The 56,365-nt window shown below is 62.9% G+C and carries 53 protein-coding genes (2 of these 53 cut by a window edge); 27 read left to right on the top strand and 26 right to left on the bottom strand.

The features are described 5' to 3' along the window. From amn to GGI48_RS19400, 3 genes are all read right to left on the bottom strand, one after another. On the bottom strand, positions 1-328 hold the beginning of the coding sequence (gene amn, locus GGI48_RS19410) for an AMP nucleosidase (protein ID WP_161799194.1). It extends 1,145 nt beyond the left edge of the window; 328 of the gene's 1,473 nt are visible here — the first part of the coding sequence; its start codon is at positions 326-328; the stop codon falls past the left edge of the window. Between the two features lie 116 nt (positions 329-444). Then, positions 445-2,097 (bottom strand): acyl-CoA dehydrogenase family protein, encoded by a 1,653-nt coding sequence (locus GGI48_RS19405; RefSeq protein ID WP_179599614.1) that lies wholly within the window; start codon positions 2,095-2,097, stop codon positions 445-447. A 75-nt stretch (positions 2,098-2,172) separates the two neighbouring features. Then, entirely contained in the window at positions 2,173-4,539 is a 2,367-nt protein-coding gene (locus tag GGI48_RS19400; RefSeq protein WP_047306218.1) for a 7TM diverse intracellular signaling domain-containing protein, read from the bottom strand. Between the two features lie 292 nt (positions 4,540-4,831). Between GGI48_RS19400 and GGI48_RS19395 the strand changes: the two genes are divergently transcribed. From GGI48_RS19395 to GGI48_RS19380, 4 genes are all read left to right on the top strand, one after another. Beyond that, positions 4,832-5,629, top strand: a complete 798-nt coding sequence (locus tag GGI48_RS19395) for a hydroxymethylpyrimidine/phosphomethylpyrimidine kinase (RefSeq protein WP_179599612.1) — start codon at positions 4,832-4,834, stop codon at positions 5,627-5,629. Positions 5,630-5,647: 18 nt separating this feature from the next. Next, complete coding sequence (gene thiE, locus GGI48_RS19390; protein ID WP_016965753.1) at positions 5,648-6,271, top strand: thiamine phosphate synthase; 624 nt, start codon at positions 5,648-5,650, stop codon at positions 6,269-6,271. Between the two features lie 17 nt (positions 6,272-6,288). Next, positions 6,289-7,572, top strand: coding sequence for a glutamate-1-semialdehyde 2,1-aminomutase (gene hemL, locus GGI48_RS19385; RefSeq protein WP_016965754.1), 1,284 nt, complete (start codon positions 6,289-6,291; stop codon positions 7,570-7,572). 220 nt (positions 7,573-7,792) lie between these two features. Then, a complete protein-coding gene (locus GGI48_RS19380) occupies positions 7,793-8,347 on the top strand; it encodes a tetratricopeptide repeat protein (protein WP_179599610.1) in 555 nt (184 codons plus the stop codon). Positions 8,348-8,394: 47 nt separating this feature from the next. Here GGI48_RS19380 and GGI48_RS19375 read toward each other — a convergent pair whose 3' ends face one another. Continuing rightward, entirely contained in the window at positions 8,395-8,721 is a 327-nt protein-coding gene (locus GGI48_RS19375) for a DUF1820 family protein (RefSeq protein WP_007927079.1), read from the bottom strand. A gap of 134 nt (positions 8,722-8,855) precedes the next feature. Between GGI48_RS19375 and miaB the strand changes: the two genes are divergently transcribed. The 5 genes from miaB to lnt all read left to right on the top strand — a co-directional run bounded on the left by miaB (position 8,856) and on the right by lnt (position 14,429). Continuing rightward, on the top strand, positions 8,856-10,184 hold the full coding sequence (miaB, locus tag GGI48_RS19370) for a tRNA (N6-isopentenyl adenosine(37)-C2)-methylthiotransferase MiaB (RefSeq protein WP_047306219.1): 1,329 nt from the start codon (positions 8,856-8,858) through the stop codon (positions 10,182-10,184). A 183-nt stretch (positions 10,185-10,367) separates the two neighbouring features. Beyond that, positions 10,368-11,387, top strand: coding sequence for a PhoH family protein (locus GGI48_RS19365; protein WP_179599608.1), 1,020 nt, complete (start codon positions 10,368-10,370; stop codon positions 11,385-11,387). Further along, a complete protein-coding gene (ybeY, locus tag GGI48_RS19360) occupies positions 11,380-11,838 on the top strand; it encodes an rRNA maturation RNase YbeY (RefSeq protein WP_047306220.1) in 459 nt (152 codons plus the stop codon). Before GGI48_RS19365 ends, ybeY begins: the two co-directional genes overlap by 8 nt. A 42-nt stretch (positions 11,839-11,880) precedes the next feature. Beyond that, entirely contained in the window at positions 11,881-12,720 is an 840-nt protein-coding gene (locus GGI48_RS19355) for an HlyC/CorC family transporter (RefSeq protein WP_016965481.1), read from the top strand. 185 nt (positions 12,721-12,905) lie between these two features. Next, a complete protein-coding gene (gene lnt / locus GGI48_RS19350; protein WP_179602058.1) occupies positions 12,906-14,429 on the top strand; it encodes an apolipoprotein N-acyltransferase in 1,524 nt (507 codons plus the stop codon). 45 nt (positions 14,430-14,474) lie between these two features. On the opposite strand, the gene GGI48_RS19345 is transcribed toward lnt, so the two are convergent. Beyond that, complete coding sequence (locus tag GGI48_RS19345; RefSeq protein ID WP_047306221.1) at positions 14,475-15,236, bottom strand: YdcF family protein; 762 nt, start codon at positions 15,234-15,236, stop codon at positions 14,475-14,477. 124 nt (positions 15,237-15,360) lie between these two features. Next, on the bottom strand, positions 15,361-15,681 hold the full coding sequence (locus GGI48_RS19340; protein ID WP_179599606.1) for a hypothetical protein: 321 nt from the start codon (positions 15,679-15,681) through the stop codon (positions 15,361-15,363). Between the two features lie 261 nt (positions 15,682-15,942). Here GGI48_RS19340 and leuS point away from each other — a divergent pair, with 261 nt between their 5' ends. From leuS to GGI48_RS19315, 5 genes are all read left to right on the top strand, one after another. Further along, positions 15,943-18,549: a leucine--tRNA ligase gene (gene leuS, locus GGI48_RS19335; RefSeq protein WP_103740012.1), complete on the top strand. Its 2,607-nt coding sequence runs from the start codon at positions 15,943-15,945 to the stop codon at positions 18,547-18,549. Between the two features lie 88 nt (positions 18,550-18,637). Continuing rightward, positions 18,638-19,243 (top strand): LPS assembly lipoprotein LptE, encoded by a 606-nt coding sequence (gene lptE, locus GGI48_RS19330; RefSeq protein ID WP_179599604.1) that lies wholly within the window; start codon positions 18,638-18,640, stop codon positions 19,241-19,243. Positions 19,244-19,282: 39 nt separating this feature from the next. Further along, entirely contained in the window at positions 19,283-20,320 is a 1,038-nt protein-coding gene (holA, locus tag GGI48_RS19325) for a DNA polymerase III subunit delta (protein WP_179599602.1), read from the top strand. A gap of 115 nt (positions 20,321-20,435) precedes the next feature. Next, complete coding sequence (arfA, locus tag GGI48_RS19320; protein WP_015637164.1) at positions 20,436-20,597, top strand: alternative ribosome rescue factor ArfA; 162 nt, start codon at positions 20,436-20,438, stop codon at positions 20,595-20,597. A gap of 63 nt (positions 20,598-20,660) precedes the next feature. After that, positions 20,661-21,983 carry a lytic murein transglycosylase gene (locus GGI48_RS19315; RefSeq protein WP_179599600.1) on the top strand — a complete coding sequence of 441 codons (1,323 nt, stop codon included), beginning with the start codon at positions 20,661-20,663 and terminating at the stop codon, positions 21,981-21,983. 39 nt (positions 21,984-22,022) lie between these two features. On the opposite strand, the gene GGI48_RS19310 is transcribed toward GGI48_RS19315, so the two are convergent. The 13 genes from GGI48_RS19310 to GGI48_RS19250 form a co-directional block, all read right to left on the bottom strand. Then, positions 22,023-22,970: an LD-carboxypeptidase gene (locus GGI48_RS19310; RefSeq protein WP_047306227.1), complete on the bottom strand. Its 948-nt coding sequence runs from the start codon at positions 22,968-22,970 to the stop codon at positions 22,023-22,025. A 163-nt stretch (positions 22,971-23,133) separates the two neighbouring features. Continuing rightward, positions 23,134-24,156 carry a lipoyl synthase gene (gene lipA, locus GGI48_RS19305; RefSeq protein WP_016964512.1) on the bottom strand — a complete coding sequence of 341 codons (1,023 nt, stop codon included), beginning with the start codon at positions 24,154-24,156 and terminating at the stop codon, positions 23,134-23,136. Between the two features lies 1 nt (position 24,157). Next, entirely contained in the window at positions 24,158-24,805 is a 648-nt protein-coding gene (gene lipB, locus GGI48_RS19300) for a lipoyl(octanoyl) transferase LipB (protein WP_047306229.1), read from the bottom strand. Continuing rightward, positions 24,805-25,080, bottom strand: a complete 276-nt coding sequence (locus GGI48_RS19295) for a DUF493 domain-containing protein (RefSeq protein ID WP_025129297.1) — start codon at positions 25,078-25,080, stop codon at positions 24,805-24,807. The genes lipB and GGI48_RS19295 overlap by 1 nt, the downstream gene beginning before the upstream one ends. 81 nt (positions 25,081-25,161) lie before the next feature. Further along, positions 25,162-26,319 carry a D-alanyl-D-alanine carboxypeptidase family protein gene (locus GGI48_RS19290; RefSeq protein ID WP_047289459.1) on the bottom strand — a complete coding sequence of 386 codons (1,158 nt, stop codon included), beginning with the start codon at positions 26,317-26,319 and terminating at the stop codon, positions 25,162-25,164. A 186-nt stretch (positions 26,320-26,505) separates the two neighbouring features. Continuing rightward, a complete protein-coding gene (locus tag GGI48_RS19285; RefSeq protein ID WP_016964515.1) occupies positions 26,506-27,507 on the bottom strand; it encodes a septal ring lytic transglycosylase RlpA family protein in 1,002 nt (333 codons plus the stop codon). After that, positions 27,507-28,529, bottom strand: a complete 1,023-nt coding sequence (gene mltB / locus GGI48_RS19280) for a lytic murein transglycosylase B (protein WP_409283465.1) — start codon at positions 28,527-28,529, stop codon at positions 27,507-27,509. The genes GGI48_RS19285 and mltB overlap by 1 nt, the downstream gene beginning before the upstream one ends. A 5-nt stretch (positions 28,530-28,534) precedes the next feature. Continuing rightward, complete coding sequence (gene rodA, locus GGI48_RS19275) at positions 28,535-29,638, bottom strand: rod shape-determining protein RodA (RefSeq protein WP_047306242.1); 1,104 nt, start codon at positions 29,636-29,638, stop codon at positions 28,535-28,537. A gap of 31 nt (positions 29,639-29,669) precedes the next feature. Next, positions 29,670-31,565 carry a penicillin-binding protein 2 gene (gene mrdA / locus GGI48_RS19270; RefSeq protein ID WP_016964518.1) on the bottom strand — a complete coding sequence of 632 codons (1,896 nt, stop codon included), beginning with the start codon at positions 31,563-31,565 and terminating at the stop codon, positions 29,670-29,672. A gap of 12 nt (positions 31,566-31,577) precedes the next feature. Next, complete coding sequence (rlmH, locus tag GGI48_RS19265; protein ID WP_011063671.1) at positions 31,578-32,045, bottom strand: 23S rRNA (pseudouridine(1915)-N(3))-methyltransferase RlmH; 468 nt, start codon at positions 32,043-32,045, stop codon at positions 31,578-31,580. A gap of 9 nt (positions 32,046-32,054) precedes the next feature. Further along, positions 32,055-32,477, bottom strand: coding sequence for a ribosome silencing factor (gene rsfS / locus GGI48_RS19260; protein ID WP_179599598.1), 423 nt, complete (start codon positions 32,475-32,477; stop codon positions 32,055-32,057). Positions 32,478-32,537: 60 nt separating this feature from the next. After that, a complete protein-coding gene (nadD, locus tag GGI48_RS19255) occupies positions 32,538-33,182 on the bottom strand; it encodes a nicotinate-nucleotide adenylyltransferase (protein ID WP_016964519.1) in 645 nt (214 codons plus the stop codon). Beyond that, entirely contained in the window at positions 33,182-34,447 is a 1,266-nt protein-coding gene (locus GGI48_RS19250) for a glutamate-5-semialdehyde dehydrogenase (protein WP_016964520.1), read from the bottom strand. The genes nadD and GGI48_RS19250 overlap by 1 nt, the downstream gene beginning before the upstream one ends. A 175-nt stretch (positions 34,448-34,622) precedes the next feature. Here GGI48_RS19250 and GGI48_RS19245 point away from each other — a divergent pair, with 175 nt between their 5' ends. Further along, a complete protein-coding gene (locus tag GGI48_RS19245) occupies positions 34,623-35,309 on the top strand; it encodes a DNA-3-methyladenine glycosylase (RefSeq protein WP_179599596.1) in 687 nt (228 codons plus the stop codon). 48 nt (positions 35,310-35,357) lie between these two features. After that, positions 35,358-36,674 (top strand): bifunctional DedA family/phosphatase PAP2 family protein, encoded by a 1,317-nt coding sequence (locus GGI48_RS19240; protein WP_179599594.1) that lies wholly within the window; start codon positions 35,358-35,360, stop codon positions 36,672-36,674. 42 nt (positions 36,675-36,716) lie between these two features. On the opposite strand, the gene GGI48_RS19235 is transcribed toward GGI48_RS19240, so the two are convergent. Genes GGI48_RS19235 through GGI48_RS19225 form a run of 3 tightly spaced genes read right to left on the bottom strand, consistent with a single transcriptional unit; the run spans position 36,717 to position 38,393 of the window. Further along, complete coding sequence (locus GGI48_RS19235) at positions 36,717-37,307, bottom strand: LON peptidase substrate-binding domain-containing protein (RefSeq protein ID WP_179599592.1); 591 nt, start codon at positions 37,305-37,307, stop codon at positions 36,717-36,719. A gap of 10 nt (positions 37,308-37,317) precedes the next feature. Further along, positions 37,318-38,034, bottom strand: coding sequence for an LrgB family protein (locus GGI48_RS19230; protein ID WP_016966100.1), 717 nt, complete (start codon positions 38,032-38,034; stop codon positions 37,318-37,320). Then, positions 38,031-38,393, bottom strand: a complete 363-nt coding sequence (locus GGI48_RS19225) for a CidA/LrgA family protein (protein WP_179599590.1) — start codon at positions 38,391-38,393, stop codon at positions 38,031-38,033. Before GGI48_RS19225 ends, GGI48_RS19230 begins: the two co-directional genes overlap by 4 nt. Positions 38,394-38,571: 178 nt before the next feature. Here GGI48_RS19225 and GGI48_RS19220 point away from each other — a divergent pair, with 178 nt between their 5' ends. From GGI48_RS19220 to GGI48_RS19210, 3 genes are all read left to right on the top strand, one after another. Then, the gene (locus GGI48_RS19220) at positions 38,572-39,027 is read left to right on the top strand and encodes a MaoC family dehydratase (protein ID WP_016966098.1); all 456 of its coding nucleotides are present in this window, start codon (positions 38,572-38,574) and stop codon (positions 39,025-39,027) included. Positions 39,028-39,130: 103 nt separating this feature from the next. Then, the gene (locus GGI48_RS19215; RefSeq protein WP_179599588.1) at positions 39,131-40,849 is read left to right on the top strand and encodes a C13 family peptidase; all 1,719 of its coding nucleotides are present in this window, start codon (positions 39,131-39,133) and stop codon (positions 40,847-40,849) included. A gap of 29 nt (positions 40,850-40,878) precedes the next feature. Beyond that, positions 40,879-41,520 (top strand): oxidoreductase, encoded by a 642-nt coding sequence (locus GGI48_RS19210; RefSeq protein ID WP_042941631.1) that lies wholly within the window; start codon positions 40,879-40,881, stop codon positions 41,518-41,520. A 60-nt stretch (positions 41,521-41,580) separates the two neighbouring features. Here the strand turns inward: GGI48_RS19210 and GGI48_RS19205 are convergent, their stop codons facing one another. The 4 genes from GGI48_RS19205 to GGI48_RS19190 all read right to left on the bottom strand — a co-directional run bounded on the left by GGI48_RS19205 (position 41,581) and on the right by GGI48_RS19190 (position 45,896). Beyond that, positions 41,581-41,868 carry a YceK/YidQ family lipoprotein gene (locus GGI48_RS19205; protein WP_016966095.1) on the bottom strand — a complete coding sequence of 96 codons (288 nt, stop codon included), beginning with the start codon at positions 41,866-41,868 and terminating at the stop codon, positions 41,581-41,583. Further along, positions 41,861-42,493 (bottom strand): flavin prenyltransferase UbiX, encoded by a 633-nt coding sequence (gene ubiX / locus GGI48_RS19200; RefSeq protein ID WP_016966094.1) that lies wholly within the window; start codon positions 42,491-42,493, stop codon positions 41,861-41,863. Before ubiX ends, GGI48_RS19205 begins: the two co-directional genes overlap by 8 nt. Next, a complete protein-coding gene (gene mpl / locus GGI48_RS19195) occupies positions 42,490-43,839 on the bottom strand; it encodes a UDP-N-acetylmuramate:L-alanyl-gamma-D-glutamyl-meso-diaminopimelate ligase (protein WP_179599586.1) in 1,350 nt (449 codons plus the stop codon). The genes ubiX and mpl overlap by 4 nt, the downstream gene beginning before the upstream one ends. Before the next feature lie 137 nt (positions 43,840-43,976). Continuing rightward, positions 43,977-45,896, bottom strand: a complete 1,920-nt coding sequence (locus tag GGI48_RS19190; protein WP_179599584.1) for a sigma-54-dependent Fis family transcriptional regulator — start codon at positions 45,894-45,896, stop codon at positions 43,977-43,979. Positions 45,897-46,271: 375 nt separating this feature from the next. Here GGI48_RS19190 and GGI48_RS19185 point away from each other — a divergent pair, with 375 nt between their 5' ends. The 8 genes from GGI48_RS19185 to GGI48_RS19150 form a co-directional block, all read left to right on the top strand. After that, entirely contained in the window at positions 46,272-47,792 is a 1,521-nt protein-coding gene (locus GGI48_RS19185; protein ID WP_016966091.1) for an aldehyde dehydrogenase family protein, read from the top strand. A 177-nt stretch (positions 47,793-47,969) separates the two neighbouring features. Further along, positions 47,970-49,250 carry an ethanolamine utilization protein EutH gene (eutH, locus tag GGI48_RS19180; protein WP_047306244.1) on the top strand — a complete coding sequence of 427 codons (1,281 nt, stop codon included), beginning with the start codon at positions 47,970-47,972 and terminating at the stop codon, positions 49,248-49,250. 25 nt (positions 49,251-49,275) lie between these two features. Beyond that, complete coding sequence (locus GGI48_RS19175; RefSeq protein WP_179599582.1) at positions 49,276-50,712, top strand: ethanolamine ammonia-lyase reactivating factor EutA; 1,437 nt, start codon at positions 49,276-49,278, stop codon at positions 50,710-50,712. Positions 50,713-50,742: 30 nt separating this feature from the next. After that, a complete protein-coding gene (locus tag GGI48_RS19170; RefSeq protein ID WP_179599580.1) occupies positions 50,743-52,938 on the top strand; it encodes an ethanolamine ammonia-lyase in 2,196 nt (731 codons plus the stop codon). Between the two features lie 51 nt (positions 52,939-52,989). Beyond that, on the top strand, positions 52,990-54,384 hold the full coding sequence (locus GGI48_RS19165; RefSeq protein WP_179599578.1) for an ethanolamine ammonia-lyase subunit EutB: 1,395 nt from the start codon (positions 52,990-52,992) through the stop codon (positions 54,382-54,384). Positions 54,385-54,395: 11 nt separating this feature from the next. Continuing rightward, positions 54,396-55,220, top strand: a complete 825-nt coding sequence (gene eutC, locus GGI48_RS19160) for an ethanolamine ammonia-lyase subunit EutC (protein ID WP_016966086.1) — start codon at positions 54,396-54,398, stop codon at positions 55,218-55,220. A 107-nt stretch (positions 55,221-55,327) separates the two neighbouring features. Beyond that, a complete protein-coding gene (locus tag GGI48_RS19155; protein ID WP_016966085.1) occupies positions 55,328-55,786 on the top strand; it encodes a GNAT family N-acetyltransferase in 459 nt (152 codons plus the stop codon). A 237-nt stretch (positions 55,787-56,023) separates the two neighbouring features. Then, positions 56,024-56,365: the 5' portion of a DedA family protein gene (locus GGI48_RS19150; RefSeq protein ID WP_179599576.1), read on the top strand. Its footprint extends 315 nt past the window's final position; only the first 342 of its 657 coding nucleotides appear in the window; it begins with the start codon at positions 56,024-56,026; the stop codon falls past the right edge of the window.

The raw sequence follows: 56,365 nt of genomic DNA, 5'->3' as shown, positions 1-56,365 counted from the left end.
AGTCGTGCATCAAGGGCACCAGTTGTTCGAGCAAGTAGTTACGGAAGGCCGCGGGATGAGTGACGGTGACGCTGTAGGTGCCCGGCAGTTGCACCTTGGCATAGGCCCGGGTGGTCTGTGGGACTTCGCCGTGGCAGTGGTAGGTCAGGCGCAGTTCGGGGTAGCGGAACAGCGCACGCTGCTCGGCATCCGGCTCGACCCGATCCTTGAGGTAACGCTTGAGCGCCTGACTCAGGGCGGTGGTGGCCCGCTCATGCAATGCAGCAAGCCGATCCACGGCTTGCTCGGCGGTTTGAACGACAATAAAAGCTTCGGTCACGGTAAGCATCCTGTGTTCTGATCTTGCAGGCGTTCATCTTGCCTGCAACACCGTCCCACGGGAACAGCGGAGTTGCAGGAGCCGGCTTGCCGGTCTCTTCCCCGGCAAGCCGGCTCCCGCACGGGTCAGAAACCTTGAGGCGTGGAGCGGGCAACAATCGCGGCCACGTCCAACCCGCGGGGCAAGGTTCCGTAGACACGCCCGCCCTGGCCGCCCAGGCGGCTGGCCAAAAAGGCCTCGCTGACCACCTCATTGCCCGCCTCCAGTAGCAGCTTGGCCTGCAGGCCCAGGGCAATGTCCTCGGTCAGTTGCCGGGCGCGATACTGAATGTCGGCGGTGTCCTTGAAGCTGTCTTTAAGTGCCACGATGTGCGCCGCCAGACGCCGGTCGCCATGCCCGTCCCCCAGCTCGGCAAACAGGGCATCCAGCACGCCCGGCTCTTTCGACAGGGCCCGCAGCACATCCAGGCACTGCACGTTGCCGGAACCTTCCCAGGTCGAGTTCACCGGAGCTTCACGGTACAGCCGCGGCAGGATGCTGTCCTCGACATAACCGGCACCGCCCATGCACTCGGCGGCCTCGTTGATCATGGCGGGGGCCCGTTTGCAGATCCAGTACTTGCCCACCGCGGTCACTAACCGGGAGAACTTCGCCTCCTGGGCATCGTCCTGATGGTCCAGGGCTCGCCCCATGCGCAGGCTCAGGGCCAGGGCCGCCTCGCTTTCCAGGGCCAGGTCGGCCAGTACGTTCTGCATCAGCGGCTGCTCGCTGAGCAGGCGCCCGCCCACCCGGCGATGGGCGCAATGATGGCTGGCCTGGGTCAGGGCCTGGCGCATCAGCGAACTGGAACCGACCATGCAGTCGAAGCGGGTCATGGCCACCATCTCGATGATGGTGGGTACCCCGCGCCCCTCCTCGCCGATCATCCAGGCCAGCGCGCCGCGAAACTCCACCTCGCTGGAGGCATTGGACAGGTTGCCGAGCTTGTTCTTCAGGCGCTGGATATAGAACTGATTGCGGCTGTCATCCGGGCGATGACGGGGCAGGAGGAAGCAGGTCAGGCCCTTGTCGGTCTGGGCCAGGGTCAGGAAGGCATCGCACATCGGCGCCGAGCAGAACCACTTGTGCCCCACCAGTTCATAAGCCTGCCCCGGCCCGGGAGCGCCCACCGGATAGGCCCGGGTGGTGTTGGCGCGGACATCGGTGCCGCCCTGCTTCTCGGTCATGGCCATGCCGATGGTGAGCCCGGCCTTGTGCTGCATGCCTACGTTGCGCGGGTCGTACTCGGTGGCGAGGATCTTCGGCAGCCACAGCTGGGCGATGTCCGGCTGCAGTTTCAGGGCCGGCACGCAGGCGAACGTCATGGTCAGCGGGCACCCGCTGCCGGCTTCGGCCTGACTGTGCAGATAGGTCATGGCGGCACGCGCCACATGGGCGCCTGCTTGCGGATGGGTCCAGGGCAGAGAGGTCAGCCCCCCCTCGATGGCCGCCTGCATCAACTGGTGGTAAGCCGGGTGAAATTCCACCAGATCGATTCGATGCCCGAAGCGATCGTGACTGGCAAACACCGGCTTGTTCTGATTGGCCAGGAACCCCGCCTCCATCAACGGCCCCCCCGCCAATGCGCCATAGGCATCGACCCGGGATTCGGCCCAACCGGCATCGAAACGCTGCATCCATTGCTGCAACGGCAAATCGATTCGATAGAGGTTGGCGCCGTCCAGAGCGGGCGGCTGGTTGGTGACTTCGTGGGTTTCAGCGAACTGGTGGAGGTTCATTACCGGGCTCCTTCAGGGTGTGCCAAGGCCCCAAGTTAAGCACCGGCCCCACCCTGAACAAAGTGGCATACGCGCCTAAATATCGGCGCTTTCGCCTTGTTCCACCGCGAGCACGCGCTTGGACAACAGCAGTTGCAAGGCTTCGAATTTCACTGGTTTGCCCAGACACTCGGCTCCCGCTGTGGCCGCACACCCTTCGGTGCCGGGAACACAGGCCAACAGGATAGGTAACTGGGCATAACCGGGCAGCGCCTGAGCCTGCAGGCGAAACGCGCCCAACTGCGCCGCGCTGATCTGGCCATCGATCAGCACCGCGCTGACCGGCTCGCGCCCCAGCAGTTGCAGGGCATCGGTTGGGTTGCCAACCGTGCGGACCCGGTAACCGAGCTTGAGCAACATGCCCCGTAGCACCAGTTGATCGACGTCATCGTCGTCGATCAGCAGCACGGTGCAGTCCTGGGGTGTCCGCCGCTGATGGGTTGCGGGCAGCCGGGCCATCGGTTCCTGAAGCTCAAACTCCACCTGCAAACGGAAGCAACTGCCCTGCCCGGGCGTGGACTCGTGAGTCAGTTGCCCTCCCAGCAGTTCCACCAGCTGGCGGCAGATCGCCAGGCCGATGCCCAGTCCGCCATATTCGCGGGTCATGGAACCGTCGAGCTGGAAGAAGCGCTGATACAGCATCGCCTCGTCCAGGTTGACGAAACCTATGCCGCTGTCGATCACCTCGAAACTCAAGCTGACCCTTTCGACCGAGACGGCACGGGTTACCACCCGCAAGACCACCCCGCCGGAATGGGTGAACTTGACGGCGTTATCCAGCAGGCACTCCAGGCAATGGCTGAGCTTGCAGCGATCCCCCTGCAAGCGATCGGGCAATCCGGCACTCAGATCGACCTGGAAGGACAGGGACTTGGCCGCCGCACTGGCCGCGTACTGGGTTTGCAACGCGGTCAGCAGCGAACGCAGGCTGAAGGGCTGGCGCTGGGCGCTAAGCTTGCCGGCCTGCAGCTCGGTCAGCGTGAGGATGCCGTTGACCATGCGCATCATGTCCCGCGCCGAACCGGCGGCGGTCTGCTGGTACTGCGCAAGCTCCGGGTCCAGTTCCAGGGTCTGCATCAACTCCAGTGAGCCGATGACACCGTTCATCGGCGTGCGCAGTTCATGGGTCAGGGTGGCCAGGAACTCATCCTTGAGCCGGTTGCTGTGGGCCAGTTGCTGGTTCAGCACCTCAAGCTTCTGCCCCGCCTCCAGCAGAGTCTGGGCCTGCTGCTCGCGCATCGCGTTGATCCGGTCGGCCAGGGCCAGGGACAGCAACGCCACCTCGATCGCCGAGCCGATCTGGCTGGCGTACATCGTCAGGAACACGTTGGGCAGGTAACCCAGCACCATCAAGGTGTTGATCACCCCGCCGAACAGAAAAGCCGACCAGGCAATGATGAAATAGCGCGCCACCCGTAACCCACGCCACCAGGCCACGATGCCCGCGACATAGATCACTACGGTGAACAGCAGCGCCAGGGTGGTGGCCAGGCGCAGGGCCAGGGCGTAACTGGTCATCAGCGACAGGGCCATGACCAGCGCACCAAAGCCCATCAGCGCCATCAATATGCGGTCAACCCAGGGACTGTGGCCGGAAGTCTGCAGGAAGCTGCGGGCGAACTGACTGCCGAACAGCCCCGCCGAACCGATGAAGAAGGGCGTCGCGGCATTGGCCCACCAGGGGCTGTTGGGCCAGAAGTACTCCACTGCCGCACCGTTGACCGACAACTGGTAAAGACCGAACGAGGCGATATAGACGATGTAGTAGAGGTAACTGGTGTCACGCACGCTGAGGTAGATGAACAGGTTGTACACCAGCATGCCCAGCAACACCCCGTAGATCAGCCCCAGCACGTAGAGGCGCACGGGCTGGGCTTCAAGGTAGGCGGTGTTGGACCACAGGCTTACCGGCGCCTGGATCGAGCCTTCGCTGGCCAGCCGCAGATAGATCGTCTTGTGTTCATGGGGAACGAAATTCAGGTTGAACAGGTAGTTGTTCTGGCGGATCTGCCGGCTGTCGAAGGGCAAGGCATCGCCGGTCCGCTCCGCCAGGCGATAGCCACCGCTTTCGTCGGGGAGGTACAGATCCAGGTGATCCAGGGGCGGATAGGCCAGCTCCAGCAACCAGTTGCGCTGGGCCGTGGGATTGCCGGGGCGGTAATCGAGGTCGATCTTCAGCCAGAACGCCGAACGAGAATAACCGGCGTTGAGGGTGTCTTTATCGTGGGGCTTGAAGTGTTCGGCCAATGGCCCCGAGCTGACATCGGCAATGGTCGCTTCACCACCCGGGTCTTCAAGGACCTGCATCACTCGGCCTAAAGGAAGGCGTTGAGTGAACTCATCGAACTCGGCGGCACCCACCAGCATCGGCAAGCTCAACAGCAACAGCAGCAAATAGCGCATTAAAGCCCCAGCGTGGCTTGTCCGGTGATGTCAGGAAGTCCCCCCATTTCCCTTGAGCAGACGTATAACCGGCATGACCTGTTATTGGTTTGAATGCACTCTAGCATAGCCGCTGATGGCCAATGAACACCATTGTAAATTTTAGTCTAAAGGCTCTAGATCAAGCCTTTCAGCGCAATACCGCGAGCTAGAGCTGTTGCATCGGTCAGGACGTTAGAGCCCGGTACAGCGACATTTTCCAGCAGACACCAGGCGCCGCGAAAAAAAGCGTTTGGTGGTAAGCTCGCCGCCCATGAATATCTACAGCTCTCGCCCCGTTGTCCTCTGTCTCTCCGGCCACGACCCCAGTGGTGGCGCCGGCTTGCAGGCAGATATCGAAGCCCTGCTGGCTCAGGGTTGTCACGCAGCTCCGGCTGTCACCGCCCTGACCGTGCAAGACACGGTCAATGTCAGCGACTTCCGCGTTCTGGATCGCGAGTGGGTACTGGCCCAGGCCAATGCCGTGCTCAACGACTCCACGGTCGCCGCAGTCAAGCTGGGCATGCTCGGTTCCCTGAAGATGGTCGACACCGTGGTCGAACTGCTCCAGGCGCACCCGCACCTGCCGCTGGTCTGCGACCCGGTGCTGCGCGCCGGCGGCGGCGGCCGGTTGGGCAAGGATGAAGTCGGCTACGCCATGCGCGAGCGCCTCCTGCCCCTGGCCACCATTGCCACTCCCAACCTTCCCGAAGCCCGAATTCTTGCGGAACTGCCCGAAGGCAGCGCCGACCAATGCGCCGAAAAACTCCTGCCGTTCGTCAAGCACCTGCTGATCACGGGCGGCCATGGCGATGAACACGAAGTGCACAATCGCCTGTACAGCCGCGACGGCCTGCGTGAAACCTACACCTGCCAGCGTCTGCCGGGCAGCTATCACGGCTCCGGCTGCACCCTGGCCAGCGCCCTGGCCGGACGTCTGGCACAAGGCGAACACCTGGCCAGCGCGGTGCAGTCGGCCCTTGATTACACCTGGCGTACCCTGCGCGACGCTGAACAACTGGGTCGCGGCCAGTTTGTCCCGCGCCGCTTGCCGTTGGATTTCTGCTCGTAATGTCATGAGGCCCGCTCAATGAAACTACGTGGTCTGTACGCCATCACCGACAGTCAGCTGTTGGCCGGCAAGTTCCTGAAGTACGTGGAGGCGGCGCTGGAAGGCGGCGTCACCCTGTTGCAGTACCGCGATAAAAGCGACGATCAGGCTCGCCGCCTGCGGGAAGCCGAAACCCTGTTGACCCTGTGCGAGCGCTACAAGACCCGTTTGATCATCAACGATGACGCCGAACTGGCCGCGCGCATCGGCGCCGGCGTGCACCTGGGCCAGACCGATGGCCCACTGACGCCGGCCCGGGCCCTGCTGGGTCGCCAGGCGATCATCGGTTCCACCTGCCACGACCAATTGCCACTGGCCGAGCAGGCGGCGAAGGAAGGCGCCAGCTATGTCGCCTTCGGCCGCTTTTTCAATTCCACCACCAAACCCGGCGCGCCCACGGCCAGCCTGGAGTTGCTGGATCAGGCCCGGGCCAGCCTGCACCTGCCGATCTGCGTGATCGGCGGCATCACCCTGGATAACGCTGCGCCGCTGGTGAACCACGGCGCCGACCTGCTGGCCGTGGTCCACGGCCTGTTCGGCGCCGATAGCGCCGACGAAGTGACCCGTCGCGCCCGCGCCTTCAATGCCCTATTCAACAGCTGATTTTTGAGAGCCCGCTCATGTCCCGTTCCGAAACCCTGTTCGCCAACGCCCAGAAACACATCCCCGGTGGGGTCAACTCGCCGGTTCGCGCCTTCAAGAGCGTGGGCGGCACCCCGCTGTTCTTCAAACACGCAGAAGGCGCCTACGTCACTGACGAAGACGACAAGCGCTATGTCGACTATGTCGGCTCCTGGGGCCCGATGATTCTCGGCCACAGTCATCCGGACGTACTGGATGCGGTGCGCAAGCAGTTGGAACACGGCCTGTCCTACGGCGCACCGACCGCCATGGAAACCGAAATGGCCGATCTGGTGTGCTCCATCGTGCCGTCCATGGAAATGGTGCGCATGGTCAGCTCCGGCACTGAAGCCACCATGAGCGCCATTCGCCTGGCCCGGGGCTTTACCGGCCGCGACAGCATCATCAAGTTCGAAGGCTGCTACCACGGCCACTCCGACAGCCTGCTGGTCAAGGCCGGTTCCGGCGCCCTGACCCAAGGCGTTCCCAGCTCCGCCGGGGTGCCTGCGGCCTTCGCCAAACACACCCTGACCCTGCCCTTCAACGACATCGCCGCCGTGGAGCAAATGCTCGCGGAAGTCGGCCAGGAAGTGGCCTGCATCATCGTCGAGCCGGTGGCGGGCAACATGAACTGCGTACCGCCGGCACCCGGTTTCCTTGAAGGTCTGCGCAGCCTCTGCGACCAACACGGCGTGGTGCTGATTTTCGACGAAGTGATGACCGGCTTCCGCGTCGCCCTCGGCGGTGCCCAGGCTCACTACGGCGTGACACCGGACCTGTCGACCTTCGGCAAGATCATCGGCGGCGGCATGCCGGTGGGCTGCTTCGGCGGCAAGCGCAAGATCATGGAGCACATCGCGCCCCTGGGCCCGGTCTACCAGGCCGGCACCCTGTCCGGTAACCCGCTGGCCATGGCCGCCGGCCTGACCACCCTGCGCCTGATCAGCCGCCCGGGCTTCCACGCCGAACTGAGCGACTACACCAGCCGCCTGCTCGAAGGCTTGCAACAACGGGCGGACGCCGCGGGCATTCCGTTCGTCACCACTCAGGCGGGTGGCATGTTCGGCCTGTATTTCAGCGGTGCCGATGACATCGTCACCTTCGACGACGTGATGGCCAGCGACGCCAACCTGTTCAAGCGCTTCTTCCACCTGATGCTGGAAGGCGGCGTGTACCTGGCGCCGAGTGCCTTCGAGGCCGGTTTCACCTCGATCGCCCACGGCGAAACCGAGTTGCAACTGACCCTGGATGCCGCCGAACGCGCTTTCGCCGCCTTGAAATAAGTGCGGGCGGGCTGGCGCGGTGATCAACCGCGCCAGCGGGGTGCTTTACTCGAACTTTTCCCGGCCAAGGGGACAAATACCCAGCAAGGTGACGGATATCGCCGCCACGCAGCAGAAAAACGAGTAAAGACTTTGTAAGGTTGGCCCTGCTTATTTCATAATGCGCGCTTATTGGACCCCTCGCTGGGTCCGCGCGCCCCTCAGAGGTAAGTCGATTCCCATGAACCGCACCGGCCGCGCCCTGACACTGGGCTGCCTGTTGCTCCTTCAGCCCCTGCTCGCGTACGCACAAGCAGGCGGCAACTCGTTGTTGATCCCAGCGATGGGTCGCTGCACCCTCGATCCCCAGGCACAGGAACAGGCCGAGGCGCTGGCCGCGTGCCAGAAAGCCGCCGATGAAGGTGACGCCGAGGCGCAATACGAGTTGGGTGAGTTCTACTACGAAGGCAAAGGCGCGCCGCGGGACCTCAATCAGGCCCTGAGCTATTTCGAAAAAGCCTCATTGCAAGGCCACGCTCAGGCGCAATTCAAACTCGGCACCATGTTCTTCCACGGCGAGGGTGTGCCGGCCAACAACGTCCAGGCCTATATCGTGCTGAAGATGGCTGCGGTCAACGGTGCCGAAGACGCTCTGGACACCGCCGACGAAGTCGCCGAGCACATGCAGCGTGACGAGCTGGAAGTCGCGACCCAGGTGCTGGGACAGATTTTCCGCAAATACCTGATGGAACTGCAAAGCGCCGATGGGCGCTCGCCTTTCTCGCCACTCCCGTAACACCCTCGCGCCATTGGCCGGCAAGCCGGCACCTGCACCCACCAGGCTTACTTCTCGGGCATCGGCATCGGGAACGGCATGACATTGCTCACGCCACGGGCTTCGCTGATCTTCGGCGTGCCCAGACGCTCCACTTCGTCGATGCGCACGATCGAATGCATCGGCACAAAGCTGCGCACCACGCCTTCGAATTGCGCCTTGAGCTTCTCTTCGCTCGGATCGACGACCACTTGCGTGCGCTCGCCAAAGACGAACTCTTCCACTTCCAGAAAACCCCACAGATCACTCTGATAGATCTGCTTGGCGTACATTTCGAACACCTGGCCCTGGTTGAGGAAAATCACCTTGTAGATTGGGGCTTCACGTTTGGTCATGGTGGGCGGGCAACACATCGGGGGATAAAAATAGGGCGCGAACTATAGCATAGCTACCCGATGCACAACGCTAGGAACCTGTGGGCATGGACCCTATAATGCGCGGTTATTTGAATCACGTGAGACTGAGGTCCATGGCCAAGAAGCTTTACATCGAAACCCACGGTTGCCAGATGAACGAGTACGACAGCTCGCGCATGGTCGATCTGCTGGGTGAACATCAGGCCCTGGAAGTCACCGCACGTGCCGAAGACGCGGATGTCATCCTGCTCAATACCTGCTCCATTCGTGAACGCGCCCAGGACCGGGTGTACTCCCAGCTGGGTCGCTGGCGCGAGTTGAAACTGGCCAATCCGGACATGGTGATTGCCGTCGGCGGCTGCGTGGCCAGCCAGGAAGGCGCCGCCATTCGCGATCGCGCGCCTTATGTGGACGTGGTCTTCGGTCCGCAGACCCTGCACCGCCTGCCGGAAATGATCGATGCCGCGCGCATCAGCAAGCTGCCGCAAGTGGATGTCTCGTTTCCGGAAATCGAAAAATTCGACCATCTGCCCGAGCCGCGCATCGACGGCCCCAGCGCCTATGTGTCGGTCATGGAAGGTTGCAGCAAGTACTGCACCTTCTGCGTCGTGCCCTATACCCGGGGTGAAGAGGTCAGCCGACCATTTGACGACGTGATCGCCGAGATCATCCACCTGGCGGAAAACGGCGTGCGCGAAGTCACCCTGCTGGGCCAGAACGTCAATGGCTACCGAGGCCAGACCCACGACGGGCGCATGGCCGACCTGGCCGAGCTGATCCGCGTGGTCGCCGCCGTCGACGGCATTGAGCGGATTCGCTACACCACCTCGCACCCGCTGGAGTTCTCCGACAGCCTGATCCAGGCCCACGCCGAAGTACCGGAGCTGGTCAAGCATCTGCACCTGCCCGTGCAGTCGGGCTCGGATCGGATTCTGGCGGCGATGAAACGCAATCACACGGCCCTGGAGTACAAGTCCAAGCTGCGCAAACTGCGCGCGGCGGTACCGGGCATCTGCATCAGCTCGGACTTCATCGTCGGCTTTCCTGGCGAAACGGAAAAAGACTTCCAGCAGACCATGAAGCTGATCGAAGACGTCGGTTTCGACTTCTCCTACTCCTTCGTCTACAGCCCGCGCCCGGGCACTCCGGCCGCCGACCTGGCCGACGACACGCCGGAAGCGCTGAAGAAGGAACGCCTGAACGCGCTGCAACACCGCCTGAACCAGCAAGGGTTTGAAATCAGCCGACAAATGGTCGGGTCGACCCAGCGCATCCTGGTAACCGACTACTCCAAGAAAGATCCGGGCGAATTGCAGGGCCGTACCGAGAACAACCGGATCGTCAACTTCCGTTGCGACGATCCCACACTGATCGGCCAATTCGCCGACGTGCACATCGACTCGGCGCAGCCCCACTCGCTGCGCGGCTCGCTGTTATCGTAAGAACTGACGTGTGCAGAAACCGGCTTGCCAGCGAAGGGGCCTTCAAGACCACCTTCGCCGGCAAGCCGGCTCCCACGAAGAAAGCACCATAGGCCCACGCTCCGCATAAGAGCTTTCGCACCCAGGCCGCTGGCGTTATCCTTGAATTCTTCTTAATTGCCGTTGGGCGGCTAAAAAACGACCTTGAACGCACCCATAGAACCTCATCGTTTCATCCTCGAGCCCTTCGAGGCTCGCCGCTTCGCCAATCTGTGCGGGCAATTCGACGAGCATTTGCGCTTGATCGAACAGCGCCTGACGATCGAGATCCGCAACCGCGGCAATCAGTTCGAACTGATCGGCGAACCCAAGCACACCACCTCCGCGGAAAATCTTCTGCGCCGTCTCTACCGGGAAACCAAGGGCACCGAGCTATCGCCGGACCTGGTGCACCTGTTCCTTCAGGAGTCCGCTGTGGAAGAACTGGATAACCCGTCGGTGGCTGATGCCGCCATCGCCCTGCGCACCAAGAAAGGCATGATTCGCCCACGCGGCTTGAATCAGCAGCGCTACGTCAAAGAGATCCTGGGCAACGACATCAACTTCGGCATCGGTCCGGCCGGCACCGGCAAGACCTACCTGGCCGTCGCTTGCGCGGTGGACGCCCTGGAGCGCGAGCAGGTGCGGCGCATCCTGCTGGTGCGTCCCGCGGTGGAAGCCGGCGAGAAGCTCGGTTTCCTGCCCGGCGATCTGGCGCAGAAAATCGACCCGTACTTGCGTCCACTGTATGACGCGCTGTATGAAATGCTCGGCTTCGAACAAGTGGCCAAGCTGATCGAGCGCCAGGTCATCGAGATTGCGCCCCTGGCCTACATGCGTGGCCGGACCCTGAACAACAGCTTCATCATCCTCGACGAAAGCCAAAACACCACCGTGGAACAAATGAAGATGTTCCTCACCCGGATCGGCTTCGGCTCCACTGCGGTGATCACCGGCGACATCACTCAGGTCGACCTGCCCAAGGGCACCAAGTCCGGCCTGGCCCAGGTGATCAACGTGCTCAAGGATGTGCCCGGCATCAGCTTCACCCACTTCATGCCCAAGGACGTGGTGCGCCACCCACTGGTGCAACGCATCGTCGAAGCCTACGAGCGCTTCGAGTTGCGGGCCGACGACGAGGCCGCCAAGGCTTTCGCCGACAGAGGCAACCGCCACGATGCTTGAGCTTGATCTGCAGCGCGCCAGCCAGCTGCCAGCCCCCAGCGACGATCAGTTCCGCCAGTGGTGCGAGCTAGCCCTGCGCCAGCGAACAGCCGATTCGGAAATGACCATCCGTCTGGTGGACGAAGCCGAAGGCCGCGAGCTGAACCACACCTGGCGTCACAAAGATTACGCCACCAATGTGCTTTCATTCCCTGCCGATGTGCCGGATGAGCTGCTGGATATTCCCTTGCTGGGGGATCTGGTGATCTGCATTCCGGTGGTCGAGCGCGAGGCTGCCGAGCAAGGCAAGGAACTTCAGGCCCACTGGGCCCATCTGGTGATTCATGGCTGCTTGCATCTGTTGGGTTACGACCATATAGATGACGACGAAGCCGAAGAAATGGAAGCACTGGAACGAACGTTGCTTGCAGAACTGGGTCATCCCGATCCTTATGCAGACGACGAAAGCTGATCAACCACCACCTGTAACAACCAAGGATTCAGAGCAATCGCTATGAGCGAAGATCGATCGAGCAACGGGCAAAAGTCATGGCTGGGCAAACTGACCCAGGCTTTTGCCCATGAGCCGAAAAACCGCCAGGAGCTGCTGGAGCTGCTGCGCGAAGCCCATCAGAACAAATTGCTGGACAGCGAAGCGCTGGCCATCGTCGAAGGCGCCATCCAGGTGGCTGACCTGCAAGTCCGGGACATCATGGTGCCGCGCTCGCAGATGATCAGCATCAAGGCGACCCAGACACCCCGGGAGTTCCTGCCCGCCGTCATCGACTCCGCGCACTCGCGCTACCCGGTGATCGGCGAAAGCCATGACGACGTGATGGGCGTCCTGCTGGCCAAGGACCTGCTGCCGCTGATCCTCAAGGAGAACGGCGACAGCTTCAATATCAAGGACCTGCTGCGCCCGGCGACCTTCGTCCCCGAGTCCAAGCGCCTGAACGTGCTGCTGCGCGAGTTCCGCGCCAATCACAACCACATGGCCATCGTCATCGACGAGTACGGCGGCGTGGCCGGCCTGGTGACCATCGAAGACGTGCTGGAGCAGATCGTCGGCGACATCGAAGACGAGCATGACGTCGAGGAAGACAGCTACATCAAGCCCCTGCCCAGCGGCGACTTCCTGATCAAGGCGCTGACGCCGATCGAGAACTTCAACGAATTCTTCGACAGCACCTTCTCCGATGACGAATTCGACACCGTCGGCGGGCTGGTAATGAGCGCCTTCGGCCACTTGCCAAAACGCAACGAAATCACTGAAATCGGCGCCTATCGCTTTCGCGTGCTCAATGCCGACAGCCGGCGGATTCATCTGCTGCGCCTGACTCCCGTCTCCCGCTAGGGGCCAGGGGCGTCAGCTCTCCTGCACACAGAATCATCGCCCCGAAACCGGAACCCCGGGCTCGGGGCGATGGCTCTCGGGGACGAGCCACTGAGCCGCACGGCGCGATGCCCACCTGAATCCAACCCACCCATCTCCTCGTGCCCCGCCCGGCGCGAAACAGGAAAGAGCTGATGAAACGCCTCTTGCAGCGCTCAACCCGACCCGGCTGGCCCGGCAACCTGCTGGCCGTGGCAGCCGGCGCCATCACCACGCTGGCGCTGGCGCCCTACAACATCTGGCCCCTGGCTCTGCTGGCGGTAGGGCTGTTCTACGCCGGTCTGCGAGAACTGACGCCACGCCAGGCCCTGGGCCGGGGCTGGTGCTTCGGCTTCGGCCTGTTCGGCGCCGGCACCAGCTGGATCTACGTCAGCATCCACACCTATGGCGGCGCATCGGCCTTGCTCGCCGGCCTTTTGATGCTGGCGTTCATTGCCGCGATTGCCTGGTTCTTTGCCCTGCCGGCCTGGCTCTGGGCCCGCTGGTTGCGGCGCAACGAAGCGCCGCTGGCGGATGCCCTGGCTTTCGCTGCCCTGTGGCTGGGCCAGGAAGCGTTTCGCGGCTGGTTCCTCACCGGTTTCCCCTGGCTTTATTCCGGCTACAGCCAGCTCGACGGGCCCCTGGCCGGGCTCGCGCCTGTGGGCGGTATCTGGCTGATTTCCTTCTCCCTGGCCTTGACCGCCGCACTGCTCTACAACCTGCCGCGCCTGATCAAGGCCGGGCGCAAAGGCTTCATTGTCGCCGGCCTGCTACTGCTGGCGGCGCCCTGGGCCGTCGGCCTGGCGCTTAAAGGCCATGCCTGGACCAGCCCGTCGGGAGACCCCATGTCGGTCGCCGCCATCCAGGGCAATATCGAACAAAGCATGAAATGGGACCCCGCCCAGCTCAACGCGCAACTGGCGCTGTACCGCGACATGAGCTTCAACAGCAAGCGGGTCGACCTGCTGGTGTGGCCGGAAACCGCGGTCCCGGTGCTCAAGGAGTCTGCCGAAGGCTACCTGACGATGATGGGCAACTTTGCCGCCGACCGTCATTCCGCGCTGATAACCGGGGTTCCGGTGCGTCAGCTGGTGCACCATGAAAAACGCTACTTCAACGGCATTACCGTGACCGGCGAAGGCGACGGCACCTACCTGAAACAAAAGCTGGTGCCCTTCGGCGAGTACGTGCCCCTGCAGGGACTGCTGCGCGGCCTGATCGACTTCTTCAACCTGCCGATGTCGGACTTTGCCCGCGGCCCGGCGGACCAGCCGTTGCTGCAAGCCAAGGGCTATCAGATTGCGCCGTTCATCTGCTACGAAGTGGTCTACCCCGAGTTCGCCGCCGGTCTTTCGGCCCGCAGCGACCTGCTGCTGACCATCAGCAACGACACCTGGTTCGGCACCTCCATCGGCCCCCTGCAGCATCTGCAGATGGCACAGATGCGCGCTCTGGAAGCAGGACGCTGGATGATTCGCGCCACCAACAACGGCGTCACGGGACTGATCGACCCGTTCGGCAAGATCACCGTGCAGATTCCACAGTTCGAGCGCGGCATCCTGTATGGCGAAGTGGTGCCCATGCACAATCTGACGCCTTACCTGAAGTGGCGTTCATGGCCGCTGGTGGTGCTCTGCACCCTGCTGTTCGGCTGGGCCCTGTTGGCCAGTCGCATTGCCAAGACCGTTTGAAGCCCTTCCCCGGCCAGCCGGCTCCTGCGGGAGCCGGCGCACCCTTCAGCGGTAGAAGAGTCGGTAACCCAGTTGCCCCACCGCCTCGTTAAGCAACTGGCCGCTCTGCCAGATCGACTTGAACTCCGGCATCCAGCCGCCCAGCGGACGGGCGTTGTCCACCCCGAGAAAACCCACCGGGGCCGGCACCACGTCAAATCCGGCATGCTCGAAACTCCAGACCGCGCGAGGCATGTGCCAGGCCTGGGTCACCACCACCACGCGCCTGATGCCCAAGGGTTGCAAGACTTCGGCGCTGAACTGCGCGTTCTCCCAGGTGGTGCGACTGCGACCTTCCTGCCAGCGCACCGTCACGCCAAAGTCATTGAGCAAGGACTCGGCCATCAGCGCCGCTTCGGTGGGCGGCGTGCCGTAATGCAGGCCGCCACTGGTCAGCAACGGCAACCCGGACGCCTTGGCCAAACGCGCGGCATAGCGTTCACGCTCCAGCCCCACGCCGGTGGGCTGATCAGAACCCCAGGCCGGATCGCCGCGCTCGCGGCCTGACCCCAGGACCACAATGGCATCGGCCTGCTGGGCCAGGCTCGCCCACTGACTCTGGGGCAAAGGAGGCAACTGCTCCAACCCGCGAGCCCCCCACTCCACCATCACCGGCAAGCTCATCAGCCAGAAACCGCCCAATCCCAGAACAAAGCAGCATCGCGCCAACCGAGGACGGGAGTGACGCAGGCACCAGGCGAGCAGGAGCAGCAGCAAAAGAATGCCGGGCGGCAACAGCAACTGTTTGATGAAATAACGAAAAGGCATCGGGCATCTCCAAAAGATGCCCGAAGCCTAAAGGGCAAAGCCCTGCAGCAACAACCGATGCCGAGCACTTTTGCTCACTAACGCCTCGGCAACGTCCTCACTGGCCCCATATCGAGTCCGGGACCTACTTGCACTGATGGGATCGGACTTTCACCGACTCCTTGACGAGCGCCTGATCCTTCAACCAAATGATCTTGGCTGAACGAGGCGCTTCCTGCGGCTGCCAATCACTCGGCAGGCTGATCTGCATTTCACGCTGGCTGCGAGCCAGATAGGCCCGGATCAATTCGAACTCTGCACTGCTCAAGCCCCGCAGCTCCAACTCGACAGGCCGCTCATTACGCAGTCGATCCGCAGTCTTCAGTGCATCCAGGGCCAGAGCCAGTCGATTCAGCAGCCTTTCATACACCTCTGGTTCTGTTACTTTTCGCTGCGATTCAAGCATCCGTTCACCTCATCGAAGAATAAGACTCACTCCCCTTTTTGAGCTTAGTCGGACAGCCAAAAGCGTCGCGCCGCCGCGACCAACGGCCCGGCCGAGCAATCAAGGTTTCCCTCGGCAGAGTGCGGTCATGTATGCTACGGCGCTTCCTGTAACTCCACTTCCAGCTCCATCGGGCACTGAAAATCGCCGTATTTGGCGTCATCGCTCCCCGCGGTTGCATTGAAGAGGATTAGGCCACCCCTATTCAGTACAAAAGTAGCCATGCACGAACACTATCAGCCCCGTGAAATCGAAGCCGCCGCCCAGTCGTTCTGGGACGAGCAAAAGTCCTTTGAAGTCAGTGAACAGCCAGGCAAGGACACCTACTATTGCCTATCGATGTTCCCTTACCCCAGCGGCAAGCTACACATGGGGCACGTGCGCAACTACACCATCGGCGACGTGATCTCCCGCTACCAGCGCATGCAAGGCAAGAACGTTCTGCAACCCATGGGTTGGGACGCCTTCGGCATGCCAGCGGAAAACGCCGCGATGAAGAACAACGTGGCTCCCGCCAAGTGGACCTACGAAAACATCGCCTACATGAAGTCCCAGTTGCGCAGCCTGGGCCTGGCGGTGGACTGGTCCCGCGAGGTCACCACCTGCAAGCCGGACTACTACCGCTGGGAACAGTGGCTGTTCACCCGCCTGTTCGAAAAAGGCGTGATCTACCGCAAGAACGGCACCGTGAACTGGGACCCGGTCGACCAGACCGTCCTGGCCAACGAGCAAGTGATCGACGGCCGCGGCTGGCGCTCCGGCGCGCTGATCGAGAAGCGCGAAATCCCGATGTACTACTTCAAGATCACCGCTTATGCGGATGAGCTGCTGGAGAGTCTCGACGAGCTGACCGGCTGGCCCGAGCAGGTCAAGACCATGCAACGCAACTGGATCGGCAAGTCCCGTGGCATGGAAGTGCAGTTCCCCTACGATCAGGCGTCGATCGGCGAAGCCGGCACCCTGAAGGTGTTCACCACCCGCCCGGACACCCTGATGGGCGCGACCTATGTCGCCGTCGCCGCCGAGCACCCGCTGGCGACCCTGGCCGCGCGGAACAACCCTGAGTTGCAGGCGTTCATCGCCGAATGCAAAGGCGGCAGCGTCGCCGAAGCGGACATGGCGACCCAGGAGAAAAAAGGCCTGCCGACCTCGCTGTTCGTCGAACACCCGCTGACCGGCGAGAAGCTCCCGGTGTGGGTGGCCAACTACGTGCTGATGCACTACGGCGATGGCGCGGTCATGGCTGTCCCGGCCCACGACGAGCGCGATTTCGAGTTCGCCAGCAAGTACAACCTGCCGATCAAGGCCGTGGTACGCACCAGCGCCGGCGATGAAACCCCAGCGCCCTGGCAGGACGCTTACGGCGAGCATGGCGAACTGATCAACTCCGGCGAATTCGACGGCCTGGATTTCCCTGGCGCGTTCGACGCTATCGAAGCGGCCCTGCTGAAGAAAAACCTCGGCCAATCACGCACCCAGTTCCGCCTGCGGGACTGGGGCATCAGCCGCCAGCGCTACTGGGGCTGCCCGATCCCGATCATCCACTGCGACAGCTGCGGCGACGTTCCAGTCCCGGAAAACCAGCTGCCGGTGGTCCTGCCAGAAGACGTGGTGCCCGATGGCGCCGGTTCGCCTCTGGCTCGCATGCCCGAGTTCTACGAGTGCAACTGCCCGAAATGCGGCCAGCCTGCCAAGCGTGAAACCGACACCATGGACACCTTCGTCGAGTCCTCGTGGTACTACGCGCGCTATGCGTCGCCACACTATGAAGGCGGCTTGGTGGACCCGGCGGCGGCCAACCACTGGTTGCCGGTGGATCAGTACATCGGTGGCATCGAACACGCCATCCTGCACCTGCTGTACGCGCGCTTCTTCCACAAATTGATGCGTGACGAAGGTCTGGTGAGCTCCAACGAGCCGTTCAAGAACCTGCTGACCCAGGGCATGGTGATTGCCGAAACCTACTATCGCCGTGAGGCCAATGGCGCCTACACCTGGTACAACCCGGCGGACGTGGAACTGGAGCGCGACAGCAAGGCGAAGATCATCGGGGCCAAGCTGATCAGCGACGGCCTGCCGGTGGAAATCGGCGGCACCGAGAAGATGGCCAAGTCGAAGAACAATGGCGTCGACCCGCAGTCGATGATCGAGCAATACGGTGCCGACACTTGCCGCCTGTTCATGATGTTCGCCTCGCCGCCCGAACTGAGCCTGGAATGGTCCGACTCGGGTGTCGAGGGTGCGCATCGCTTCCTCAAGCGCGTCTGGCGCCTGGCCCAGGCCCATGTCAGCCAAGGGCTGCCGGAAGCACTGGATATCGCCACGCTGAGCGACGAACAGAAAGCCATTCGCCGCGCCATCCACCTGGCCATCAAGCAGGCCAGCCAGGACGTCGGCCAGCACCACAAGTTCAACACCGCCATCGCCCAGGTGATGACCTTGATGAACGTCCTGGAAAAAGCCCCCCAAGGCAGCAACCAGGACCGTGCCCTGTTGCAGGAAGGCCTGCAGACCGTTGCCCTGCTGCTGGCTCCGATCACACCGCATATCAGTCACGAACTGTGGCAACAGCTGGGTCAGAAAGGCGCCATCATCGATGCTGGCTGGCCGGTTCTGGACGAGAGCGCCCTGGTTCAAGACAGCCTGCAGCTGGTCATCCAGGTCAACGGCAAATTGCGTGGCCAGATCGAAATGCCGGCCAGCGCCAGCCGTGAAGAAGTCGAAGCCGCGGCCCGCAGCAACGAGAACGTGCTGCGCTTCACCGAAGGCCTGACCATCCGCAAGGTCATCGTGGTGCCGGGCAAACTGGTCAACATCGTCGCCAGCTAATTGGATCAGGCGCCCGGTCCGGGATCGGGCGCCGAACAAAACCTCCAGGGCCACAAGGTGGCCCATATGGTTTCAAGGGGAGCAATACATGATCAAACGTAACCTGCTGGTGATGGGTCTGGCCGTGCTGCTGAGCGCCTGTGGCTTCCAGTTGCGCGGAACGGGAACCCATGAGCTGACCATCAAGGAACTCGACCTGAGTGCCCGGGATGCCTACGGCCCCACCGTGAAAATGCTCCAGCAACAGTTGGAAAACAGCGGTGTACGGGTCTATGCCGGCGCGCCTTACAAGCTGGTGCTGCTGAACGAGGAAAACTCCCAGCGCACCCTCAGCTACACCGGCGGTGGCAGCTCGGCCGAATACGAGATCGGCACCACGCTCAGGTACGAGATCCTGACGCACGACAACCTGCACCTGCTCGACGACAAGCTGGAAGTACAGAAAGTCTTCCTGCATGACGGCAACAACATCACCGGCTCCGATCAGGAATCGTCTGAAACTCGCAAGGAAATGCGCCGCGACCTGATCCAGCGCATGCTGATCCGTCTGCAGTTGCTGACCCCGGACCAGCTTGCCCAACTGCAGGCCACCGCCGAAGCCAAAGCCAAGGCCGAAGCCCAGGCACTGGAAGCTGCACGCAAGGCTGAGGCGGAAACTCCGCAACAGTCCCCTCTGGAACTGCCGAACCAGTAAGCCGCGTGGGGCGCTCACGCGCCCCATTGGCCCCCGCCTATGAAACTCGCACCCGCCCAACTCGGCAAACACCTGCAAGGCCCTCTCGCGCCGGTCTACGTGATCAGCGGCGATGATCCCCTGCTCTGCCAGGAAGCCGCCGACGCCATCCGCTCTGCCGTGCGCCAGCAGGGATTCGACGAGCGCCAGGTATTCAGTGCCGATGCCAGCTTTGACTGGGGCACCCTGCTGCAAGCCGGGGCCAGCATGTCGTTGTTCGCGGAAAAACGCCTGCTGGAACTGCGCCTGCCCTCGGGCAAGCCCGGCGACAAGGGCGCCGCGGCGCTGATCGAATACTGTTCGCGTCCGGCCGAGGACACGGTACTGCTGATCAGCCTGCCCAAGCTCGACGGCAGCGCACAGAAGACCAAGTGGGGCAAGGCCTTGGTGGACGGTGCCCAGACCCAGTTCGTGCAGATCTGGCCGGTGGACGCCCACCAGCTTCCACAGTGGATTCGTCAGCGACTGTCGCAAGCCGGGCTGTCCGCCAGCCAGGACGCGGTGGAACTGATCGCCGCGCGGGTCGAGGGCAACCTGCTGGCCGCCGCCCAGGAAATCGAAAAACTCAAGCTGATGGCCGAAGGTGGGCAGATCACCGTCGAAACGGTCCAGGCCGCAGTGGCCGACAGTGCGCGTTTCGATGTGTTCGGGCTGGTGGATGCCATTCTCAACGGTGAAGCCGCCCACGCCCTGCGCATGCTGGAAGGGTTGCGCGGTGAAGGCGTCGAGCCTCCCGTGATTCTCTGGGCCCTGTCCCGAGAGCTGCGGCTGCTGGCCAACCTGGCCCTGCAATTCAGCCAGGGCGTGCCATTGGACAAGGTGTTCAGCCAGGCCCGCCCGCCCGTCTGGGACAAACGCAAACCCCTGATGAGCAAGGCTCTGCAACGTTACTCTGCGCAGCGTTGGGGGCAATTGCTGCTGGACGCCCAGCGCATCGACGCGCAGATCAAGGGACAGGCCAGCGGTTCGCCCTGGAGCAGCCTGAGTCGCCTGTCGCTGCTGATGGCCGGTCAACGCCTGGCCCTGCCGGCCGAGTAAGTACGCCGCTTATCTACCGCCTGGCATCTTCCTGCTCCAGAGTGCTGGACAGCCGCCCCACTCTGGCCGATGATTCGCGCCGCAACCTCTCCCCCCCAAACAGCGAGTAAAGACCATGAGCAAGCCATCCAAGCATGGCCCCAACAAGGCCAAATCCATTGTCGCCCAGCCACTGTTCCGCAGCCGTCAGGAACGCCCGGCCAAGGGCAAAGGCAGCTACCGCCGAGAAGCCTTCCAGTCTAAAAGCTGGGAGGCTTCTTACTTTCTGGCCGCCTGAAGCCCTGAACCCCGTCGGCATGATAAGGTCTGCACCTGATAGTTATTCTCTCTGGACCTGTGCATGCCCTTTTGTCTTTCCCGTCGTTGGCACATGCGCCAACTGATCGCTGCCTCCAGCTTCGTTCTGCTAGTCGCCTGCGCGGAACAACCCACCGCCGCCGACGCCCAGCCACTGCCCACCCTCCAGGCAGCCCCCCTCGCCGCACCCGCTACTGTCGCCCCACTGACCGCCGACAATCTGGACATCCAGCCCGCACAGACCTTCGATGAATGGCTGAGCGCATTCCGTACCGAAGCCCTGAACGCCGGAATTCGCGCCGACGTCTTCGACCGGGCCTTCGCCGGTGTCACCCCGGACATGAGCGTGATCAAAGCTGACCGCAGCCAGCCAGAGTTCACCCGCCCGGTCTGGGAATACCTGGATGGGGCCCTGTCTCCGGTCAGGGTACGCAAGGGTCAGGCCCTGCTGCTCCAGTACAGCGACATCCTGCAACGCATCGAGCAGCGCTATGGTGTGGATCGCCAGGCATTGGTAGCGGTCTGGGGCATGGAGAGCAATTTCGGCGACTTCCAGGGCAACAAGTCGGTGATCCGCTCCCTGGCCACCCTGGCTTATGAAGGACGGCGCCCGGCCTTCGCCAACAGCCAGTTGATTGCCGCCTTGCAGATCATCCAGCACGGCGACATCCAGCCCGAGAAGATGCTCGGCTCCTGGGCCGGCGCCATGGGCCAGACCCAGTTCATTCCCACCACCTACAACACCCATGCCGTGGACTTCGACGGCGACGGTCGCCGGGATATCTGGAACAGCCCGGCCGACGCTCTGGCCTCCACTGCTCATTACCTGCAGAGCTCAGGCTGGCAAAAAGGCCAGCCCTGGGGCATTGAGGTCCAGCTCAAGAGCGGCTTCGACTACGCCCTGGCCGACGCTTCGACCCGCAAGACCGTGGCCGAGTGGCTAAGCCTGGGCATGACCCCGAGCAACGGCAAGGCACTGCCATACGGCTCCGAGCAATTGTCCGCTTCATTGCTGTTGCCTGCGGGTTACCGAGGGCCGGCGTTCCTGATTCTGGATAACTTCCGGGCAGTGCTCAAATACAACAACTCATCGTCCTACGCCCTGGCAGTCAATCTGCTGTCCGAGCGGTTTGGCGGCGCTGGCCAGATCAATGGCAGTTGGCCCAAGGACGATCTGCCCCTGAGCCGCTCCGAACGCATCGAATTGCAGACCCTGCTCAGCACCCACCAATATGACGCTGGCAACCCCGACGGCATCATCGGCGCCAATACCCGCAAGGCCATTCGCAGTGCTCAGCAGGCATTGGGCTGGCCCGCAGATGGCTACCCGAGCCACAAGCTGCTGGAAAGCCTGCGCAACCGCTAGGCAAGCATTAGCGAAGGAGCCGGCTCCTTCGCACGCCCCTCACCTGAACACCACGTCCTGAGCCAGGGTCAACTCCCTGGCCCCTGCATCCAGCTTGACCTGCGCGCCCATCGGCAAGGTCAGGTTCGGATCGCAATGACCACTGCGCCATCCCGCCAGCACCGGAATCCGCAAGGGCTCAAAGACCTGCTTGAGCAACGCGCACAACGCGGTGAAATCCACACCGGCCACATCCCCGACCAAAACCCCGCGCAGCCCCTCCAGCTTGCCGGCCAGGCGCAGGTGATTGAGCAAGCGGTCGATGCGGTACAGCGGCTCGTTGACGTCTTCGATAAACAGAATGATGCCGCCGGTATTGATTTCGTAAGGCGTGCCCAAGGTACTGGCAATCATCGACAGATTGCCGCCCACCAGTGGCCCTTGGGCGATACCCGGCTCCACCGTGGTCAAGGGAAAGGCTACCGGATGGGGGAGCAGGCTGCCGCTCTTGACCTGCCCTCTGAGCATGTTGAAAAACGACGCCTCAGTGGGCGCCTGCTTGCCGCCCAGCAGGTCGGCATTGAGCATCGGTCCATGAAAGCTGACAAAGCCCGCATAAAGATTGATCGCCAGGTGCAGGGCGGTGATGTCGCTGTAGCCGACAAATGGCTTGGGATGGCGTCGCAACAGCTCGAAGTCGATCTTGTCCAGCAAGCGCGGACTGCCATAGCCCCCACGCAGACAGACAATGGCGTCGATCTCGCTATCGGAAAAAGCCTCGTGCAAGTCGTCGAGACGGACCTGATCACTGCCTGCCAGGTAACCCTCCTGTTGACCCACACCAGGAAAGATCCGCAGCGTATAGCCCCGGGAACGCATCCATTGGCAGGCTTTTTCGGCATCCAGCGCTGCGGGACCTGCGGGGGCGATAAGGCCAATGACGCCTTCCGCCGCCAATGCCGGCACCGGCAGATGAGCATGAAGGGCAACAGTGGGTTGGATGGGCATGCAGGTTCTCCCTGTGTGAATTCACCCCAGCACAGTAGCCATGAATGCCACTAAACAGAAGAGGGGAAATCAACCACGGAGAATACAACGGAGACGGAACGCACAAGACGCGCCCAACAGCGGCAAAGTTGCCCGCAAGGCCTGAGCCTTGCGGGCGGGGTGATCAGGAAACCAGGCCTTCCTTGGCCAGCTTCGCTTGTTCATCGGCGTGATACGAGGAACGTACCAGCGGACCGGAAGCGACGTTCTTGAAACCCATCTTGTAACCTTCCTCGGCAAACCAGGCGAAGGTGTCCGGGTGCACGAAGCGTTGAACCGGCAGGTGGTTGCGCGACGGCTGCAGGTACTGGCCGAGGGTCAGCATGTCGATGTCGTGCTCACGCATGCGCTTCATGACTTCGATGACTTCGTCGTCGGTTTCGCCCAGACCCAGCATCAGGCCGGACTTGGTCGGTACATGGGGCACCAGTTGCTTGAACTTCTGCAGCAGGGTCAGCGACCACTGGTAGTCCGAGCCTGGACGCGCCGCCTTGTACAGGCGTGGCACGGTTTCCAGGTTGTGGTTGAACACATCCGGCGGCGTGGCGGCGGTGATTTCCAGGGCGACGTCCATGCGACCGCGATAGTCGGGAACCAGGGTTTCCAGCTGCACGTTCGGCGACAGCTTGCGAATCTCGCGAATGCAGTCGGCAAAGTGCTGGGCACCGCCGTCACGCAGGTCATCGCGGTCCACCGAGGTGATCACCACGTACTTCAGGCGCAGATCGGCGATGGCCACCGCCAGGTTCATCGGCTCATCGACATCCAACGGCTTTGGACGGCCGTGGCCAACGTCACAGAACGGGCAGCGACGGGTGCAGATGTCGCCCATAATCATGAAGGTCGCAGTACCGCCGGAGAAACATTCGCCCAGGTTCGGGCAGGATGCTTCTTCGCAGACGCTGTGCAACTTGTGCTTGCGCAGCAGTTGCTTGATCCGGTCAACCTCCGGGGAGACCGGGATGCGCACACGGATCCAGTCCGGCTTCTTCGGCAACTCGGTGGTCGGAATGATCTTCACCGGAATGCGCGCGACCTTCTCCGCACCGCGCAATTTGACGCCGGTTTCAACTTTCGGACGGGCCGCCCGCTCGGAAACATCCAGCGTCGGGATCAGGGTTTCAACAGCGTCTTGCGCAGTAGTCATATCAGTCGATTCCGCCCGTTAGGGTCGTCTGCTCAGCATAGTCGAGGTGTTTGACGAGCTGCGCGCGCAGCCGGGCACTTACCTCGGCAAATTCAATCGGCCCTGCATGGTCGCTCAGTTGGGTCATCGCCAACCCGGCATAACCACAGGGGTTAATCCGTCGAAACGGCTGCAAATCCATGTCTACGTTCAAGGCCAGGCCGTGAAAGGAGCATCCGTGGCGGATGCGCAGGCCCAACGAGGCAATTTTCGCCCCGTCGACGTAGACCCCCGGTGCATCGGGCTTGGCCGCCGCCGGCACGCCATAGCTGGCCAACAACTCCACCAGGCATTGCTCCATGCGGCTGACCAGATCACGCACACCGAAACCCAGCCTGCGTACATCCAGCAGCAAGTAGGCCACCAACTGGCCCGGACCGTGATAAGTCACCTGTCCGCCGCGATCGGCCTGCACCACCGGAATATCTCCCGGCAGCAACAGATGCTCGGCCTTGCCCGCCTGGCCCTGGGTGAAGACCGGGGGATGCTGCACCAGCCAGACTTCGTCCGGTGCGCTGGTGCCGCGTTCGTTGGTAAAGCGCTGCATGGCCTGCCAGACCGGCTCGTAGGCCATCAGGCCAAGCTCACGAAAGCCCAGCGTTTGCGGCATCACAGCACCATGTGGACGACACCGGTAGCACGCAGGGCACTATTGATATCACGCAGTTGGTCTTCGCCGGTGGCGGTGATGTGCAGTTGTACCGTGGTGTACTTGCCGTTGCTGCTCTGACGCTCGGCCAGGGACTTGATGTCCAGGGTGGCGTACTTGGCAAGGATCTCGATCACGGTGTCCTTGAAGCCGACAACCGTGTCACCGATCACCTTGATCGGATAGTCATCGACGGGAAATTCAATCTTGTGCGACTTAACGTCAGTGTCTGTCATGGCAGTAACGGCCTCGTAAGCCGTGGCGACGGACATGACCCCCACTCCACTTCGGAGCGAGGGCCACGCAGGTCGACAATATCAGTTGAACAAACCGTAGAAGAATAGGCGGATGCTATCCCACATGCGGCGGAAGATACCACCTTCGTCGACCGCTTCCAGAGCGATCAGGTCGGCGCTGTGCACCACCTTATCGTCCAGCTTCACTTCGACTTTACCAATCACGTCGCCCTTGGCGATCGGCGCAACCAGTTGCGGGTTCATGGTCATGCTGGCAGCGAGTTTCTTCAGCTGGCCTTTAGGCATGGTCATGGTCAGATCTTCGGCCAGACCGGCCTTGACCTGATGAGTGGTGCCCTTCCAGACCTGGGCCTGGGCCAGTTCGGTGCCCTTCTGGTAGAAGGTCTGGGTTTCGAAGAAGCGGAAGCCATAGGTCAGCAGCTTCTGGGTTTCGGCGGCGCGAGCCTGTTCGCTGTTGGTGCCGAACACCACGGCGATCAGACGCATGCCATCACGCACGGCCGAGGACACCATGCAATAGCCGGCCTCGTCAGTGTGGCCGGTTTTCAGACCGTCGACGGTCTTGTCGCGCCACAGCAAGAGGTTACGGTTGGGTTGCTTGATACCGTTCCAGAAGAACTCTTTCTGCGAATAGATGGCGTAGTGAGCCGGGTCTTCGTGGATGATCGCCCGCGCCAGCACCGCCATGTCGTGAGCCGACGAATAGTGCTCGGGATTCGGCAGACCGGTAGGGTTCATGAAGTGGCTGTTGCTCATGCCCAGGTCGGCCGCGGTCTTGTTCATCATGTCGGCGAAGGCGTCTTCGCTGCCGGCGATGTGCTCGGAAACCGCGACGCTGGCGTCGTTACCCGACTGGATGATGATCCCGTGCAGCAGATCGCTGACGGTCACCTGCGATCCCACCTTGATGAACATCCGCGAACCGCCGGTGCGCCAGGCGTTCTCGCTGACGGTCACCGGATCGTTCTCGCCGATCTGACCGCGACGGATCTCCAGGGTCGCGATGTAGGCGGTCATCAGCTTGGTCAGGCTGGCCGGAGGCAGGCGCTGGTCACCATTGTTCTCCACCAGCACGTTACCGCTGCTGGCGTCCATGAGCACATAGGATTTGGCGGCCAGTTGCGGTGGCGACGGCATCGCTTCGACCGCCCAGGCGGCGGGCGTGATGATCAGCGGGACAAGCAGGCACAGGCGTTTGGCAAAGGTGGTGATGTTCATCCGTCTCTCGAAGTTGCTAATGGAAACTTGCCCGGGAGGGCAAAACTATTTCAGACAGCCTTCTAAAGGGCTGTCGCGTATTCAGTTGTTCACTCACTGACCCTTGCCGGGCTTTTGTTGTTCGACGAGCCAACAACCAGGGTCCGCCCCCCAATACCGCGAGCGGACCTTCAATCTTCAATGTTCTTACTCGGCAGTGACCACGCTGGGCTGCCCCAGGTTAGCCAAGCGCACGCTGTTCTGCGCTTGCTGGGCCTCACCCGGCGTGCCGAACGGCCCCAGGCGGACCCGATGCAGCGTCTGCTGGTTGCGCACGATCGAGCTGATGAACACCGGGGCGCTCACCATGCTGCTCAATTTCGACCGCAACAGCTCGGCAGCGTCCGGGTTGGCGAAGGCGCCCACCTGCAGATACTGCCCGGAGCCCGCTGGAGCGGTGTTCTTCACTTGTACCGGGACCACCGCAGCGGCGTGTTGCTGGGGCGGCGGCGTCCATTGTTCGACAGTGCCGGTCGAGGCCGTGACCACCGGCGCGCTATTTTGCGCCACTTGCGGCTCGTTGAGCATCAACGGCGCCGGACGGCCACGCTGGGCCCACCATTGCTGCGGATCGATGCCCTCGACCTTGACCCGGGCAGTGCCGGTTTCGGCATAACCGAGTTTCTTCGCCGCCGCGTAGGACAGGTCGATGATCCGGTCGGAATAGAACGGACCGCGGTCGTTGACCCGCAGGATCACGCTGCGGTTGTTGTCCAGGTTGGTGACCCTGACGTAACTGGGCAATGGCAGGGTCTTGTGCGCGGCGCTCATGCCGTACAGGTCATAGACCTCGCCATTGGCAGTGTTCTGGCCATGGAACTTGGTGCCGTACCAGGAGGCCGTGCCGGAAGCCACGTAGTTCTTCGACTCCTGGATCGGGAAGTAGGTCTTGCCCAGTACCGTGTAAGGATTGGCCTTGTACGGGCCGGTATGCAGGGTCGGAGTCGCATCGGGGATCCGCGAAACGTCGACATCCCACCAGGGCGCGCCATCCTTGTGGGCACGGTTGACGTCCAGCCCCGGCATGGAACGCACGGCATTCGAAGATTTCTGCTGCGGCGAGCGGCTCGTCGAGCAACTGACCACCAGCAAGGACAACGCGGCAAAAGCCAGCAGCTTCAGGGGTTTGCGGATTGGCATTGCCAGCATTACTTGACGCCCCGTGCTTGGACCAGCTGTTCAGACAACTGATGTACGGCCATGGCATACATCACGCTGCGGTTATAGCGAGTGATCGCGTAAAAATTCTTCAGACCCATCCAATATTCCGGGCCATTGTCACCTTCCAGGCGGAAAGCGGTGACCGGCATATCATCGCGCAGCGCATCATGACTCGACCAGCCTAGGGCTCGCAACTCCCCCACCGTCTTGGTCGGCTCGATGCCCGTGGTCAGGCCTTCGTCCACGCGATCGCCACGCACATCGGCGCGACTGACCACCGGTTCGCCGGCGACCCAGCCATGGCGCTTGAAGTAGCTGGCCACGCTGCCAATGGCATCGTCCGGGTTGGTCCAGATATTGATGTGCCCATCACCGTCAAAATCCACCGCATAGGCGCGGAAACTGCTGGGCATGAACTGTGGCAGGCCCATGGCCCCGGCGTAGGACCCCTTGAGACTCAGCGGATCAAGCTGCTCTTCGCGGGCCAGCAGCAGGAACTCGCGCAGCTCCTTGCGGAAGAACTCGGCCCGCGGCGGATAATCGAACCCAAGGGTCGATAATGCGTCGATTACACGGTAATTCCCGGTATTGCGGCCGAAAAAGGTTTCAACGCCGATGATCGACACTATGACCTGGGCCGGCACGCCGTATTCCTGCTCGGCTCGGGCCAGGACCGCCTCATGCTGACGCCAGAAATCCACCCCGCGCGCAATGCGCGCATCGGTGATGAACATCGGCCGGTATTCCTTCCACTGCTTGACCCGCTCGGCAGGCCGGGAAATGGCGTCAAGAATCGACTGCTTGCGCTCGGCCTCGCGGAACACGCCCATCAGCTGTTCCCCGGCAAAGCCATAGTCCCGGGTCATTTCGCCAACGAATTCGGCCACTTGCGGCGAACCTTCGTAATCACCGGCGAACGCGGTTTGCGCTGCACCCAGGATGCTTACCAGACCGACCCACGGCGCATACCGAGCGGCCCAGCCACGCATTGCTTGCATTGAATTCTTCACCTTAATCAAACCTGCGCGATCCACTTGCGATGGGTATGGATCGACATCAAAACCCCAAACGCTGACAGTAGTGTCACCAGCGAAGTTCCTCCGTAGCTAATGAACGGCAACGGCACTCCCACCACCGGCAACAAGCCACTGACCATACCGATGTTGACGAAAACGTAAACAAAAAACGTCATGGTCAGGCTGCCCGCGAGCAACTTGCCGAACAGCGTCTGCGCCTGGGCGGTGATCACCAGCCCGCGCCCGATCAACAGCAGGTAGATCAGCAGCAGCGCACAGATGCCCACCAGGCCGAACTCCTCGCCCATGACCGCAATGATGAAGTCGGTGTGGCTCTCTGGCAGAAAGTCCAGGTGCGACTGGGTGCCCAGCAGCCAGCCCTTGCCAAAAACTCCACCGGAACCGATGGCCGCCTTGGACTGGATGATGTTCCAGCCGGTGCCCAGAGGATCGCTCTCGGGATCGAGGAAGGTGAGAATCCGCTGCTTCTGGTAGTCATGCATGATGAAGAACCACATGGCGATCGCCACGGGCACCGCGGCCGCCAGCACGCTGAGGATCCAGCGCCAGCGCAGGCCGCCCATGAACAGCACGAAAGTGCCGCCGGCCAGGATCAGCAAGGCCGTCCCCAGGTCCGGCTGGCGCACGATCAGGATGAACGGAATGCCGATCAGGATCAGGCTGATCCCCACATGCTTGAGATGCGGCGGCAGCGTGCGCTTGGACAGGTACCAGGCGATGGTCGCCGGCATGATGATCTTCATGAACTCCGACGGCTGGAAGCGGATCACCCCGGGAATGTTGATCCAGCGGGTCGCACCCATGGCGTTGTGGCCCATGACGTCCACCACCACCAGCAACACCACGCCGAACACATAAGCCAGGGGCACCCAGCGCGCCATGAACCGCGGCTCGAACTGGGCGATGACAATCATCGATACCAGGCCGATACCAAAGGACGTGGCCTGCTTGGCCAAAAGATCCCAGCTCTTGCCGCTGGCCGAATACAGCACGAACAGGCTGCCGGCGGCCAGGGTCAGCAGCAGCACCAGCAACGGGCCGTCGATATGCAGGCGCTGCAACAGCGTCGCGCGACGCCGCATCACATCCTCGCTGGAGAGGATGCGGTCAAAATTACTCTTCACGGGCCGTAGCCTCCGCGCTGATAGGGCTGGCGAACTCAGGCTTGAGCTGGCCATCCGGGCCGAGAAGCCAGGCATCCATCACCTGGCGCACCACTGGGGCCGCGACGCCGGAGCCCGACTCACCGTTCTCGACCATGACCGAGACCACGATTTTCGGGTTTTCCGCCGGGGCAAAACCGACAAACAGGGCGTGGTCGCGGTGCCGCTCCTGAACCTTGGAGCGGTCGTACTTCTCGCCCTGCTTGATGGCCACCACCTGGGCCGTACCACTCTTGCCGGCAATCCGGTACGGCGATCCGATTGCCGCCTTGCGCGCGGTGCCCCGGGCACCGTGCATCACCTGCTGCATGCCGTGATTGACCTTCAGCCAATCCGACGGGTCGCGCAGGACGATATCCGGCATCGGGTTGTGGTCCACCGGTTTCTCGCCCTCGATGCTCTTGGCCAGGTGCGGCCGGTTCCACTTGCCCTTGCTGGCAACCAGCGCGGTGGCCTGGGCCAGTTGCAACGGGGTGGACTGCATGTAGCCCTGGCCGATCCCGAGAATCAGGGTTTCCCCCGGGAACCAGGCCTGGCGCCGGGTGGCACGCTTCCACTCACGGGTCGGCATCAGCCCCGGGGACTCCTCGAACATGTCCAGGGAGACTTTCTGGCCGATCCCGAACTTGCTCAGATAGGCCGAGAGCCGATCAATGCCCAGCTTGTGGGCCAGGTCGTAGAAATAGGTGTCATTGGACCGCATGATCGCGGTATCCAGGTCGACATAACCGTCACCGGTGCGGTTCCAGTTACGGTACTTGTGATCGTAGTTGGGCAACTGGTAGTAACCCGGGTCGTAGACGCGGGACGAGGCCGTCACCACCCCGGCATCCAGCCCGGCAATGGCTACCGCCGGCTTGATGGTCGAGCCCGGTGGATACAGGCCGCGCAGCACCCGGTTGAACAGTGGCCGGTCGATCGAGTCACGCAACTCGGCATAGGCCTTGAAGCTGATGCCGGTGACGAACAGGTTGGGATCGAAGCTCGGCTGGCTGACCATTGCCAGCACTTCACCGGTGTTCGGATCCAGCGCTACCACCGCACCACGACGCCCGCCCAGGGCCAGTTCCGCCGCCTCCTGCAACTTGATGTCCAGGCTCAGGACAATGTCCTTGCCGGGAATCGGATCGGTGCGCTTGAGCACCCGCAGCACCCGGCCACGGGCGTTGGTTTCCACCTCTTCGTAGCCGACCTGGCCGTGCAGTTCCGGCTCGTAGAAACGCTCGATGCCGGTCTTGCCGATATGGTGGGTGCCGCTGTAGTTCACCGGGTCCAGGGACTTCAGTTCTTTCTCGTTGATCCGCCCCATGTAGCCCACGGAATGCGCAAAGTGCGCGCCTTGAGGGTAATGGCGGACCAACTGGGCCACCACTTCCACCCCGGGCAGGCGGAACTGGTTCACCGCGATTCGGGCGATCTGTTCTTCGGTCAATTCGAACAGGATCGGCACCGGTTCGAAGGGACGCCGCCCCTGCTTCATGCGCTTTTCGAACAGCACGCGATCTTCCGGGGTCAGCTCCAGGACCTCGACGATCACGTCGAGGACCTGCTGCCAATTGCCGGAACGCTCGCGGGTCATGCTCAGGCTGAAGCTGGGCCGGTTATCGGCCACCACCACGCCGTTACGGTCGAAAATCAGCCCGCGAGTCGGGGGAATCGGTTGCACATGCACCCGATTGTTCTCCGAAAGCGTGGAGTGATAGTCGTACTGGATCACCTGCAGGTAATACAGCCGGGCAATCAGCACGCCAATCAGGCAGATCACCATAATGGCGCCGAACACGACCCGGCCACGCACCAGACGGGCGTCTTTTTCGTGGTCCTTGATACGGATCGGCTGGGACATTAGGGGCGCGGGCTACTTGTGATAAGGGTGCCCGGACAGCACGGTCCAGGCGCGATACAGCTGTTCACCGATGAGAATCCGCACCAGCGGGTGGGGCAGGGTCAGCGGCGACAGCGACCAGCGCTGATCCGCCCGCGCACAGACTTCCGGCGCCAGCCCTTCCGGGCCACCGACCATGAAATTCACGGTGCGCGAATCGAGGCGCCAGCGATCCAGTTCCACCGCCAGTTGCTCGGTGCTCCAGGGCTTGCCATGCACCTCAAGGGTGACGATGCGCTCGTTATGCCCGACCTTGGCCAGCATGGCCTCGCCTTCCTGACGGATAAAGCGAGCCACGTCGGCGTTCTTGCCGCGGGTATTGAGCGGAATTTCCACCAGTTCCAACGCCAGCTCGGAGGGCAGACGCTTGGCATATTCGTGCCAACCCTCTTCCACCCACTTGGGCATGCGTGAACCGACAGCGATCAGACGCAGGCGCACAACCGTCCCTTATTGCTGGTCTTTGTTGAGCTTGGTGAAGTGCTCGTGGCCATGCTCCGGGCTGTGGTGCTTGCCATCGGCCGCGCGGCTCTGCTCGGCGCCCTGCCACAGACGCTCCAGGTCGTAGAACTGACGAGCCGAGGCGGTCATCATGTGCACGATCACGTCGTCCAGGTCCAGCAGGACCCAGTCGCTTTCGCCCTTGCCTTCTTCACCCAGCGGGCGCACGCCCTGGGCCTTGACCATTTCGCGGACCTTTTCCAGCATCGCGCCGATCTGGCGGTTGGAGGTACCGGTGGCGATGATCATGTAGTCAGTGATGCTCTGCTTGTCGCGAACATCGATCACCAGGACGTCCTGGGCCTTGACGTCTTCCAGCGCGGCGACAGCCACCTTGACCAGATCTTCGCCTTTCATTACTTGGTTAGTCATATAAAACTCGTTCAGCTCGTATGTTTGGAGCGCCGCTCAGCACAGGCCGGCAGCGTTCCTTCAGTTCGGCGCACGGTAAAGTCCGTGAGCATCGATATAGGCCAGGACCGCGTCAGGCACCAGGAAACGTACCGACTTACCGCTGGCCAGCAGTTGACGGATCTGGGTGGCGGACACCGCAAGCGGCGTCTGCCAGACGAATGCAATGTGTCCCCCCGGCCCTTGCAGGGCCAGTGGGTCGCTCACCGAGCGCGCCGCCAACAGGTTGCGCAAGGCATCCGGCGGCTCGCTGTCGGCATCCGGGCGTTGCAGCACCAGGATGTGGCAATGCTGGAGAAGTTCTTCCCAACGATGCCAGGTGGGCAGGCCGCAAAACGCGTCCCAGCCCAGTAACAGAAACAACTGGTCATCCGCGGCCAACTCGGCCCGCATCTGTTCCAGGGTGTCGATGGTGTAGGACGGTTTGTCCCGCTTCAACTCGCGGTCGTCCACCACCAGGGGGGAAACGCCCGCCACCGCACATTCGACCATCGCCAGACGATCGAGCGCCGACACCTGCGGTGTATCCCGATGCGGCGGCCTGGCACTGGGGGTCAGGCGCAGCTCATCGAGTTGCAGGGATTCGGCCACCTCCAGCGCGCCACGCAAGTGGCCGATATGCACGGGATCGAAGGTGCCGCCCAGCAGACCGATACGTTTGCCCATCAAGTGCGCACGTGACCGTCGCCGAAGACTACGTATTTCTCGCTGGTCAGGCCTTCCAGGCCCACCGGGCCGCGGGCGTGCAGCTTGTCGGTGGAGATGCCGATCTCCGCGCCCAGGCCGTATTCAAAGCCGTCGGCAAACCGTGTCGAGGCGTTGACCATGACCGAACTGGAGTCCACTTCGTTGAGGAAGCGCCGGGCATCACTGAAGTTTTCGGTGACGATCGAGTCGGTATGGTGCGAGCCATAGGTGTTGATGTGCTCGATGGCCTGATCCAGGTTGTCCAGCACGCGGATCGAAAGGATCGGCGCGGTGTACTCGGTGCGCCAGTCTTCTTCGGTGGCTTGCAGCACATCAGCCCCGAGGATGGCGCGGGTTTGCTCGCAGCCGCGCAGTTCGACGCCCTTGTCGCGATAGATCGCGGCCAGCGGCGGCAATACACGCTCGGCAATGGCGGCATGAACCAGCAGGGTTTCCATGGTGTTGCACGGGGCGTAGCGCTGGGTCTTGGCGTTGTCGGCAATGCGGATCGCCTTGTCCAGGTCCGCCGCCACATCGATATACACGTGGCAAACGCCGTCCAGGTGCTTGATCACCGGCACCTTGGCGTCACGGCTGACTCGCTCGATCAGGCTCTTGCCGCCACGAGGCACAATTACGTCGACAAACTCGGGCATGGTGATCAGCGCGCCCACCGCAGCGCGATCAGTGGTTTCCACCACTTGCACCACGTGAGGCGGCAGATCGGCAGCCGCCAATCCCTGCTGAATGCAGGTGGCGATGGCACGGTTGGAATGGATCGCCTCGGAACCGCCACGCAGGATAGTGGCATTGCCGGACTTCAGGCACAGGCTGGCGGCATCGATGGTCACGTTAGGACGGGACTCGTAAATGATACCGATCACTCCCAGGGGCACGCGCATCTTGCCCACCTGGATGCCCGAAGGCAGGTAGCGCATGTCGCGGATTTCACCGATGGGGTCAGGCAGCTTGGCCACCTGACGCAGGCCTTCGATCATCTCGTCGATACGCACGGGGGTCAGCGCCAGACGATCCAGCAGAGCCGGCTCCAGACCATTGGCCCGGCCGTTGGCCAGGTCCTGCTCGTTGGCTGCGGTCAGCTCCGGTCGCGCCGCGTCCAACGCATCGGCAGCCGCCAGCAGCGCACGATTCTTCTGCGCGGTGGTGGCACGGGCGATCACCCGGGAAGCTTGGCGGGCAGCGCGACCCAAACGGGTCATGTAGTCAAGAACGGACTCAGTCATGGTCTGGTGTGGTCTTGGCAAAGAGGAAAGCGGCTGATTATAGCTGTCGCGCCCGTTCACGGACAGCGGTCACGGGCGGATGGTCGAAATGGAGTGTAAATACTCGTGCTTCAGCCTGAATTAAGCCTGGAGTTGTTACCATTGCGTCACTTTTTTCGCCATCACCCTCGCCGCCATGTCCATCCAAACCTCCGCGCAGCCGCCCAAAGCCTTGCCTGACGGCTTTTTCGACCGTGACGCACAATTGCTCGCCCGTGAACTACTGGGCAAGGTCATCCGCCACAAGGTCGGCGAACTCTGGTTATCCGCGCGCATTATTGAAACCGAAGCCTATTACTGCGAGGAAAAAGGCAGCCACGCCTCCCTCGGCTACACAGAAAAACGTAAGGCTTTGTTTCTGGATGGCGGCCACATCTATATGTACTACGCCCGCGGCGGCGACTCGCTGAACTTCAGCGCCCAGGGTCCCGGCAACGCGGTGCTGATCAAGTCCGGCTACCCCTGGCTCGATCCGCTCTCCGGTCCCGCCAGCCTGGCGCAGATGCAACTGAACAACCCGGACGCCAGCGGTCACCCGCGCCCAGCGCAAAAGCTCTGCGCCGGCCAGACCCTGCTGTGCAAGGCCATGGGCCTCAAAGTCCCGAATTGGGATGCAAAACGTTTCGATCATGAAGCGCTGTTCGTCGAGGACGTCGGCAACACTGTGCCACGCATCATCCAGACCACGCGCCTGGGCATTCCCCACGGCCGTGACGAACACCTGATGTACCGTTTCGTCGATGCCGCCTTCGCCCCCCACTGCACTCGGAACCCGCTGCGACGCGGCCAGGTCGAAGGGCGCGACTACCTGATCCTCGGCTGAAGCAACGCTATCCGCTGCCCCGCCGCCAACCACAATGGAGTTGAATTTATGGGCCCATGGCTCGACAGCGTGACTGCCTGGCTGACCACCCACCCGCAATGGCTGGCCGCCGCCGTGTTTATCGTGGCCTGCGTGGAATGCCTGGCCATTGCCGGCCTGATCGTCCCGGGCACGGTGCTGCTGTTCGCGATTGCCGTGCTGGCCGGCAACGGCGCGCTGCCGCTGGGGGAAACCCTGCTGCTGGGTCTGTTTGGCGGCCTGCTCGGGGACCTGGTGTCCTACCTGCTGGGGCGCCACTTTCATCAGAGCATCCGCCGCCTGCCGGGCCTGCGCCAGCATCCGGAATGGATCAACGGCGCCGAGAACTACTTCCAGCGCTACGGCATCGCCAGTCTGCTGGTGGGGCGTTTCATCGGCCCTCTGCGCCCCATGCTGCCCATGGTAGCGGGCATGTTCGACATGCCCTTCCCGCGTTTCATGGCCGTCAGCCTGCTGGCTGCGGCGGGCTGGTCGGTGGCTTACCTGCTGCCGGGCTGGGCCACCGGTGCGGCGATCCGCCTGCCGCTGCCCGAGGGTTTCTGGCCACAAGCCGGTGTCGTCGCCGGCAGCCTGGCGCTGTTGATCGGTTTGAGCATCACCAGCAGCCTGCGCCGCCACCGCCGGGCGACCCTGCTGATGTCCGGCACCAGCCTGCTGATCCTGGCTGGACTGTTCATCGGCTATCCCTATCTCACGGCATTCGACCAGGGGTTGATCGCTCTGGTACAGGAACACCGGGACCCGACCCTGGACAAGGTCATGGTGATGATCACTCAGGTCGGCGAGTTTCGCGCCATGTTCATCACCAGCGCGGTCCTGACCCTGCTGCTTCTGGCCCTGCGGCAATGGCGCCACGCGGTATTCGCCGGGGCGACCCTGATGTGCACCGCCCTGGCCAATACCGGCAGCAAATGGTTTTTCGCCCGCCTGCGGCCTGAAGTCCTGAGCGACCCGCTCACCAGCTACAGCATGCCCAGCGGTCACGCCTCGGGTTCCTTTGCGTTGTTCCTGACCCTGGCGGTATTGGCCGGACGCGGCCAGCCGCCCAGGATGCGCCTGACCTGGCTACTGCTGGGTTGCCTGCCGGCGGCCTCGATTGCCGTGTCGCGGGTGTACCTGGGGGCTCACTGGCCCAGCGACATCCTCGCCGGCGCGATGCTCGCGACCTGCGTCTGCGCCGCCAGCCTGACCCTGATTCAATGGCAGGCTCCGCTCAAGCCGATGCCGGCCCGGGCCTGGTGGATAGTGCTCCCGGTGATGCTGCTGATGTGCGGTTTCATGGCCACCCGGCACCTGCCCCATGCCCTGTTGCGCTACGCCTATTAACGAATCCGGGCCCCAGCTGCAGCGGCCGGTGCAGGTGCCGGCTCAGGCGAACAGTTCGCCCTGCAGCTCGTCCAGCAATTGCTGGATGGCATCCAGGCGCTGGCGCGGGTCATCCAGTTGCAGCAGGTCGATCTTGTCCTGCTCGGAGAAGGGCAGCAGGTAGGCCAGTTGATTGGCCAGGGACAATTGCCCCTCGGCCTCGCTGCCCATGTCCAGAGCCTCCACCATCGGATGCTCGGCCAAGGCCTTGAGCAGGGCGATCAGGTCGGCGTCCTCGTCTTGCAGCGGCTGCTCGCTGGCTTCTTGCAGCCACTGGACCTGGGCCACGGTCAATTGGTCCCTCTGCACCTCACTGCTGAGCACGCGAAAACGCCGGCCGCCCTTGACCCTGATGCCCAGCAATCCATTGTCCTGCTGGTGAAAATCGGTGATCAGCGCCTCACAGCCCACCAGGGCATAGCCGGGCGCTGCTGGGCCGACCTCCTCGCCCTCAAGGATGCACACCACGCCGAAACCGCAGCCCTGCTTCATGCAGCGGCCGATCATGTCCAGGTAGCGCGCCTCGAAAATCTGCAGATCGAGGATGCAGTCGGGGAACAACACGGTATTCAGCGGAAACAGCGCCAGGCTCATACACCCATCCTTAAACCAGCAAAGACACCGCCAACGGCAGCAGCACCGCCGTGGCCACGCCCATCAGACTCATCGCCAGCGCCGCAAAGGCGCCGCATTCCTCACTTTCCTGCAACGCCACCGAAGTGCCCACGGCGTGGGCGGTCATGCCCAGCGCCATGCCCCGCGCCTCGGGACCATGCACCCCCAGGCGATCGAGAATGGCCGGGCCGAAGATCGCCCCGATCACCCCGGTGATCAGCACAAACACCGCCGCCAATGCCGCCACCCCGCCGATCTGTTCGGCCACCAGCATGGCGATGGGCGAAGTCACCGACTTGGGCGCCATGGTCATCAAGATCATGTGCTCGGCGCCAAACCACCCTGCCAGGATCACCCCCAGACTGGTGGCCAGCACCCCACCCACCACCAGCGTAGTGAAGATTGGCCAGAACAATTGGCGAATGCGCCGCAGATTGAGATACAGCGGCACCGCCAGGGCCACCGTGGCCGGGCCCAGCAGAATGCTCAGGATCTCGGTGCTCTTGCGGTACTCGGCGTAGCTCAGGCCGCAGCCGAGCAACACACCGATTACCAGCAGCATGGACACCAGCACCGGCTGCAGGAACATCCAGCGAGTCTTCTCGAAAGCCGCCAGCACCAGTTGATAGGCCCCCAGGGTGATGCCGATGCCGAACAGGGGATGATGAATCACGGCCGCCCAGGCACCTTGCCAATCGAGGGTCATTGGCTGTTCTCCCGACGGGCCTGGCGCTTGACCAGGCGCTGCATCAGCACGCCGACAAAGGCCATGGAAATGATCAGCGACAACACCAGCGCGCCACTGATGGCCCAGAAGTCTGCGGCGATATCCCGGGCATAGACCATCACGCCTACCGCAGGCGGCACCAGCAGCAGCGGCAGGTAACGCAACAGGCTGCCGGCCGCCAGGCTCAACGGCTCCCCCACTTCACCGCGCAGCACCAGGAAAACCAGGAGCAGCAACAAGCCGATGATGGGGCCGGGAAGCACGGGCAACAGCAGGTGATTGAGCGCCGTGCCGAGCAATTGGAACAGCACCAGCCATGTCAAACCGCGTAACAACATACCGCCTCTCCAGCCAGATCCCGTCGCGCATTATAAGCACGCAGGCGCTATGAACCGGCATTCGCCAAAAGCATGGATGTTTACCGGGAAGGATCGCCATGATGATCTAAAGTGGATGTTTCGGAGTGCAAAGTACTGCGTCCAATACTAAAAAAACGTTGATCCAAGGAGAGTCTCAATGCCCTATGTTCCTGTTGCAGAGCTCAAAGATTATGTCGGGAAGGAACTCGGACGCTCCCAGTGGTTCACCATCGACCAGGAGCGCATCAACCTGTTTGCCGAAGCCACCGGCGACTTCCAGTTCATTCACGTCGATCCGGTCAAGGCGGCAAAAACCCCGTTTGGCACCACCATCGCCCACGGTTTCCTGACCCTGTCGCTGATCCCCAAACTGATGGAAGACATCCTCGTGCTGCCCGAAGGGCTGAAGATGGTGGTCAACTATGGCCTGGACAGCGTGCGCTTCATCCAGCCGGTGAAAGTCGACTCCAAGGTACGGCTCAAGGTCGAACTGACCGAGGTCACCGAGAAGAAACCCGGCCAATGGCTGCTCAAGGCCACGGCCACCCTGGAAATCGACGGAGAGGAAAAACCCGCCTACATCGCCGAGCCCCTGTCGCTCTGTTTCGTCTGAAACCTTGCCGATGCGAAACAGCTCACGCTGTTTCGCTCAACCTCTCTATATATAAGTCACACCGCTGCGGCATACTCGGTCCCCTAATTATCCGGAACCCGTTATGCGCCCACTTGTACCCCTGGTTTTGACCCTTTTGCTCAGCGCTTGCGGAGACGGCGAATCGCTGTTGCCGCCCGATGCCCGACTGCCCGACGGCGGGCGCTATCGCGGTGACCTGGTCAATGGCCTGCTCCAGGGACAGGGGCGCATCGACTACCCCAACGGCAGCTGGTACGCCGGCCAGTTCGAGAAGGGCCAATGGCACGGCCAGGGGGAATGGCACGGCAGCAATGGCGAGGTCTATCGCGGCCAGTTCCAGCAGGGCCTGTTCCATGGCCAAGGCACCCTGACCACCAAGGACAGCAGTTACAGCGGCGGCTTCAAGCTCGGCCGCCGGGACGGCGAAGGCACCCTCAAAGAAAACGGCATGACCTATCGCGGCGAGTTCAAGGCCGACCTGTACTCGGGCCTGGGCCGCCTGGAGCTGGAAGACGGCAGCCAGTATCAGGGACAGTTCGCCAAGGGCAAGCCCAACGGCGAAGGCCAGCGCAGCGATGGCAACGGCAACCAGTTCACCGGCCACTTCGTCAACGGCCAGTTGGAAGGCAACGGCACCTTCAACAGCGCCGAAGGCGACATCTACGTCGGCGGCTTCAAACACAACCAGCTCAATGGCAAGGGTCGTTACGAAAACTCCGACGGCGACGTGTGGATCGGTCAATTCAAGGAAGGCGCCCTGGGCGGCAAGGGCGAGTTGATCGGTGCCGACGGCAGCCACTACATCGGCGGCTTCAGCGACTGGCGCTTCAGCGGCGAAGGACGCCTCAACCTCAGTGACGGCAGCTTCTACATTGGCGGCTTCGACAGCGACAACTATCAAGGCCGTGGCGTGCTGGTACTGCGCGATGGCAGCGTGCAAAGCGGCGTGTGGAACAACGGCCTGCGAGTTCGCGACGCTGACGGCAAGCTCTTGCCCGACCCACTGGAAAGCGCCCTGCTGGTCCAGGGCCACTTGCTGCAGGAAGCCCTGGACGGGGTGCCCGCCTCCACCCCAGGCATCAAGCTCTACAGCCTGACCCTGGCCGGCGACGGCAAGCAGAGCGTGTTCCTGCGCGAAGCCGACTACGTCAGCAACATGCTCGCCAGTCGCTTCGGCGCCTATGGCCAGATCCGCCTGGTGAACCACCGCGACCACCTGACGAGCCGGCCGATGGCCACCCGGGAAAACCTGCGCCGCGCCGCCCAGACCCTGGCCGAACGCAGCAGCCCCGACGACCTGGTGTTCATCTACCTCACCAGCCACGGCACCAGCGAGCACGAACTGGTGCTGGATCAACCACGCCTGGAACTGGCCGACCTGCCCGCCGATGAGCTGGCCAGCGTCCTGGCCCCATTGAAAAATCGCGACAAAATCATCGTCATCTCGTCCTGCTATTCCGGCGGTTTCATCCCTGCCCTGAAGGATGAGCGGACCCTGATCATGACCGCCTCCCAAGCCGACCGGGTCTCCTTCGGCTGCTCGGAAGAAGCCGACTTCACCTATTTCGGCGACGCCCTGTTCGCCCAGGCACTGAACCAGACGGACGATCTGGAGCACGCCTTCAAGCTAGCCAGGGCCACCGTCGCCGAACGCGAACAGGCAGATGGCTTCGAGGCCTCGGAACCACAGATCTGGGCCCCCAAGGGGGTCATTGCCCACTGGCAACAACTGCGTAAACAGCAGGCACGAAAAGCGCTGCAAAGTGTCTCTATAGGCAACAAGGAAGCCCAGAGCAACTAAGCTGGAACCGTATCAAGGGGGGAATGACCATGTATTTGACGCCTCAGCACATCCTGCTCGCCGGCGCCTCAGGCCTGACCGGAGAGCAACTGCTCGATCGCCTGCTCAACGAACCCACCGTGGTCCGCGTCCTGGCGCCCAGCAGACGCCCACTCAGCGAACACCCACGCCTGGAGAACCCCGTTGGCGATCCGGCGGTGTTCCTGCCGCAATTGAGCGGCAAGGTGGAAATCGCCTTTTGCTGCCTGGGCACCACCATCAAGCAGGCAGGCTCCGAAGCGGCTTTTCGCGCGGTGGACCTGGATCTGGTGGTGGCGTTCGGCAAGCGCGCCCGGGAGCTGGGGGCACGCCACCTGATAGTGGTCAGTGCACTGGGCGCCGACCCCAAGTCATCGATCTTCTACAACCGGGTCAAAGGTGAAATGGAAGAGGCCCTGAAACAGCAGGGCTGGCCCCAACTGACCATTTGCCGGCCGTCATTGCTGTTGGGGGATCGTATCGAACCGCGCCTGGGCGAGCAGCTGGCCGGGCCGCTGTCTCGACTGATCCCCGGAAAATACCGCGGCATCGAAGCCTGTCAGCTGGCCCGGGCCATGTGGCGCCTGGCGCTTGAAGAGCAGAGCGGCACGCGGGTCGTCGAGTCCGACGAACTGCGCAAGCTGGGTAAATGAATCGTTCGCCGGCAAGCCGCTCCTGCGCGTACCTGTAGGAGCCGGCTTGCCGGCGAAGCACTACAACCCGCCCGTCGCCTGAAACCCCACCCCCAATACCGTCAGCACCGACAGCGGCAGCAACAGGGTATCGAGCAATGCGCTGGCCGGCAGATCCACCCCGGGATAGCTCGGGGCCTCGGCGCCAAAGCGGTCCATGGCGCAGCAACCGCCCTGCATCGCATACAGGTCCAGACGCGTCCCCGAATACACCACCGGCGCACCCGGTTGCGCGGCATTCAAGGTCCGCACCGTGGCGCAGCCCGCCAGTTGCAGGACAGCCAGCAGTATCAACAGGGATTTATTCATCGCTGCTCAAATGATGCTCGCCCCAGCGCGGCAACATGTCCTGAGGAATGTTCAGCAGATTGAGAATCCGCGCCACCACGAAATCCACCAGGTCATCGATGGTCTGCGGCTGATGATAGAAGCCCGGCGACGCTGGCAGGATGGTCACCCCCATGTTGGACAGCTTGAGCATGTGCTCCAGATGAATGCTGGAGTACGGTGCCTCGCGGGGCACCAGGATCAACTGCCGGCGCTCCTTGAGGGTGACATCCGCCGCACGTTCGATCAGGTTGTTGCAGGCACCGGTGGCAATCGCCGACAAGGTGCCGGTGGAACAGGGCACCACCACCATCGCCGCCGGCGAGCCGGAGCCCGAGGCCACCGGCGACATCCAGTCTTCCTTGCCGTAAACCCGGATCTGCCCCGCCGCCGCACCGGTGTATTCGGTGAGGAAAGCCTGCATCAACTGCGGCTTGGGTGGCAGGCTGACATCGGTTTCCGTGGCCATGACCAGTTGCGCGGCCTTGGAGATCAGAAAGTGCACTTCCCGATCCTCACGCACCAGGCAATCGAGCAAGCGCAAGCCGTACTGGGCGCCAGAGGCGCCGGTCATGGCCAGGGTGATGCGTTCCGGACCGTTGCTCATTGCAGTGCCTCGGCCAGTTTGCCGTGCAGCCCGCCGAAGCCGCCGTTACTCATGATCACCACCTGGGTGCCGGGTTTGGCCTGGCTCTTCACCCGTTCGATGATGCCCTCCAGGGAATCACTGACAATCGACGGCACCGAACACAGGGCCGCCGTGGCCGCCAGGTCCCAGCCCAGGTTGGCCGGTGCGTACCAGATCACCTGATCGGCCTGACTGACGCTTTCCGGCAGACCATCACGGTGCGCGCCGAGCTTCATGGAATTGGAGCGCGGCTCGATGATGGCGATCACCGGGACATCGCCGACCCGCTTGCGCAGGCCGTCCAGGGTGGTGGCAATGGCCGTCGGGTGGTGGGCGAAGTCGTCATAGATGGTCACGCCATGCACTTGCGCGACCTTCTCCATGCGCCGCTTCACGCTCTTGAACGCACTCAGGCCGGCAATCCCCATGGACGGCACCACGCCGACATGTCGCGCGGCGGCCAGGGTTGCCAGGGCGTTGGCCACGTTGTGCTGGCCAGTCAGTTCCCACTCCACTACGCCTTGGCTCACGCCTTCGAACATCACTTCAAAGGCCGAACCGTCGGCGCTGAGCAACTTGACCTGCCACTGGCCGCCGGCACCGGTGGTCTGCACCGGGGTCCAGCAGCCCATCTCGATCACCCGCTGCAACGCCGGCTCGGTGGTGGGATGAATCACCAGGCCTTCGCTGGGAATGGTCCGCACCAGATGATGGAACTGCCGCTCGATGGCCGCCAGATCCGGAAAAATGTCCGCATGATCGAACTCAAGGTTATTGAGGATCGCGGTGCGCGGGCGGTAATGGACGAACTTCGAGCGTTTGTCGAAGAAGGCGCTGTCGTATTCATCGGCCTCGATCACGAAGAACGGCGTACCGCCCAAGCGCGCCGACACCGCGAAGTTCTGCGGCACGCCGCCGATCAGGAAGCCCGGGCTCATGCCGGCATGTTCCAGCACCCAGGCCAGCATGCTGCTGGTGGTAGTCTTGCCGTGGGTGCCGGCCACTGCCAATACCCAGCGCCCCTGCAGCACATGGTCCGCCAGCCATTGCGGGCCGGACACATAGGGCAGGCCCTTGTTCAGTACATATTCCACGGCCGGATTGCCCCGGGACATGGCATTGCCGATCACCACCAGATCCGGCGCCGGGTCCAGTTGCGCAGGATCATAGCCTTGAGTCAGTTCGATGCCCTGGGCCTGCAACTGGGTGCTCATCGGCGGATAGACGTTGGCGTCGGAGCCCGTTACGCGATGGCCCAGCTCTTTGGCCAGAACCGCCATCGACCCCATGAATGTGCCGCAGATACCGAGAATATGGATGTGCATAGTCGACCTCGAAAAACATCGGCGCAGGTTAGCCTAGAGGGCTACAAATCGCACCCATTAGCTGAACGGGAGGTTGCCCGCCCTCGCCGGCGCCGGCACCAGTCGCGCAACCCGGTCCCAGCGGCCACAGGCCGGGCTTAGCGCGCGATACCGTGCTTGCGCAGCTTTCTATAAAGAGTGTTGCGGCTGACCCCCAGTTGCTCGGCGGTGTGGGTCATGTGCCAGCGCTGCTGCTCCAGGGCTGCCAGCAACGCCACCCGCTCGGCATCGTCCAGGGGCCGCTCCTGCACCTCGGCAATCGGTTCGCTGATCGGTGCCGGGCGACTGTGGCGGATCAACGGCGGCAGGTCCTCCAGAGCAATGCGACCGTTCTCGCACAAGGCCGCCAGGGTCCGCAGCACGTTGCGCAGCTGGCGCACGTTGCCTGGCCATGAATAGCTCAGCAAGGCCTGACGCGCGCCCTCGTCCAGCACCACGGGCTGCTCGCCCGCCTCTTCGGCCAGGAGAAAGTCCAGCAACTGGGATTTGTCGCTGCGATCACGCAAAGCCGGCAAGGCGATCTCCAGGCCATTGAGCCGGTAATACAGGTCCTCGCGAAAACTGCCATCACGCACCCGCTCCAGCAGGTCCCGGTGAGTGGCACTGATGATGCGCACGTTGACGGCCTGCGGCTCACCGCCAATCGGCACCACCAGCCGATCCTCCAGCACCCGCAGCAAGCGGGTCTGCAAGGCCAGGGGCATATCGCCGATTTCATCGAGGAACAGGGTGCCGCCATCGGCCTGTTGCAACTTGCCGCGCATGCCTTCCTTGCGCGCCCCGGTAAAACTGCCACCGCGATAACCGAACAATTCGCTCTCGATCAGGCTTTCCGGGATCGCCGCGCAGTTGAGCGCGACAAACGCCTTGTCCGCCCGGGCGCTGCCCTGGTGCACCGCCTTGGCAAACGCCTCCTTGCCGGAGCCGGTCTCGCCATTGATCAGCAGCGGCACATCGCGCTCGAAGACTCGCGAAGCCCGGCGAAAATCGTTCTGCAGGCCGTCATCCCCCAGGCAGATGCCAGCCGGGCGCGGCGGCGCAATGACCACCGGCGAGCGCAGCACCGGCGCCGAAGCCGGCTGCGGCTGGCCGCGCAACAAGGCGAACAGGCGCCGTCCATCCCGAGTGCGCAAAGGCCAACTGGCGCTGGCATTGATGCTGGCGCGACTGAACAACTCATCCAGGGAGCAATCGAAAAAACTCTCCACCGGCTTGCCCAGCAAACCGCCACGAATGTGCCCCAACAAGTTCAGGGCACTCTGGTTCACCGCACAGATTCGCCCTTCGCCGTCGAACGCCAGCAAGCCCTCGCTGAACAACCCCACCGACTCCGCCTGCAGATGAAAGCGCAACAGCCACTGGTTCTCGAAATAACGCAGGAAATAGCAGCTCTCGATCATCTTCGCCGAGAGGTTGACCAGCGCCATGGTGTGGAACTGGCTCTGGCGGGAAACATCCTGGCGCGCCGAGGACACATCCAGCACCGCCAGCAACTCGCCATGGGGATCGAACACCGGGCTCGCCGAACAGGTCAGGCCGGTGTGCCGGCCGCGAAAATGCTCGTCCTGGTGAATGGTCAGCGACTGGCGCTCCACCAGGCAGGTGCCGATGCCATTGGTGCCCTCACGCGCCTCGCTCCAGTCGGCGCCGAGCCAGAGGCCCGCGCGCTCGAAGATCTTGCGCTCGCTGGGGGCGGTGATGCAGTTGAGGATCACCCCCCGGGCATCGGTCAACAGCACCGCATGCCCGGCGCCGGACAATTGCTGATGCAGGTTGGTCATCTCGGTTCCGGCAATCTGCAGCACATCCTGCAATCGCTCGCGGCTCTCCAGCAGACGCCCGTGCTCCAGCACCGTGGGCGCCATGGCCTGGGCCGGATCCAGATGATAGTCCTCAAGACAACGCAGCCAGGAACGGGCGATAGAAGGATCGCTGCCCGGGCCCTGCAGATGGGCCTTGCCCTGGGCCACGGTGAGCACCTGCTGGGCATGCCGGCTCAAGTGATTACTACTGTGCATTTCTTATTATTCTCCTGCTGCGCTGACACGCTCAGACGAAATACCGTCGCCACTGCCGGGCTGCAATCGACTACGAAGGAGGAATGCTCATCAGACTTGTCCGACAAGATTCGACACGCGAACCAGCATCCTCCAGCCGCTGCTCCATTGCAATGCCAGCCTGACCCACAGGTCACAGGTTGTGCCAATAACGTTACAAACTGTCACTTGCCCCTGTACCGGATCCGTCACAACACCGTGCCGGCGCCTGATCGAAACATCCGCAAACCCTTGATGCACATGGCTCCCACCACGCTGGCCCGACCTTTGCTCTACGCTTTACATGCGCAAAAGCGCTCCCTCCCCCATAAGCATAAAAGCCAGGAGATACCCACCATGCGTTACGCACACCCCGGTACTGAAGGCGCTATCGTTTCGTTCAAGAGCAAGTACGGCAACTACATCAACGGCGAATTCGTCGCGCCGGTCAAAGGTCAGTACTTCACCAACACTTCGCCGGTCAATGGCCAGCCGATTGCCGAATTCCCCCGCTCCACCGCCGAAGACATCGACAAGGCGCTGGACGCCGCCCATGCCGCCGCCGACGCCTGGGGCGCCACCTCGGTGCAGGCCCGCTCGCTGATCCTGCTGAAGATCGCCGACCGCATCGAACAAAACCTGGAACTGCTAGCCATCACCGAAACCTGGGACAACGGCAAGGCCGTGCGCGAAACCCTCAACGCCGACATTCCCCTGGCCGCCGACCACTTCCGCTACTTCGCCGGTTGCCTGCGGGCCCAGGAAGGCAGCGCCGCGGAAATCGACGGCAACACCGTGGCCTACCACATCCATGAACCCCTGGGCGTGGTCGGGCAGATCATCCCGTGGAACTTCCCGATCCTGATGGCCGCCTGGAAACTCGCCCCGGCCCTGGCCGCCGGCAACTGCGTGGTGCTCAAGCCCGCCGAGCAGACCCCGCTGGGCATCACCGTGCTGATGGAAGTGATCGGCGACCTGCTGCCGCCAGGCGTGCTCAACGTGGTGCAAGGTTTCGGCCGCGAAGCCGGCGAGGCCCTGGCCACCAGCAAGCGCATCGCCAAGATCGCCTTCACCGGCTCGACTCCGGTGGGCTCGCACATCATGAAATGCGCCGCCGAGAACATCATTCCGTCCACCGTGGAACTGGGCGGCAAATCGCCGAACATCTTCTTCGAAGACATCATGCAGGCCGAACCGAAGTTCATCGAAAAGGCCGCCGAAGGCCTGGTGCTGGCGTTCTTCAACCAGGGTGAAGTCTGCACCTGCCCGTCCCGCGCCCTGGTGCAAGAGTCGATCTACGACGAATTCATGCAAGTGGTGATGAAGAAGATCGAACAGATCAAGCGCGGCGACCCGCTGGACACCGACACCATGGTCGGCGCCCAGGCTTCCGAGCAGCAGTTCGACAAGATCCTTTCCTACCTCGACATCGCCAAGAACGAAGGCGCGCAGCTGCTCACCGGCGGCAAGGTGGAGAAACTCGAAGGCGACCTGTCCAGCGGCTACTACATCCAGCCGACCCTGCTCAAGGGCACCAACAAGATGCGCGTGTTCCAGGAAGAAATCTTCGGCCCGGTGGTCAGCGTCACCACCTTCAAGGACGAAGCCGAAGCCCTGGCGATTGCCAACGACACCGAGTTCGGCCTGGGCGCCGGGGTCTGGACCCGCGACATCAACCGCGCCTACCGCATGGGCCGCGGGATCAAGGCCGGCCGCGTCTGGACCAACTGCTACCACCTGTACCCGGCCCACGCCGCGTTCGGTGGCTACAAGAAGTCCGGCGTTGGCCGTGAAACCCACAAGATGATGCTCGACCACTACCAGCAGACCAAGAACCTGCTGGTGAGCTACGACATCAACCCTCTGGGCTTCTTCTGATCGATCCTCCCGGCGACCCAGGTCGCCGGGAGGCCTTTTCGCGGCCCCGCCGCGCCCGTTCACCTGCTCTGATCCGGTGCCGAAGGCTTGCCGGACGGGACACTGCTGTCGGAAGTTCTGCGCCAAACCAGTCGTGCACAGACCCTGCTTGAAAAACAATAACAAGGGACAAACGCAATGGATCAGATCGGCAACTACGTGCTCTACCTCATCATGCTCTGCGCCGTACTCGGCGCCTTCGCCGCCATCTACGACAGCGAGCGGGGCCTGGGCAAAGAATTCATGGAAGGCATCCACGCCACCGGCTACATCTTCGTGCCGGCCGCGGGGATCATGGCTTCCATCCCCTATCTCACCGTGGTCATCGAAACCGTCTTCGGACCGTTCTTCAATTCCCTGGGCGCCGACCCGGCCCTGGCGGCGACCATGATCATCGCCTCGGACATGGGCGGCTATCAGCTGGCCTCGGCCCTGGCCGCGAGCAAGGAAGCCCTGGTGATGGCCTTGATCACCGGCTTCATGGGCGGCGCCACCATCGTCTTCTCGATCCCCATGGGCCTGGCGATGCTCGACAAGCGCGACCACAAGTACATGGCCCTAGGGATCATGTCCGGCATCCTCACCATCCCCGTCGGGGTGATGATCGCCAGCCTGATCCTGGCCTTCAGCAACCCGGTGGTACGCGAACTGGTGAGCACCAACGGTGAAGCCAGCTACCAACTGGCCCTGGGCCTGGGCAGCATCTTCGCCAACTTGCTGCCGATCCTGATCTTCGTCGTCGCCCTGGCCCTGGGCCTGCGCTTTTTGCCGGACATGATGATCAAGGGTTTCATCATCTTCGGCCGGGCCATGGACGCAGCGATCAAGCTGGTGCTGGTGTTCTCCATCGTCGAGTACTTCACCGGGGCCTTCTCCGCGGTGTTCGGCAGTTGGGGCTTCCACCCGATCATCGCCGACGCCCAGGACCAGACCCGCGCCCTGGAAACCGCCGGCTACATCGGCATCATGCTGGCCGGCGCCTTCCCCATGGTCTACCTGCTGCGCAAATACCTGGGCAAGCCTCTGGAAAACCTCGGCGGCAAGATCGGCCTCAGCGCCGTGGGCAGTGCCGGCATGCTGGCGACCATCGCCAACATCCTAGCCATGTTCCGCCTGGTGCGCCTCATGCCGCCCAAGGACAAGGTGGTGAACATCGCCTTCGGCGTCTGCGCCGCCTTCCTCCTGGGGGACCACCTGTCGTTCACCGCCAACTTCCAGCCGACCATCATCCTGCCGGTGCTGATCGGCAAGATCAGCGCCGGTTTCGTCGCCGTCGGCCTGGCCTACTGGCTGTCGGTGCCCAAGGCGCTGCAACTGGAAGCCCAGGATCGGGCTGCGGGGATCATCGCCCCGGGCGAGTACCTGGGCGGCACTGCGCTGGAAACCCCAGAACCTGCGGGCCAGAAGGCCACCGCCTGACTCCGGCGCGGCGAGGAACGCCTGCATGCAAGCCATCACGGGCGGCACATCGGTATTGCTGCTGGGGCTGGATTTCGGCTCCACCACCAGCAGCGCGCTGATTGCCCAGGCCAGCCTGAGCAGCCATTGCGTCACCGGACGCATGGCCCTCAACGAGCCCCGGGTGCTGTTTCGCGGCGAGCCGGTGTTTACCCCGTTCAAGGACCGGATCATCGATGAAGCGGCCATCCAGGGCCTGATCCAATGCTGGCTTGAGCAAGCCGGCGTGCGCCCGGAACAGCTGTTTTCCGCAGGTGTGATCATTACCGGCCTGGCGGCGCGGCGGCACAACGCCCAGGCCCTGACACGCCGGGTGGAGCAACTGATCGGTAACGTGCTGATCTCCCGCGCCGACGATGGCGGGCTGGAGTCCTGGCTGGCGTTCATGGGCAGTTGTTCGACCCTGAGCCGCTTTTATCCACAACAACCGCTGCTCAACCTGGATATCGGCGGCGGCACCACCAATGCCGCCTGGGGCCAGGACGGCAATGTGCTGGCCAGCGGCTGTCATTTCATCGGAGCCCGGCACTTGCAGTTCGAGCCGGGCAGTTATCGCCTCAGCGGCGTCTCGGAGTTCGGTCAGGCACTGCTCGATCACCTGGCAATCCACAAGAGCTCTGGACAAGTCCTCGACCGTGCGGAGCTGGACGCAGTGATCGACTGGTACGTCGACGCCCTGGTCGCCATTGCCGAAGGTGATCGCTCGTTCTTTGCCAGCCCGCTGGGCCAGTTGACCGAGCAACTGCCGCTGATCCTCCCCGATCACAAGGCCGCCCCGGCCCTGACTTTTTCCGGTGGCGTGGGCGAACTGCTCTATCGCCACCTGCAAGGCGAGCCCATTCCGGGCACCACCCATTACGGCGACCTGGGCATCGATCTGGCCCTGGCGATTGCCCGTCACCCGCGGCTGGTGCGCGACGCCGGTCGTCTGCTGCCGGAAAACCGCGGCCGGGCCACGGTCTACGGCCTGACCCTGCACAACACCGAAATCTCCGGCAGCACCCTGTTTCTGCCACAGCCCGAGGTGCTGCCCCTCAAGGATCTGCCCATCGTCGCCCGGCTGCCCATGGATGCCACCGAGCAGCAACTGGACGACGCACTGGCCCTGGCACTGAGCAGTCGCGACGGCGCGTGCCTGCAATTGCTCGACAACGCTCAGGCGCCACGCCTGGAAGACATCCGACAGTTGGGCGCACGCCTGGCCCGCGCCCTGGAGCAGGCACGACCCGCCCCGCAGTGGCCACTGGTACTGCTGCTGGAAAGCAACGTCGGCAAGGTCCTGGGCAACTACGCCACGGATTGGGGGCGCAGTTCTTGCAACCTGATCGTCATCGATGAAGTGCGCGAGCGTTCGGCGCACTTCATCAATCTGGGAACCCCCCATCGGCACATCGTGCCCGTCGCCTTTTACGGCGTGCACTAGATGCCGATGCCGGCCAAGGAGCCTCTTGCCATGTCACTCACCGCACTGCAGCACATCCGCCTTCCCGCCATCCCGGCCGAGCGTGGCTACAGCACCCGGGTGCTGGATCGCGAGATCGCCTTCAGCAGCCTCAAGGCGGTGCTCGGCGCCGCCGACATCAGCAAGGCCGGCGACCGAGTGGCGGGGCTGGCCGCCGCGGATGAGATCACCCGCGAAGCGGCGCGCAAGGTGCTCTCGGAGCTGACCCTGGGGCACTATTTCGAGCATCCGCTGACCGACCGCCACGGGCGCATCGACAGCGTCATGCAAGTCAACTACGACATCGACCACAGCGTCTTTGGCGAGATCGCCGACCTGACCCTGGGCGCCCTGAAAGATCGCCTGCTGCGCAGCCATGGCACTGAAATACGCCGCATCGGCACGGCCCTGACCGGGGTCATGGCGGCGGCCCTGGCCAAGCTGCTGGACGTGCATGAACTGATCCTGCTGTCGAAAAAGCTCAAGAGCGGCGCGGCGGCCAAGGCCCGGACCCTGGTGGGCCTGCCCGGCACCCTGTCGTCGCGGCTGCAGCCCAACCATCCCACCGACAACCTCAGCGGCATCAGCCTGCTGGTCTACACCGGGCTGAGCATGGGCTCGGGGGACGCGTTGATCGGCCTCAACCCGGCCATCGACACCGTGGACAACATCAGTGCCACCCTGCACCACCTGGATAAATTGCGCAGGGAAACCGGAGCGCCGACGCAGATCTGCGTGCTCTCCCACATCAAGACCCAACTGGCCTGCCTCGACCAGGGCGCACCGGTGGAGATCATGTTCCAGAGCCTGGCCGGCACCGAACGCACCCTGACCGACGAGTTCGACGTCACCGTGCAACTGCTGGACCAGGCCTGGCAGACCATGGCCGAGCGCGGCCCGCTGCGCGATGTGGCGGAAAACTTCATGTACTTCGAGACCGGCCAGGGCAGCGAGCTGACCTACGGCAAGCACGAAGGCATCGACATGACCACCTGCGAAGCCCTGTGCTACGGGCTGGCCCGGCGCTATCGGCCGTACATGGTGAACAACGTCACCGGTTTCATCGGCCCGGAAACCCACCTCGACAACTTCGAGATGACCTATTCCTGCCTGCAGGACCAGTTCATGGGCAAGCTGCTGGGGCTGCCCATGGGCATGGCGCCCTGCTACACCCTGCACTCCCAGGTGACCCTGGAAGGCCAGCAGATGGCCACCGAACTGCTGACCGCCGCCGGCGCTAACTTCTTCATGGACGTGTACCTGAGCACCGACCGCATGCTCGCCTACTTCGACACCAGCGCCCATGACAATCAGACCCTGCGCGAAGTCCACGACCTGGCGCCGGCCCCGGAATACCTGCGCTGGGCCCTGGGCAAGGGGATTTTCCAGGAGGACGCCCACGGCAACGTGGAACGCGGGCCGAACTGGGGCAACCCGAGGATCTTCTGCAAGTCGGACATCGACTTCCAGCGCCTGCTGGAATCCACCCCGGCCACCTACGGCTTCGACAACGCCGGACCGCGCCCGGCCAACAGCGTGTCGCGCACCGTGCGGGCCAACCTGGCGGTGGCCCGGGAAGCGATCTACGTCGACCTGCGCCCCAGCGAAATCGGCGCCATTGCCCTGCGCGAGCTGCGCACCGCGGCCCCGGACAAGCTGGCCCACCTGCAAGACCCGGAACTGGGCGCACGGCTGACCGAGGAAGTGCTGCGGCGCCTGCAACCGGAATACAACGACGTGCAGATCGTGATTTCAGATGGCCTTAGCGCCGAAGCCATCCACCACAACATTCCCGAACTGCTGCCGGTGCTGCTGGATGGCCTGCAGAGTCGCGAGCTGCGCATCGGCCAGCCGATCCTCGCGCCCTATGGCCGGGTCAAGCTGGCGGAGTCGGTGGGCGAAGCCCTGCAACCACAACTGATCATCGTGCTGATCGGCGAGCGTCCCGGCGGCGATGCCCTGGCCTCGCGCAGCATGTCCGCCTACCTGGGCTACCGCTTGCCGGACGACCAGGCGCGCCGCGCCGCCGCGCAATTCAGCGGCAACCCGGACATTCGCTACGAATACACGGTGATCTCGAACATCTACAGCGGTGGCCTGCCACCGCTGGAAGGCGGCAGTCTGGTGGCGGAAAAGGCCTTTGCCATCCTCCAGCACCGGGCTGCCGGCAACCGCCTGGAAAACCTGCTGAAGAAGGTGGCATCCTGATGATCCGCCAGCACTCGGCAACGCCCCTATATCGTTGAAACGGAGACTGAGATGGCCCAATTTTCCCACAGCGTAGGTTCTCAGACCTATCGCTTCGACAGCCTCAAGGACGTCATGGCCAAGGCCAGTCCGGCCCGCTCCGGCGACTTCCTGGCCGGGGTTGCCGCCCTCAACGACGGCGAGCGGGTCGCCGCCCAGATGACCCTGGCGGACATCCCCTTAAAGCACTTTCTCGAAGAGGTGCTGATTCCCTACGAAACCGACGAAGTCACCCGGCTGATCATCGACAGCCATGACAAACAAGCCTTCGCCACGGTCAGCCACCTCACCGTTGGCGGCTTTCGCGACTGGCTGCTCAGCGACGCCGCCGACGAGCAGAGCCTGCGGGCCCTGGCGCCGGGCCTGACCCCGGAAATGGCCGCCGCGGTGTCGAAGATCATGCGCGTGCAGGACCTGGTCCTGGTGGCGCAGAAGATCCGCGTGGTGACCCAGTTCCGCGGCACCCTGGGCCTGCGCGGGCGCCTGTCCACCCGCCTGCAACCCAACCACCCCACCGACGAGCCAGCGGGCATTGCCGCGAGCATTCTCGACGGCCTGCTGTACGGCAACGGCGATGCGATGATCGGCATCAACCCGGCCACCGACAGCATTGCCTCGATCTGCGCCATGCTGGAAATGCTCGACGCCATCATCCAGCGCTACGAAATCCCGACCCAGGCCTGCGTGCTGACCCACGTCACCACCTCCATCGAGGCGATCAACCGCGGCGTGCCCCTGGACCTGGTGTTCCAGTCGATCGCCGGCACCGAAGCGGCCAACGCCAGTTTCGGCATCAACCTCAATGTGCTCCAGGAAGGCTACGAGGCAGGCCTGAGCCTGAACCGCGGCACCCTGGGGCAGAACCTGATGTATTTCGAGACCGGCCAGGGCAGCGCCCTGTCGGCCAATGCCCACTTCGGCGTCGACCAGCAGACCTGCGAAACCCGCGCCTACGCCGTGGCCCGGCATTTCAAGCCGTTCCTGGTGAACACCGTGGTCGGCTTCATTGGCCCGGAATACCTGTACAACGGCAAGCAGATCATCCGCGCCGGCCTGGAAGACCACTTCTGCGGCAAGCTGCTGGGCGTGCCCATGGGTTGCGACATCTGCTACACCAACCACGCCGAGGCCGACCAGGACGACATGGACACCCTGCTGACCCTGCTGGGCGTGGCCGGGATCAACTTCATCATGGGCATCCCCGGCTCCGACGACATCATGCTCAACTACCAGACCACCTCGTTCCACGACGCGCTCTACGCCCGCCAGACCCTCGGCCTGAAACCCGCCCCCGAATTCGAGCAGTGGCTGGCCAGGACCGGGATCTTCACCCAGGCCGACGGCAAGGTGCACTTCGGCAACAACCTGCCACCGGCGTTCCGCCAGGCACTGGCCCAGTTGGGATAAGGAACAGGCTCATGCAAAAACATCCGAGCGACTCGCAAAACCCCTGGCTGGAACTGCGCCGCCTGACCCCGGCCCGCATTGCCCTGGGCCGCACCGGCACCAGCCTGCCCACCGGCGCCCAGCTGGACTTCCAGTTCGCCCACGCCCAGGCCCGGGACGCGGTGCACCTGCCGTTCGACCACGCCGGCCTGAGCGCCCAACTGGCCGAGCGCGGCCGTGACAGCCTGCTGCTCCATAGCGCCGCCACGGATCGCCACAGTTACCTGCAACGCCCCGATCTGGGGCGTCGGCTCAGTGATGAATCGGCCCAGAGCCTGCGCGACTACGCCAGCGCCCATCCCGGCGGGGTCGACCTGGCGGTGGTGGTGGCGGACGGCCTGTCGGCGCTGGCGGTGCATCGCCACACCCTGCCATTCCTGGCGCGCATGGAAGAGCAGACCGCCGCCGAGGGCTGGTCGCTGTCGCCGGTGATCCTGGTGGAGCAAGGCCGGGTGGCGGTGGCCGACGAGATCGGCGAGCTGCTGGGGGCGAAGATGACCGTGATCCTGATCGGCGAACGCCCCGGCCTCAGCTCGCCCGACAGCCTGGGGCTGTACTTCACCTATCAGCCGAAAGTCGGCCTGACCGACGCCTACCGCAACTGCATCTCCAACGTGCGCCTGGAGGGCCTGAGTTACGGCATGGCCGCCCACCGCCTGCTGTACCTGATGCGCGAGGCCTGCCGTCGGCAACTGTCGGGAGTGAACCTCAAGGACGAGGCCCAGATACAGACCCTGGACAGCGATTCACCGGCGAATATGAAGGGCAACTTCCTGCTGGACCCGCCACAGCCCTGACGTTGCAAGGCGATTGCGCTTTTTTCCCGCTTTGGGCAGCATCGGGACACGGCTGCCCGAGTCATCCAACCTGTGCCGTCACATCCACTTGAAGTTGAGAGCTACCCATGCGGATTACTCAAGCAACCCTCGAGCACCTGGATCTGTTGACCCCGCTTTTCGTCAAATACCGTGAGTTCTATGGCGCTCTGCCTTACCCGGACTCGTCCCGGGCCTTTCTGGAAAAGCGCCTGCGACGCAAGGAATCGGTGATCTACCTGGCCCTGGCCGATGATGACAGCAGCAAGTTACTGGGCTTTTGCCAGCTGTACCCAAGCTTTTCTTCCCTGTCGCTCAAGCGCGTGTGGATTCTCAACGACATCTATGTCGCCGAAGACGCCCGCCGCCAGCTGGTGGCCGACAACCTGATGCGTACCGCGAAGAAAATGGCCAAGGAGTCCAATGCCGTGCGGCTAAGGGTTTCCACCAGCAGCAACAACGCCGTGGCACAGAAAACCTATGAGTCCATGGGGTTTCGCGAAGACACCGAATTCAAGAACTACATATTGCCGCTGAGCGATGACTGACCCACAAAAAAGCGGCCTCAGGGCCGCTTTATCTGCTCCAGCAACCGCCAAATCCTCTGCTCTTGCTCCTCCCTCGCAAGCCGAAACGCCCGGCTACAATCTGAACGCGCATTTCACCTTTCAGCCTTTATAATGCCGAACTTTTCGAATCGTAAGAAAAGCTACATCCCCTTGTAGTCCCTTTCTCCGAGTCATCGCACAGGCCTGCCGAGCCAGGCTGTCACCACAGGTGCCCCCATGGATTTCAACCCGATCGACCTAATCCTTCATCTCGACGTTTATCTCGACATGCTGGTGACCAACTACGGGCCCTGGATCTACGCCATCCTGTTCCTGGTGATTTTCTGCGAAACCGGCCTGGTGGTGACACCGTTCCTGCCTGGCGACTCCCTGCTGTTCATCGCCGGCGCAGTCGCTGCGGGCGGCGGCATGGACCCGGTGCTGCTGGGCGGCCTGCTGATGCTGGCGGCGATCCTCGGTGACAGCACCAACTACGTGATCGGGCGAACAGCGGGCGAACGGCTGTTCAGCAACCCCAACTCGAAGATCTTCCGCCGCGACTACCTGCAGAAAACCCAC

The sequence above is a fragment of the Pseudomonas protegens genome, from assembly GCF_013407925.2.
Classification (GTDB): Bacteria; Pseudomonadota; Gammaproteobacteria; order Pseudomonadales; family Pseudomonadaceae; genus Aquipseudomonas; species Aquipseudomonas fluorescens_AP.
The sequence above is the reverse complement of the archived record's forward strand: the minus strand, read 5'-3'. Positions and strand labels throughout refer to the sequence as shown.

Excerpts from the sequence above, each read along its gene's own strand:
- GGI48_RS19170 (WP_179599580.1), top strand. The coding sequence starts at position 50,743 with ATGTCACTCACCGCACTGCAGCACATCCGCCTTCCCGCCATCCCGGCC.
- GGI48_RS19155 (WP_016966085.1), top strand. The coding sequence starts at position 55,328 with ATGCGGATTACTCAAGCAACCCTCGAGCACCTGGATCTGTTGACCCCG.
- ubiX (WP_016966094.1), bottom strand. The coding sequence starts at position 42,493 with ATGAGCAACGGTCCGGAACGCATCACCCTGGCCATGACCGGCGCCTCT.
- lptE (WP_179599604.1), top strand. The coding sequence starts at position 18,638 with ATGATCAAACGTAACCTGCTGGTGATGGGTCTGGCCGTGCTGCTGAGC.
- GGI48_RS19230 (WP_016966100.1), bottom strand. The coding sequence starts at position 38,034 with ATGACCCTCGATTGGCAAGGTGCCTGGGCGGCCGTGATTCATCATCCC.
- GGI48_RS19165 (WP_179599578.1), top strand. The coding sequence starts at position 52,990 with ATGGCCCAATTTTCCCACAGCGTAGGTTCTCAGACCTATCGCTTCGAC.
- lipB (WP_047306229.1), bottom strand. The coding sequence starts at position 24,805 with ATGCCGCAAACGCTGGGCTTTCGTGAGCTTGGCCTGATGGCCTACGAG.
- rodA (WP_047306242.1), bottom strand. The coding sequence starts at position 29,638 with ATGCGGCGTCGCGCGACGCTGTTGCAGCGCCTGCATATCGACGGCCCG.
- GGI48_RS19250 (WP_016964520.1), bottom strand. The coding sequence starts at position 34,447 with ATGACTGAGTCCGTTCTTGACTACATGACCCGTTTGGGTCGCGCTGCC.
- GGI48_RS19240 (WP_179599594.1), top strand. The coding sequence starts at position 35,358 with ATGGGCCCATGGCTCGACAGCGTGACTGCCTGGCTGACCACCCACCCG.
- eutH (WP_047306244.1), top strand. The coding sequence starts at position 47,970 with ATGGATCAGATCGGCAACTACGTGCTCTACCTCATCATGCTCTGCGCC.
- GGI48_RS19290 (WP_047289459.1), bottom strand. The coding sequence starts at position 26,319 with ATGAACATCACCACCTTTGCCAAACGCCTGTGCCTGCTTGTCCCGCTG.
- mpl (WP_179599586.1), bottom strand. The coding sequence starts at position 43,839 with ATGCACATCCATATTCTCGGTATCTGCGGCACATTCATGGGGTCGATG.
- GGI48_RS19285 (WP_016964515.1), bottom strand. The coding sequence starts at position 27,507 with ATGCTGGCAATGCCAATCCGCAAACCCCTGAAGCTGCTGGCTTTTGCC.
- GGI48_RS19215 (WP_179599588.1), top strand. The coding sequence starts at position 39,131 with ATGCGCCCACTTGTACCCCTGGTTTTGACCCTTTTGCTCAGCGCTTGC.
- GGI48_RS19355 (WP_016965481.1), top strand. The coding sequence starts at position 11,881 with ATGAGCGAAGATCGATCGAGCAACGGGCAAAAGTCATGGCTGGGCAAA.
- eutC (WP_016966086.1), top strand. The coding sequence starts at position 54,396 with ATGCAAAAACATCCGAGCGACTCGCAAAACCCCTGGCTGGAACTGCGC.
- GGI48_RS19310 (WP_047306227.1), bottom strand. The coding sequence starts at position 22,970 with ATGCCCATCCAACCCACTGTTGCCCTTCATGCTCATCTGCCGGTGCCG.
- GGI48_RS19380 (WP_179599610.1), top strand. The coding sequence starts at position 7,793 with ATGAACCGCACCGGCCGCGCCCTGACACTGGGCTGCCTGTTGCTCCTT.
- GGI48_RS19295 (WP_025129297.1), bottom strand. The coding sequence starts at position 25,080 with ATGACAGACACTGACGTTAAGTCGCACAAGATTGAATTTCCCGTCGAT.
- miaB (WP_047306219.1), top strand. The coding sequence starts at position 8,856 with ATGGCCAAGAAGCTTTACATCGAAACCCACGGTTGCCAGATGAACGAG.
- ybeY (WP_047306220.1), top strand. The coding sequence starts at position 11,380 with ATGCTTGAGCTTGATCTGCAGCGCGCCAGCCAGCTGCCAGCCCCCAGC.
- GGI48_RS19375 (WP_007927079.1), bottom strand. The coding sequence starts at position 8,721 with ATGACCAAACGTGAAGCCCCAATCTACAAGGTGATTTTCCTCAACCAG.
- GGI48_RS19225 (WP_179599590.1), bottom strand. The coding sequence starts at position 38,393 with ATGTTGTTACGCGGTTTGACATGGCTGGTGCTGTTCCAATTGCTCGGC.
- holA (WP_179599602.1), top strand. The coding sequence starts at position 19,283 with ATGAAACTCGCACCCGCCCAACTCGGCAAACACCTGCAAGGCCCTCTC.
- lipA (WP_016964512.1), bottom strand. The coding sequence starts at position 24,156 with ATGACTACTGCGCAAGACGCTGTTGAAACCCTGATCCCGACGCTGGAT.
- GGI48_RS19205 (WP_016966095.1), bottom strand. The coding sequence starts at position 41,868 with ATGAATAAATCCCTGTTGATACTGCTGGCTGTCCTGCAACTGGCGGGC.
- rsfS (WP_179599598.1), bottom strand. The coding sequence starts at position 32,477 with ATGACTAACCAAGTAATGAAAGGCGAAGATCTGGTCAAGGTGGCTGTC.
- GGI48_RS19235 (WP_179599592.1), bottom strand. The coding sequence starts at position 37,307 with ATGAGCCTGGCGCTGTTTCCGCTGAATACCGTGTTGTTCCCCGACTGC.
- GGI48_RS19315 (WP_179599600.1), top strand. The coding sequence starts at position 20,661 with ATGCCCTTTTGTCTTTCCCGTCGTTGGCACATGCGCCAACTGATCGCT.
- thiE (WP_016965753.1), top strand. The coding sequence starts at position 5,648 with ATGAAACTACGTGGTCTGTACGCCATCACCGACAGTCAGCTGTTGGCC.
- GGI48_RS19190 (WP_179599584.1), bottom strand. The coding sequence starts at position 45,896 with ATGCACAGTAGTAATCACTTGAGCCGGCATGCCCAGCAGGTGCTCACC.
- GGI48_RS19220 (WP_016966098.1), top strand. The coding sequence starts at position 38,572 with ATGCCCTATGTTCCTGTTGCAGAGCTCAAAGATTATGTCGGGAAGGAA.
- GGI48_RS19400 (WP_047306218.1), bottom strand. The coding sequence starts at position 4,539 with ATGCGCTATTTGCTGCTGTTGCTGTTGAGCTTGCCGATGCTGGTGGGT.
- GGI48_RS19340 (WP_179599606.1), bottom strand. The coding sequence starts at position 15,681 with ATGCTTGAATCGCAGCGAAAAGTAACAGAACCAGAGGTGTATGAAAGG.
- GGI48_RS19245 (WP_179599596.1), top strand. The coding sequence starts at position 34,623 with ATGTCCATCCAAACCTCCGCGCAGCCGCCCAAAGCCTTGCCTGACGGC.
- GGI48_RS19185 (WP_016966091.1), top strand. The coding sequence starts at position 46,272 with ATGCGTTACGCACACCCCGGTACTGAAGGCGCTATCGTTTCGTTCAAG.
- GGI48_RS19395 (WP_179599612.1), top strand. The coding sequence starts at position 4,832 with ATGAATATCTACAGCTCTCGCCCCGTTGTCCTCTGTCTCTCCGGCCAC.
- hemL (WP_016965754.1), top strand. The coding sequence starts at position 6,289 with ATGTCCCGTTCCGAAACCCTGTTCGCCAACGCCCAGAAACACATCCCC.
- GGI48_RS19345 (WP_047306221.1), bottom strand. The coding sequence starts at position 15,236 with ATGCCTTTTCGTTATTTCATCAAACAGTTGCTGTTGCCGCCCGGCATT.
- GGI48_RS19405 (WP_179599614.1), bottom strand. The coding sequence starts at position 2,097 with ATGAACCTCCACCAGTTCGCTGAAACCCACGAAGTCACCAACCAGCCG.
- arfA (WP_015637164.1), top strand. The coding sequence starts at position 20,436 with ATGAGCAAGCCATCCAAGCATGGCCCCAACAAGGCCAAATCCATTGTC.
- leuS (WP_103740012.1), top strand. The coding sequence starts at position 15,943 with ATGCACGAACACTATCAGCCCCGTGAAATCGAAGCCGCCGCCCAGTCG.
- GGI48_RS19210 (WP_042941631.1), top strand. The coding sequence starts at position 40,879 with ATGTATTTGACGCCTCAGCACATCCTGCTCGCCGGCGCCTCAGGCCTG.
- mrdA (WP_016964518.1), bottom strand. The coding sequence starts at position 31,565 with ATGTCCCAGCCGATCCGTATCAAGGACCACGAAAAAGACGCCCGTCTG.
- GGI48_RS19175 (WP_179599582.1), top strand. The coding sequence starts at position 49,276 with ATGCAAGCCATCACGGGCGGCACATCGGTATTGCTGCTGGGGCTGGAT.
- nadD (WP_016964519.1), bottom strand. The coding sequence starts at position 33,182 with ATGGGCAAACGTATCGGTCTGCTGGGCGGCACCTTCGATCCCGTGCAT.